Annotated in this window: 50 protein-coding genes and 1 pseudogene; 26 read left to right on the top strand and 25 right to left on the bottom strand. The window is 70.6% G+C overall.

The window, feature by feature from the left end:
- On the bottom strand, positions 1 to 813 hold an 813-nt coding region (locus tag ABZ484_RS21005), incomplete at its 3' end, for an MFS transporter (protein ID WP_358867405.1).
- 364 nt (positions 814 to 1,177) lie between these two features.
- Between ABZ484_RS21005 and ABZ484_RS21000 the strand changes: the two genes are divergently transcribed.
- Both ABZ484_RS21000 and ABZ484_RS20995 read left to right on the top strand, forming a co-directional pair.
- A complete protein-coding gene (locus tag ABZ484_RS21000; protein WP_358867404.1) occupies positions 1,178 to 2,053 on the top strand; it encodes a helix-turn-helix transcriptional regulator in 876 nt (291 codons plus the stop codon).
- A gap of 136 nt (positions 2,054 to 2,189) precedes the next feature.
- A pseudogene (locus tag ABZ484_RS20995) lies at positions 2,190 to 2,337 on the top strand (IS5/IS1182 family transposase); the annotation flags it as partial.
- A gap of 30 nt (positions 2,338 to 2,367) precedes the next feature.
- On the opposite strand, the gene rph reads toward ABZ484_RS20995, so the two are convergent.
- The 3 genes from rph to ABZ484_RS20980 form a co-directional block, all read right to left on the bottom strand.
- Positions 2,368 to 4,965 carry a rifamycin-inactivating phosphotransferase gene (gene rph / locus ABZ484_RS20990; protein WP_358867403.1) on the bottom strand — a complete coding sequence of 866 codons (2,598 nt, stop codon included), beginning with the start codon at positions 4,963 to 4,965 and terminating at the stop codon, positions 2,368 to 2,370.
- Between the two features lie 568 nt (positions 4,966 to 5,533).
- On the bottom strand, positions 5,534 to 6,682 hold the full coding sequence (gene solA / locus ABZ484_RS20985) for an N-methyl-L-tryptophan oxidase (RefSeq protein WP_358867402.1): 1,149 nt from the start codon (positions 6,680 to 6,682) through the stop codon (positions 5,534 to 5,536).
- A 155-nt stretch (positions 6,683 to 6,837) separates the two neighbouring features.
- On the bottom strand, positions 6,838 to 7,515 hold the full coding sequence (locus ABZ484_RS20980; RefSeq protein ID WP_358867401.1) for a DUF305 domain-containing protein: 678 nt from the start codon (positions 7,513 to 7,515) through the stop codon (positions 6,838 to 6,840).
- A gap of 216 nt (positions 7,516 to 7,731) precedes the next feature.
- Between ABZ484_RS20980 and ABZ484_RS20975 the strand changes: the two genes are divergently transcribed.
- The 3 genes from ABZ484_RS20975 to ABZ484_RS20965 all read left to right on the top strand — a co-directional run bounded on the left by ABZ484_RS20975 (position 7,732) and on the right by ABZ484_RS20965 (position 11,131).
- The gene (locus ABZ484_RS20975; RefSeq protein ID WP_358867400.1) at positions 7,732 to 9,210 is read left to right on the top strand and encodes a hypothetical protein; all 1,479 of its coding nucleotides are present in this window, start codon (positions 7,732 to 7,734) and stop codon (positions 9,208 to 9,210) included.
- Between the two features lie 480 nt (positions 9,211 to 9,690).
- Positions 9,691 to 10,557: a S41 family peptidase gene (locus ABZ484_RS20970; RefSeq protein ID WP_358867399.1), complete on the top strand. Its 867-nt coding sequence runs from the start codon at positions 9,691 to 9,693 to the stop codon at positions 10,555 to 10,557.
- A gap of 133 nt (positions 10,558 to 10,690) precedes the next feature.
- A complete protein-coding gene (locus ABZ484_RS20965; protein WP_358867398.1) occupies positions 10,691 to 11,131 on the top strand; it encodes a VOC family protein in 441 nt (146 codons plus the stop codon).
- An 89-nt stretch (positions 11,132 to 11,220) separates the two neighbouring features.
- Here the strand turns inward: ABZ484_RS20965 and ABZ484_RS20960 are convergent, their stop codons facing one another.
- The 9 genes from ABZ484_RS20960 to ABZ484_RS20920 form a co-directional block, all read right to left on the bottom strand.
- On the bottom strand, positions 11,221 to 11,601 hold the full coding sequence (locus tag ABZ484_RS20960; RefSeq protein WP_358867397.1) for a hypothetical protein: 381 nt from the start codon (positions 11,599 to 11,601) through the stop codon (positions 11,221 to 11,223).
- A gap of 193 nt (positions 11,602 to 11,794) precedes the next feature.
- Positions 11,795 to 11,965: a hypothetical protein gene (locus ABZ484_RS20955; RefSeq protein WP_358867396.1), complete on the bottom strand. Its 171-nt coding sequence runs from the start codon at positions 11,963 to 11,965 to the stop codon at positions 11,795 to 11,797.
- 149 nt (positions 11,966 to 12,114) lie between these two features.
- Positions 12,115 to 12,780 carry a nitroreductase gene (locus tag ABZ484_RS20950; protein ID WP_358867395.1) on the bottom strand — a complete coding sequence of 222 codons (666 nt, stop codon included), beginning with the start codon at positions 12,778 to 12,780 and terminating at the stop codon, positions 12,115 to 12,117.
- 227 nt (positions 12,781 to 13,007) lie between these two features.
- Complete coding sequence (locus tag ABZ484_RS20945; RefSeq protein WP_358867394.1) at positions 13,008 to 13,766, bottom strand: ABC transporter ATP-binding protein; 759 nt, start codon at positions 13,764 to 13,766, stop codon at positions 13,008 to 13,010.
- A 9-nt stretch (positions 13,767 to 13,775) separates the two neighbouring features.
- Positions 13,776 to 15,407 carry a benzoylformate decarboxylase gene (gene mdlC, locus ABZ484_RS20940; protein WP_358867393.1) on the bottom strand — a complete coding sequence of 544 codons (1,632 nt, stop codon included), beginning with the start codon at positions 15,405 to 15,407 and terminating at the stop codon, positions 13,776 to 13,778.
- Positions 15,404 to 16,210 carry an ABC transporter permease subunit gene (locus ABZ484_RS20935; RefSeq protein WP_358867392.1) on the bottom strand — a complete coding sequence of 269 codons (807 nt, stop codon included), beginning with the start codon at positions 16,208 to 16,210 and terminating at the stop codon, positions 15,404 to 15,406. Before ABZ484_RS20935 ends, mdlC begins: the two co-directional genes overlap by 4 nt.
- On the bottom strand, positions 16,207 to 17,016 hold the full coding sequence (locus ABZ484_RS20930) for an ABC transporter permease subunit (protein WP_358867391.1): 810 nt from the start codon (positions 17,014 to 17,016) through the stop codon (positions 16,207 to 16,209). The genes ABZ484_RS20935 and ABZ484_RS20930 overlap by 4 nt, the downstream gene beginning before the upstream one ends.
- Positions 17,013 to 17,942, bottom strand: a complete 930-nt coding sequence (locus ABZ484_RS20925; RefSeq protein WP_358867390.1) for an ABC transporter substrate-binding protein — start codon at positions 17,940 to 17,942, stop codon at positions 17,013 to 17,015. Before ABZ484_RS20925 ends, ABZ484_RS20930 begins: the two co-directional genes overlap by 4 nt.
- 274 nt (positions 17,943 to 18,216) lie before the next feature.
- The gene (locus tag ABZ484_RS20920; RefSeq protein ID WP_358867389.1) at positions 18,217 to 19,131 is read right to left on the bottom strand and encodes a LysR family transcriptional regulator; all 915 of its coding nucleotides are present in this window, start codon (positions 19,129 to 19,131) and stop codon (positions 18,217 to 18,219) included.
- Between the two features lie 201 nt (positions 19,132 to 19,332).
- Between ABZ484_RS20920 and ABZ484_RS20915 the strand changes: the two genes are divergently transcribed.
- Both ABZ484_RS20915 and ABZ484_RS20910 read left to right on the top strand, forming a co-directional pair.
- Positions 19,333 to 20,226: a 2-dehydropantoate 2-reductase gene (locus ABZ484_RS20915; protein WP_358867388.1), complete on the top strand. Its 894-nt coding sequence runs from the start codon at positions 19,333 to 19,335 to the stop codon at positions 20,224 to 20,226.
- Entirely contained in the window at positions 20,226 to 21,176 is a 951-nt protein-coding gene (locus tag ABZ484_RS20910) for a VOC family protein (RefSeq protein ID WP_358867387.1), read from the top strand. The genes ABZ484_RS20915 and ABZ484_RS20910 overlap by 1 nt, the downstream gene beginning before the upstream one ends.
- 69 nt (positions 21,177 to 21,245) lie before the next feature.
- Here ABZ484_RS20910 and ABZ484_RS20905 read toward each other — a convergent pair whose 3' ends face one another.
- The gene (locus tag ABZ484_RS20905; RefSeq protein ID WP_358867386.1) at positions 21,246 to 21,914 is read right to left on the bottom strand and encodes an alpha/beta hydrolase; all 669 of its coding nucleotides are present in this window, start codon (positions 21,912 to 21,914) and stop codon (positions 21,246 to 21,248) included.
- A gap of 293 nt (positions 21,915 to 22,207) precedes the next feature.
- On the opposite strand from ABZ484_RS20905, the gene ABZ484_RS20900 reads away from it, so the two are divergent.
- Positions 22,208 to 23,314 carry a DUF6215 domain-containing protein gene (locus tag ABZ484_RS20900; RefSeq protein WP_358867385.1) on the top strand — a complete coding sequence of 369 codons (1,107 nt, stop codon included), beginning with the start codon at positions 22,208 to 22,210 and terminating at the stop codon, positions 23,312 to 23,314.
- 166 nt (positions 23,315 to 23,480) lie between these two features.
- Here the strand turns inward: ABZ484_RS20900 and ABZ484_RS20895 are convergent, their stop codons facing one another.
- The 3 genes from ABZ484_RS20895 to ABZ484_RS20885 all read right to left on the bottom strand — a co-directional run bounded on the left by ABZ484_RS20895 (position 23,481) and on the right by ABZ484_RS20885 (position 27,172).
- Entirely contained in the window at positions 23,481 to 25,274 is a 1,794-nt protein-coding gene (locus tag ABZ484_RS20895) for an FAD-dependent oxidoreductase (RefSeq protein ID WP_358867384.1), read from the bottom strand.
- 147 nt (positions 25,275 to 25,421) lie between these two features.
- On the bottom strand, positions 25,422 to 26,273 hold the full coding sequence (locus ABZ484_RS20890; protein WP_358867383.1) for an alpha-L-glutamate ligase: 852 nt from the start codon (positions 26,271 to 26,273) through the stop codon (positions 25,422 to 25,424).
- A complete protein-coding gene (locus tag ABZ484_RS20885) occupies positions 26,270 to 27,172 on the bottom strand; it encodes a hypothetical protein (protein ID WP_358867382.1) in 903 nt (300 codons plus the stop codon). Before ABZ484_RS20885 ends, ABZ484_RS20890 begins: the two co-directional genes overlap by 4 nt.
- Before the next feature lie 326 nt (positions 27,173 to 27,498).
- Here ABZ484_RS20885 and ABZ484_RS20880 point away from each other — a divergent pair, with 326 nt between their 5' ends.
- Positions 27,499 to 27,792, top strand: a complete 294-nt coding sequence (locus tag ABZ484_RS20880; protein ID WP_030185504.1) for a metalloregulator ArsR/SmtB family transcription factor — start codon at positions 27,499 to 27,501, stop codon at positions 27,790 to 27,792.
- Positions 27,789 to 28,181 (top strand): VOC family protein, encoded by a 393-nt coding sequence (locus tag ABZ484_RS20875; protein WP_358867381.1) that lies wholly within the window; start codon positions 27,789 to 27,791, stop codon positions 28,179 to 28,181. Before ABZ484_RS20880 ends, ABZ484_RS20875 begins: the two co-directional genes overlap by 4 nt.
- 85 nt (positions 28,182 to 28,266) lie before the next feature.
- Here the strand turns inward: ABZ484_RS20875 and ABZ484_RS20870 are convergent, their stop codons facing one another.
- Complete coding sequence (locus ABZ484_RS20870; protein WP_358867380.1) at positions 28,267 to 29,091, bottom strand: DUF998 domain-containing protein; 825 nt, start codon at positions 29,089 to 29,091, stop codon at positions 28,267 to 28,269.
- Entirely contained in the window at positions 29,088 to 29,876 is a 789-nt protein-coding gene (locus tag ABZ484_RS20865; RefSeq protein WP_358867379.1) for a CPBP family intramembrane glutamic endopeptidase, read from the bottom strand. Before ABZ484_RS20865 ends, ABZ484_RS20870 begins: the two co-directional genes overlap by 4 nt.
- Before the next feature lie 313 nt (positions 29,877 to 30,189).
- Here ABZ484_RS20865 and ABZ484_RS20860 point away from each other — a divergent pair, with 313 nt between their 5' ends.
- Together ABZ484_RS20860 and ABZ484_RS20855 are read left to right on the top strand one after the other, a co-directional pair.
- On the top strand, positions 30,190 to 31,428 hold the full coding sequence (locus ABZ484_RS20860; protein WP_358867378.1) for a histidine kinase: 1,239 nt from the start codon (positions 30,190 to 30,192) through the stop codon (positions 31,426 to 31,428).
- A complete protein-coding gene (locus ABZ484_RS20855; RefSeq protein ID WP_358867377.1) occupies positions 31,425 to 32,135 on the top strand; it encodes a response regulator transcription factor in 711 nt (236 codons plus the stop codon). Before ABZ484_RS20860 ends, ABZ484_RS20855 begins: the two co-directional genes overlap by 4 nt.
- 67 nt (positions 32,136 to 32,202) lie before the next feature.
- Here ABZ484_RS20855 and ABZ484_RS20850 read toward each other — a convergent pair whose 3' ends face one another.
- The 4 genes from ABZ484_RS20850 to ABZ484_RS20835 form a co-directional block, all read right to left on the bottom strand.
- A complete protein-coding gene (locus ABZ484_RS20850) occupies positions 32,203 to 33,417 on the bottom strand; it encodes a PP2C family protein-serine/threonine phosphatase (RefSeq protein WP_358867376.1) in 1,215 nt (404 codons plus the stop codon).
- Between the two features lie 120 nt (positions 33,418 to 33,537).
- Positions 33,538 to 33,693 (bottom strand): hypothetical protein, encoded by a 156-nt coding sequence (locus tag ABZ484_RS20845; protein ID WP_358867375.1) that lies wholly within the window; start codon positions 33,691 to 33,693, stop codon positions 33,538 to 33,540.
- 134 nt (positions 33,694 to 33,827) lie between these two features.
- A complete protein-coding gene (locus ABZ484_RS20840) occupies positions 33,828 to 34,745 on the bottom strand; it encodes an NADP-dependent oxidoreductase (protein WP_358867374.1) in 918 nt (305 codons plus the stop codon).
- Between the two features lie 484 nt (positions 34,746 to 35,229).
- Positions 35,230 to 35,859 carry an ABATE domain-containing protein gene (locus ABZ484_RS20835; protein ID WP_358867373.1) on the bottom strand — a complete coding sequence of 210 codons (630 nt, stop codon included), beginning with the start codon at positions 35,857 to 35,859 and terminating at the stop codon, positions 35,230 to 35,232.
- Between the two features lie 138 nt (positions 35,860 to 35,997).
- Between ABZ484_RS20835 and ABZ484_RS20830 the strand changes: the two genes are divergently transcribed.
- From ABZ484_RS20830 to ABZ484_RS20800, 7 genes are all read left to right on the top strand, one after another.
- The gene (locus tag ABZ484_RS20830) at positions 35,998 to 36,546 is read left to right on the top strand and encodes a carboxymuconolactone decarboxylase family protein (RefSeq protein ID WP_358867372.1); all 549 of its coding nucleotides are present in this window, start codon (positions 35,998 to 36,000) and stop codon (positions 36,544 to 36,546) included.
- A gap of 133 nt (positions 36,547 to 36,679) precedes the next feature.
- The gene (locus ABZ484_RS20825; RefSeq protein ID WP_358867371.1) at positions 36,680 to 37,165 is read left to right on the top strand and encodes an ATP-binding protein; all 486 of its coding nucleotides are present in this window, start codon (positions 36,680 to 36,682) and stop codon (positions 37,163 to 37,165) included.
- Positions 37,166 to 37,323: 158 nt separating this feature from the next.
- Positions 37,324 to 38,232, top strand: coding sequence for a LysR family transcriptional regulator (locus ABZ484_RS20820; RefSeq protein WP_358867370.1), 909 nt, complete (start codon positions 37,324 to 37,326; stop codon positions 38,230 to 38,232).
- A gap of 124 nt (positions 38,233 to 38,356) precedes the next feature.
- Positions 38,357 to 39,163, top strand: coding sequence for an alpha/beta hydrolase (locus ABZ484_RS20815; protein ID WP_358867369.1), 807 nt, complete (start codon positions 38,357 to 38,359; stop codon positions 39,161 to 39,163).
- Positions 39,164 to 39,713: 550 nt separating this feature from the next.
- The gene (locus tag ABZ484_RS20810; RefSeq protein ID WP_358867368.1) at positions 39,714 to 39,968 is read left to right on the top strand and encodes a hypothetical protein; all 255 of its coding nucleotides are present in this window, start codon (positions 39,714 to 39,716) and stop codon (positions 39,966 to 39,968) included.
- A gap of 76 nt (positions 39,969 to 40,044) precedes the next feature.
- Complete coding sequence (locus ABZ484_RS20805; protein ID WP_358867367.1) at positions 40,045 to 40,305, top strand: hypothetical protein; 261 nt, start codon at positions 40,045 to 40,047, stop codon at positions 40,303 to 40,305.
- Between the two features lie 39 nt (positions 40,306 to 40,344).
- Complete coding sequence (locus ABZ484_RS20800; protein ID WP_358867366.1) at positions 40,345 to 41,736, top strand: FAD-dependent oxidoreductase; 1,392 nt, start codon at positions 40,345 to 40,347, stop codon at positions 41,734 to 41,736.
- Positions 41,737 to 41,956: 220 nt separating this feature from the next.
- Here the strand turns inward: ABZ484_RS20800 and ABZ484_RS20795 are convergent, their stop codons facing one another.
- Positions 41,957 to 42,709 (bottom strand): SDR family NAD(P)-dependent oxidoreductase, encoded by a 753-nt coding sequence (locus tag ABZ484_RS20795; RefSeq protein ID WP_358867365.1) that lies wholly within the window; start codon positions 42,707 to 42,709, stop codon positions 41,957 to 41,959.
- A gap of 457 nt (positions 42,710 to 43,166) precedes the next feature.
- Between ABZ484_RS20795 and ABZ484_RS20790 the strand changes: the two genes are divergently transcribed.
- Together ABZ484_RS20790 and ABZ484_RS20785 are read left to right on the top strand one after the other, a co-directional pair.
- Positions 43,167 to 44,639, top strand: a complete 1,473-nt coding sequence (locus tag ABZ484_RS20790; protein WP_358867364.1) for an NAD(P)/FAD-dependent oxidoreductase — start codon at positions 43,167 to 43,169, stop codon at positions 44,637 to 44,639.
- A 138-nt stretch (positions 44,640 to 44,777) separates the two neighbouring features.
- Complete coding sequence (locus tag ABZ484_RS20785) at positions 44,778 to 45,056, top strand: hypothetical protein (RefSeq protein ID WP_358867363.1); 279 nt, start codon at positions 44,778 to 44,780, stop codon at positions 45,054 to 45,056.
- A gap of 8 nt (positions 45,057 to 45,064) precedes the next feature.
- On the opposite strand, the gene ABZ484_RS20780 is transcribed toward ABZ484_RS20785, so the two are convergent.
- Positions 45,065 to 45,778 (bottom strand): alpha/beta fold hydrolase, encoded by a 714-nt coding sequence (locus ABZ484_RS20780; protein ID WP_358867362.1) that lies wholly within the window; start codon positions 45,776 to 45,778, stop codon positions 45,065 to 45,067.
- A gap of 284 nt (positions 45,779 to 46,062) precedes the next feature.
- Between ABZ484_RS20780 and ABZ484_RS20775 the strand changes: the two genes are divergently transcribed.
- The 5 genes from ABZ484_RS20775 (at position 46,063) to ABZ484_RS20755 (ending at position 52,608) form a co-directional block, all read left to right on the top strand.
- Positions 46,063 to 46,878, top strand: coding sequence for a class I SAM-dependent methyltransferase (locus ABZ484_RS20775; protein WP_358867407.1), 816 nt, complete (start codon positions 46,063 to 46,065; stop codon positions 46,876 to 46,878).
- 211 nt (positions 46,879 to 47,089) lie between these two features.
- Positions 47,090 to 48,196, top strand: a complete 1,107-nt coding sequence (locus tag ABZ484_RS20770) for a hypothetical protein (protein ID WP_358867361.1) — start codon at positions 47,090 to 47,092, stop codon at positions 48,194 to 48,196.
- 205 nt (positions 48,197 to 48,401) lie between these two features.
- The gene (locus ABZ484_RS20765; protein WP_358867406.1) at positions 48,402 to 49,925 is read left to right on the top strand and encodes an SMI1/KNR4 family protein; all 1,524 of its coding nucleotides are present in this window, start codon (positions 48,402 to 48,404) and stop codon (positions 49,923 to 49,925) included.
- Between the two features lie 307 nt (positions 49,926 to 50,232).
- On the top strand, positions 50,233 to 51,027 hold the full coding sequence (locus ABZ484_RS20760; RefSeq protein WP_358867360.1) for an SDR family oxidoreductase: 795 nt from the start codon (positions 50,233 to 50,235) through the stop codon (positions 51,025 to 51,027).
- A gap of 138 nt (positions 51,028 to 51,165) precedes the next feature.
- Positions 51,166 to 52,608: a PLP-dependent aminotransferase family protein gene (locus ABZ484_RS20755; protein ID WP_358867359.1), complete on the top strand. Its 1,443-nt coding sequence runs from the start codon at positions 51,166 to 51,168 to the stop codon at positions 52,606 to 52,608.
- Positions 52,609 to 52,736: the final 128 nt, after the last annotated feature.

The following is a 52,736-nucleotide window of genomic DNA, read 5'->3' as shown; positions in this document are numbered from 1 at the left end:
GGGCCGTGACCAACCCCGGTCGTGGAGGCGTCCCGCCCGCTGCGCTGCGAGTGCCCCGGCCAGCCCGGCCAGGCCGAACAGGCCGATCACGGAGACCGGGTAGGAGAACGGCGCGCCGCTGAGCAGAAACGTCAGCGCGGTCCAGAACATGGTGAACATGGCGAACCCGGTCGCGCCGAGCGCCAGCGTCCAGCGCACGGCCGGCTCACGGCGCGCCACCCTGCCGACGGAGGCGATGAGCGCCGGGTAGGGCATGCGGGTCTTCGGCTCCAGCGGCGGTATGGCCCGGTACAGCAGGACGGCGAACAGAACGGCGAGGACGGCGGCCGCGGCGAAGATGGTGCGCCAGCCGGCGTACTCGGCGACCAGGCCGCTGATGGTGCGCGAGACGAGGATGCCGGTGAGCAGTCCGGAGACCACCGTTCCGACGACGGCGCCGCGGCGCGCGGCGGAGGCGAGGTCTCCGGCGAGCGGGGTCAGCAGCTGACCGGAGACGGTCGTCATGCCCAGCAGGGTGATCACTGCCGTCAGCGCCCAGAAGGAAGGGGCCGCCGCGCATGCGGCGAGTGCGACGGCCGAGCAGAGCGTGATGACGGGGATGAGCCGGCGGCGGTTGAGGACGTCACCGAGTGGCACGATCAGCGCGATTCCGCCGGCGTAGCCGATCTGGGTGGCGGTGACCAGCCATCCGGCCCTAGCCGGGGAGGCGTGCAGATCGTGGGCGATGAAATCGAGCAGGGGCTGGGCCCAGTACAGGTTGCCGACCGCGAGGCCGCCGGCGGAGGCGAACAGCAGGGTCAGCGAGCGGGTCATTCCCGGGGACAGGGCGGTCGGCCGGAGCGCTGAACCGGCGGAAGAGGACACGAGAGGGTCTTTCGTGAGGGAGGGGAGGAGGTCGGGTGTCGTGGGGCGAGGTGCGCGGCGAGCGCGGGCGTACGGCTCCCGCGGTGTCGGCCACGGGGACGGACGTGAGACCACCGGTCGGAGGAACACGTGCATGGTGCGGTCTCCGATTCCTGTGGGTGCCCTGTCGCCGCCCTTCGCCGAAGCGCTGCAGGCCGGGGCCTGCCCAGGGCCATGAACAGGAAATCGGCTTCGGACCGTTTCTGGGAGTCCGTGCTGTGAGGGGTACTGACAGGGACCCCCACCGGGCGCGGCGGCTTCCTACGCTGGACGTATGGACAACCGGGCCGAAGTCAGCGCCTTCCTCAGATCCCGCCGCGGCAAGATCACCCCCGAGCAGGTGGGTCTGCCCTTGTACGGGCGGCGCCGGGTGCCCGGCCTGCGCCGGGGTGAGGTCGCGATGCTGGCCGGGGTGAGCGTCGAGTACTACACGCGTCTGGAACGTGGCAACCTCGGCGGGGTCTCCGAGAGCGTCCTCGACGCGCTCGCCCAGGCGCTACGGCTGGACGACACCGAACGGGCTCACCTCCAAGCCCTGGCCCGCACGGCCCACGCCCACCCCGCCCGCTCGCGACGCCCGGACAAGACCACCGTGCGGCCCGGTGTGCTGCGCATCATCGACGGACTGCACGACCAGCCGGCCTACGTACGCAACAAGCGCTTGGACATCGTGGCGGCCAACCCGCTCGCCCGCGCCCTGCACCACGAGGCGCTCGAGCAGGAGCCCGCCAACACCTGCCGATATGTCTTTCTCGACCCGCGCGCCACCCGGTTCTACCCCGACTGGGAGCGCGTGGCCCGCAACGCGGTGGGAGCGCTCCGGGTCGCGGTCGCGCAGGATCCCTACGACCGTGAGCTGTCGAACCTGATCGGTGAGCTGTCCACCCGAAGTGACGCCTTCCGCATCATGTGGGGCGCCCACGATGTGCACGCCTTCGCCGAGGGAACGAAGCGCTTCCACCATCCGGTGGTCGGCGAGATGGAACTGGTCCACGAGAGTCTGGACCTGCCCGGCGACGGAGCGCTGTCCATCACCGTCTACAGCGCGGATCCCGGCACGCCGGCCGCTGACGCGTTGCAGCTCCTGGCCAGCTGGGCAGCCACCCACAACCAGGACGCGGCCGCCACCCGAGCCGGCACCGAGCGCTGACGTCGGGCCCCGCCCCTCCTCTCCAGGCTCCGCTCCGCGCCGTCGCCGGGTGCCGCGCCCCGGCGGCCTCGATCAAGCGGGAGCGCTCGCGCGGCCTGGTCGTGCAGTACGCGCAGTCGATGCCGGCCGCTGCCCGGTCGTGGCCGTCGGCCTTCCGCTGCCCGGCAGTCGCCAGGACTGCCGGGCTTCATGGAACCGGCGTCGACCGGGCCCGGCGCGGCGCGCCGACCATCGCCGATGGCCGCCGGCAGGGCACGCGTCTGCTCGTCCCGCACCAGGCACGGGGGTGTTGACGGTGCTCTCAGGGTGTGAGGTCAAGAGAGGATCTCGACGTACCCGTCGGTTCCGTGCACGCGGATCCGCTGTCCGTCGCGGATCAGCCGAGTGGCCTGCTCCACACCCACCACGGCAGGCAGGCCGTACTCCCGGGCGATCACCGCGCCATGGGTCATCAGGCCGCCGACCTCCGTCACCAGGCCCGCGATGCCGACGAACAGGGGCGACCAGCTGGGGTCCGTGTAGGCCGTGACCAGGATGTCACCCGCCTGGAGATCGGCCTCCGCGATGTCCAGGATGACGCGGGCCCTCCCCTCCACGGCCCCGGCGGAGACCGGCAAGCCGATCAGGGCACCGGATGGCACGTCGTCACGCCGGTACGTCCCGGTGACGGACTCGCCCTCCGATGTCAGCACCCGGGGAGGCGTGAGCGCCTGATAGGTCCGGAAAGCGTCCTTGCGCTGCCGGATGAGCTGTTCGTCCACCTGGTTCGAGCGCACGACGTCGTGGAACTCCTGGAAGGCGAGGTAGAAGACGTCCTCCTTGTCGGAGAGCACATGGGCCTGCACCAGGCGCTCGGCCTCCTCCAGCAGGGCCTGTTTGTAGACGAAGTAGCGGCTGACGATGCCGTACTTCGGGTACTCCCGGTATCCGATGAAGGTCCGGACGCGGTCGATCATCCGCTTGGCTTCGTCGGCCTTCTGCTCTCCGTCCGGCAGGGCACGCAGGCGTGACAGCACGTCCTGTTCCTTCTTCCGCGCCTCCTGGCGCCCTTGCTCGAAGCGCCGCTCGGCGGCACCCGGCTCGAAGTTCCTGACGTTGTCGAGGATCACGGGTACGAGCGTGGTGGGCCGCTCGCGCCAACGCGGCCTCGTGATGTCGATCTCGCCGACGCAGCGCATGCCGTACCGGTCGAGGTAGCCCTCGATGGCGTCGCGTGCTGCGGTCCCGCCCGGGAGTTTCGCCAGCTCGTCCAGGAAGTCCTCGTCCTCGACGCCCCGCAGGAAGGCAACCACCTCCGGATGCGGGCGGATCACGTCAGCGACGTCGAGCAGCGCCAGGCCCATCTCCGACGTGACGTTGCCGGGGGCGGACAGGGTGAGCGTGTCGGCCGCGTTCTTCTCCCCCAGCCACTCCTGCAACGTGTCGTTGAGCCACCACGTGGCCTCCATCCCCGCCATGATCGCCTGCATGTTCAGCGGGTCACCGAGGACTCGCTTGTGCTCCTCGAAGGCCTCCAGCAGGAAGTCGAACAGTGCCGGTCCGCTCTTCGTCCGGATGTCCCGCTTCAGGGCGGCGATGGACGCCTGGCTGCGCTCGATCAGCTCGGTGACGATGGCCGGATCGGTCTCGATCGAGGCGGAGGCGCGGCCGGTCGGGGGCCCGCCGGGAGCCGCGTCCGGGAGCGACGGGACGAAGTCGCCGCGGGACAGGACGGTCTCCAGCGCGTCCCTGGTCAGCGGATCGGACCTGCCCACGACGTCCAGCAGGCCGGCACGGCTCGCGGGCGAGGCCAGGCGCCGTGTGGCGTCGACGAACAGCCTCCCGCCGGCGACGTGCATCGGTGCCATGGCCGTGAGCTGCCACATGGAGAGGCCCAGAGGCTTCATGGGGTCGGTCATCATCTGCTGATGGCCGACGGAGACGTAGACGTGATTCTCCTGGTCACCTGTCTCGGGGACGGGGAACAGCGTCGTGATCGGCCGGCTCTGAACGATGTGGAAGTCGTCATCGACCATGCACCATTCAATGTCCTGCGGGCGGCCGAAGTACGCCTCGATCTTCCGCCCGAGCTGCACGAGCCGAACGACCTGAGCATGTGTCAGCGCCGGCTGCCGCTGCCGCTGAGCGTCGATCGCCACTGCCCGCGTACCGCCGCCCGGCAGGGCGCGAACGGCGCGCTGCTTCGCAGCGATCGCCTCGACGACGACCTCGCCGTCTCGCACCGTGAAGACGTCCGGGTTCACCAAGCCGGAGACCAGGGCCTCACCGAGGCCGAAGCCGGCGTCCACGGTGGCGACCTTCCGGTTGCCCGTCACGGGGTCGGCCGTGAACAGGATGCCTGCGGCATCCGGGAAGACCATTCGCTGCACGACCACGGCCATGTGGACCGCACGGTGGTCGATGCCGTTCCGCCGGCGATAGGTGACGGCACGCTCGGTGAACAGCGAGGCCCAGCATCGGCTGACGCACTCGAGGACCGCCTTCGGCCCCACGACGTTCAGGTATGTGTCCTGCTGTCCCGCGAAGGAGGCCGTCGGCAGGTCCTCCGCCGTCGCGCTGGACCGGACGGCGTAGGAGGCCTGCTCACCGTTCCGGACGAGCGCGCGCGTGATCTCCGCCGCGAGATCGTGCGGTATGGCGATTTCCTCGATGGTCCGGCGGATCTCCGCGCCGAGTGTCCGGATCGCGTCCCGATCGTCCGGGTTCACGTGCGACAGCTGATCGAGCCGAGCGTCGAGCGACGGCGCTTCCGCCATGATCCGCCGGAAGGCGTCCGTCGTCACGCAAAAGCCCGCCGGCACGCGGAGGCCCGCGATACGCGACAGCCCGCCCAGGTTCGCGGCCTTGCCGCCAACAGCCCCGACCTGCTTGCCGTCAATCTCTTGAAGATCCAACACGTACTGCTCGATCACTGCGATACCTCCGGGGCAGCCGTGCTCCGTCGCACTGCGCCGGCCGATCGATTCACCGGCAGCTCCAGCTGTGTGGAACACCGTGGTGGGCACGTCCTCATCTCTGATCGCCTTCCGACTGACGAGTCGGCCGACCACTCCGCCCGGTCGGGCGCCGCGCACACGCGCGCCTTCGCCCGACCGCCTGCAACCGCAACCGCACTGCTTCTCCCACCGCTGGTTCGACGTCACCGCACCCCCCACGTCGACCACGACACACCTGTCGTGCCCCGTTTCCGCAGGCTGTGGGCTCGGCCGACGATTCTGCGGCAGAACCGGGGCCTTGCCGCAAGCCCCCCGGTGCGCTATAAGTTGAGAGAGGCAGGGAGAGATCTCCTTGCCCTTTTGCTTTTTGGCCTCCGCCTGAAGTGACCGGCTCCACGCGAGCACCCGAAGTGACCGGCTCCACGCCCGGGACACCGACTGGTGGCCGTATTGCCCGGATACGGAGGCGGGCCGGGGTTCCAGCGTCGCCAGAACCAGTGCCTTGGGGCCGGAACGGGCCCTGACCTACCGCCGCCTCCTCCGCCTACCGGGTGAAGCGATCGAACGCGAACGGTGTGAGGTCGAGGGTGGTGGCGCCCTCTGTGGCCAGTTCGGCGAGCGCCTCGCCGATCGCCGCGGAGTGCTTGAAGCCGTGTCCGGAGCAGGGAGAGGCCACGAGAACGCGCTCGCTTCCCGGCAGGCGATCGATGACGAACGCCTCGTCCGGCGTGACGGTGTACATGCACACCTGGGAGCGCGCGGCGCGAGCGGACACCCCGGGCAGCCGGCCGCCGATCATGGTGTGGTGGAAGCGGGCCGCCTCGTCCGCGGCGACGGTGCGATCGAGCCTGTCCGGATCGGGGGTGCGACGTTCGAGCTGTCCCGTGGCCACCTTGATCGTCGCGCCGTCGATGGAGGGGAAGCCGTAGAAGTACTCATCCGCCCGGCTCACCCCCTGCCAGATGAAGGTGGGGAAACGCCCCGGGGAGAAGTCCTGCCCGGAGCCCTCGACGCCGAACCAGTGCAGGACCTGGCGGTAGACGCCGAAGAGCCGGGCAAGACCGGGATCGTCGAGCAGGCCGGCCAGCCACGCTCCGGCACACAGCACGACCTGGTCCGCCGTGTACGTGCCGGCGTCGGTGCGTACGGTCACGCCCGTCGCCGCGGGCTCGACCGCCAGAACGCGTTCCCCACGGTGCAGCCGCGCGCCGTACCGCTCCGCCAGCTCCAGTTGGGCTCGGATCGCGTCCTCAGGGCGGACGAAACCACCGCCGGGCTCCAGCAGGCCCACGCGGGTGTCCTCCACACGGAACTGTGGGAAACGGTCCCGCAGCGCGGCAGCGTCCAGCAGCTCGTATGCGATACCGCAGGCGGCCGCGGCGCGGGCGTGAACGGCGAACGCCCGCGGATCGGCGGCATGGTCAGCCAGGTTCAGTACGCCGCACTCGGTGAGCACCGAGGTGCCGGTCTCCGCCTCGATGCGCCGCCACCACTCGTGCGAGCGCACCGCGAGCGGCGCGTACTCAGCGCCCTCCAGAGTCAACCGGCGGGTGATCCTTGTCTCGCCGTGGCTGGAGCCGAAGGCGTGCGGTGGGCTGTGGCGGTCGATACCCAGCACCTCGGCCCCACGCCGCGCGAGCTGGTGGATCGCGGCGCTGCCCATGGCGCCCAGGCCCACCACGATCACGTCCATATGCGCCCCTACCGCCCGCTTTCCCTACCTGTCGCTCACCATACACATCGGGTCGGGCGGGCCATCGGCGGTGGCCGCTCAGGTTGATCGCAGGGCCCGTGAGGAAGGATCACTGACGGGCCGCCGCATCTTCGGCGGCGCTTCGGATCGCTGTGTCACCGCATCCCGCGCATCCGCTGGATCTCGGCGGACTGCTGGGCGATGACGTCGTCGGCCATCTCCTCGATGCGGATGTTGTTGCCCTTGCCCTTGACGTCCGTGGCCATGGTCAGGGCGCCCTCGTGATGCGTGATCATCAGCCGGAGGAAGAGTGCGTCGAACTTCTCGCCGCGGGCGGCGCGCAGTTCCGTGAGCTGCTCCTCGGTGGCCATCCCCGGCATGGCCCCGTGGTCGTGCTCGTGGCCCGCCTGCTCCCCGGAGCCCGCGTCCTTCAGCCAGCTGCGCATGGCCTCGATCTCCGGCCCCTGTTCGGCGGTGATCCTTTCGGCGAGCCGCTTCACCTTCGCCGACTGCGCCTGGTCCGGGGCCAGTCGGGTCATCTCCAGAGCCTGCTGGTGATGGACGATCATCATCCGCGCGTAGGAGATGTCTGCCGCGTTGGGAGTGTCGTCCTGCTTGCGCCGCCGCTGGGCCTCCTCGGCGGAGAGCACCTCGTTCTTCTCGCCGGGCTTGCCTGGCGCGATCACCGACGGGCCGCCCGCCGGACGGGAGTCGGCATGCGCGGAGCCGTCGCCGGATCCGGAGTCGCAGCCGGTGGCGGCGACGGCGCACACGGAGAAGGCCAGCGGGGTGAGGATGCGGACGATCGCGCGGCGTGCACGGGAGAAGGGCACAACAACCTCCGGGTTCGGATGAGTTGAGGTCGATCAGTCGTGTGGCAGGGCAGGTGGGTTGCTCGCGTCGGACCGTTCCGGCACGCCGATGCACACGACCGGGCAAAGCAATTTCATGGCAGTCTCGTTACCTTCTATTGATATGTGCATGGTGAAGACGATACTTCAGGGGTCGGAGAACCGTTCCCGTTTCAACGGAACATCACGGAGGACGTAGTGACCCTGCGCCATACGACCCGAATACGCCCAAGACGCCTGGGAGTTGCCGCCACCGCGGCCGGACTCCTGGCCGCCCTGCTCACGGCGGTTCCGGCGGCTGCCACCCCCGGACCGGGAGACGGCAAGACCTCGTCCAAGTCGGTGTCCGAGAGCACCGAGGCCGAGGTCAGGGCGGCCATCGCGAGCGAGGAGATCCCCGCACCCGACGAGATCGTCCACTCGGGCAACATCAAGCACGTCGCCCACGTGCCGAAGGCGGGCCTGGCGGACTACAACACCGACCTCGCCTTCCAGGGCAAGTACGCGTTCGCCGGCAACTACGACGGCTTCCGCATCTACGACATCAGCAACCCGAAGAAGCCCAAAACCGTCTCCGAAGTGCTCTGCCCCGGTTCGCAGAACGACGTCTCGGTCGCCGGTGACCTGCTGTTCCTCTCCACCGACTCCTCGCGCAGCGACAGCTCCTGCAACAGCACCACGCAGCCCGCGACCGAGAAGTCCTCGTGGGAGGGCATGAAGGTCTTCGACATCAGCGACAAGGCCAACCCTCGGTACGTCGCCGCCGTCGAAACCGCCTGCGGTTCCCACACGCACTCGCTGGTGCCCACGGCCAAGAACGTCTACATCTACGTCTCCTCGTACTCGCCGCGCGCGACCTTCCCCGACTGCCAGCCGCCGCACGACGGCATCTCGGTCGTCAAGGTCCCGCGCGACGCGCCGGAGAAGGCGGCCGTCGTCGGCTTCCCCGTGCTCTTCCCGGACGGCGGCAACCCGGGTGGCGAGGGCAGCAGCGCCACCACCGGCTGCCACGACATCACCGCCCTGCCCTCCAAGGGCATCGCCGCCGGCGCCTGCATGGGCGACGGCATCCTGATGTCCATCAAGGACCCGGAGCACCCGAAGGTCATCGACCGTGTCGAGGACAACGTCAACTTCGCCTTCTGGCACTCGGCGACCTTCAACCAGACGGCTGACAAGGTCGTCTTCACCGACGAGCTCGGCGGCGGCGGCGCGGCCACCTGCAACGCCGAGATCGGCCCGAACCGGGGCGCCGACGGCATCTACGACATCGTCGGCAGGGGCGAGAACGCCAAGCTGGTCTTCCGCAGCTACTACAAGATCCCGCGTCACCAGGCGGACACCGAGAACTGCGTCGCCCACAACGGCTCGCTGATCCCGGTGAAGGGCAAGGACATCATGGTCCAGGCCTGGTACCAGGGCGGTGTCTCCGTCTGGGACTTCACCGACTCATCGCAGCCGAAGGAGATCGCCTACTTCGAGCGGGGGCCGATCAGCGCCGATCAACTGGTACTCGGCGGTTCGTGGTCGGCGTACTACTACAACGGCTACATCTACTCCAACGACATCGACAAGGGCTTCGACGTCCTGAAGATCTCCGACAAGCGGACCGACCCCGCGAAGAAGATCAAGATGAAGGAGCTCAACGTCCAGACCCAGCCGGACTACTTCGACTGACCATCCTCCCGGCCGGCCCCCGGGGCCGGCCACCGGTCGCGAAGAAGTGACAGACGACTGAAGAAGTGACAGACCAGTGTCGTGTGTGCCGCCGGACGCGTCGGTGTCCGGCGGCACGCCCGGCTCCCGGTCCAGCCCGTTGCCGGGGACTCCCCGCCGGTGCCGATGCTGCGACTCGTAGCGCAGACGCCGTAGACCGCTTTCGGCGGACCAGGTCGTCGCTCCCGGTCGTGGCGCAGGCTCTCGTCCACCTCGGCCACGAAGCCACCGCAGCTGTGAGCTCGTCAGCGGGTGATCGTTGACCCTAGGGTTGCTTACCGTGACGAGAGCATGGGGATGGATGAGGCGGCGACGTTCATGGCGCATGCCGGCCTGTGCGGCACTGGCCGGAGTCGTCCTTGCGGCGACGGGATGCACGAGCGGTGCGCAGGACTCGGCCGGCGACGACATGGCGCCCGAGGCGCGGACGTACTTGTCGCGTTGCGCCGTCACCAGATCGACTGGGCCGATCTGCGGAGCAAAGCGTTCTCCCAGGCTCGCGGAGCGCAAAAGCCCGCGGACACCTACGGGGCGATCGAGTCGGCATTGCAGGCGCTGGGCGACCGGCACAGTACCTTCTGGAAACCGGAGCAGGCCAAGGAGACCCTGAAGGCGTCGATCGCCTCTTTCGAACCTCCGCAGGGCCGCGCCCTGAAGAACGGCATCGGGTACCTCTCGCTGACCGCGGTGGACGGTTCCCAGAAGACGTACGACGCGTACGTACGGCAGGGCCGGGACGCCGCGACGAAGGCGGACGGGGCGGGAGCCTGCGGCTGGGTGGTGGACCTGAGGCGGGAGACCGGTGGCGGCATGTGGCCGGTGCTCGCCGTGGCCGGGCCGATTCTGGGCGACGGCACGGCGGGGATGTTCGTCGATGCGGACGGCAGGAAGTTCGTCTGGTCGATCAAGGACGGTGCCCCGTACCTGGACGGCAAGCCGCAGGCAGGGGGCGCCGGTCGACCCCTGGGCCGAGGCAGGCCGCCGGTCGCCGTGCTGACCGGCCGGCAGACGGCCAGTGCGGGTGAGGCGGTCGTGGTGGCCTTCCGCGGACGTCCGGACACCCGGTTCTTCGGCGAACGGACCCAAGGCGTCCCGACGGGAAACGTGCCGCACCGCCTGTCCGACGGCGCCATGATCATCCTCACGGAAGTCAAGGACGCCGACCGCACGGGCCGCACCTACGAGGCGGCGATTGCGCCGGACGAGGAAGTCGTCAAGGACCCCCGCCCGGCGGCCCGCCACCAAGACGCCGTCCTGGACGCGGCCCAGAACTGGCTGCTCGAGCAGGGCGCCTGCCGACGACGGTGAACTGCTGTCTGGTCACTCCGAAGGCTCGTTGACCGAGAGCCGGACCCTCCGGGGCCGGTCGGCCGTCGGCAGCGGCCGGTTTCCCCGGCTGGTGCGCTACTCCTCAAGCACTCGCTCCCGTAGTGTGCGCGTCATGCGGATGCTCCGTCAGGTGATCGTGTTCGATGCGGCCGACCTCCATACGGAAAGCACGTTCTGGGCCGGCATGCTCAGCGGGTACGTATTCGAGGATGACGATTGGCACAGCGTCATCGACGCTGAAGGAGAGTGGCGGATCGGCGTGCAACTGGCGCCGAACCATGTCCCGCCCGACTGGCCGCATGGGACGACCCTCCAGCAAGTGCATCTCGACCTGCATGTCAACGACCCGCGAGCTGCGCACGAGGAGGCCATCGCCCTGGGTGCCCGGCTCCTTCAGCCGGCGCCTGGTCTTGATGCCGTCGAGGGACACCAGGTGTATGCGGACCCGGCCGGGCACCCGTTCTGCATCGGCTGGGGACATCCCTCCCGAGAGACGCTCGCGGCGTATGTCGCCGACCGCTTGAGACAGACAGAGCCAAGTCAAGGAACCTAGGACCCATCGTTCGGCTCACGTTGTACAAGGCTGCCGGCTGGGACGCCGATCGTGGCGTCCACGGTGGCGCGGAGGACTTCCGCGAGGGCTCACTGGAGCAGTTCGATGTGCGGATGGTCCGGGGACGTCGGGCAGACGTGGAGTTGGAGGTTGCAGCCGCCGACGATGTCGATCAAGGTGAAGTTGCCGGCCCGGGCGCCCAGGGGAGGCGGGGCCGGGCTCGTCGGTTCCTCCTCGGCGATCCAGGTCCCGCTGCCGCCGTCCCATTCCCAGGAGGCGATGGTGAGGAGCGGGACCTGCTCGGTGGTGCACTCGGGGCAGGGGCGGGGCTTGGGGTCGGTGGGGCTCCAGCGGGTCCAGCCGCCGGTCTTCCAGCCGGGAGCGGTGGAGAGGTTGTTCAGGTAGAGCTCGCCCGGGTCGTCCGCGTACGTGTTGTACCGCGCCGGGTCGATCGTCTCCCAGCGGCTCATGTCGTCCAGCTGGTCCCGAAGTTCCCTGTCCAGCTCCGAGGGGTTGGGGTACTCGGTGACCTGCTCCGGTGAGAACAGGCACGAGGCGCCGCCGCTCGGCCGCCGCGGCGCGATCTTGGCGGAGGAGCCGGATGTCGTCCGGGGAGCGGACCACCGACGCCGCGTGCCGGTCGTGCGGCTCGCCGCGGTACGGCTACGGCTCGTCGGCGGGCCACAGGAGCGGCCCGCCGACAGAGCTGTCGTGCACGGTCGGCGAACCGGGCCGCGGGTGCAGCCGGGTCGCCGTGCGCGCCAGCGGAGCCAGCTCAGGAAAGAGGGCCGTCACGTCGACTGGCCGCGGAGGGGTGGTGAATATGGCGTTCACAACGGTGATGCTGCCAGCAGCGTCTGACAATGGGTGTACCGATCCACGTCAGACCCGTCTGGCCGGCCGGGCAGGACGAACACGATCCACTGATCCAAACGAATACTGCCTAGACCAGGGCCTGTCCTGTCGATCTCGGTCGTCAGCGGTCACACGCCGATGAAGCTCACCGTTTCCGTCATGTCCGCCCGTCCTGTCCGCAGCCTTGGTGTGCCCTTCTTCTCGAATCCCACTGAGATGCCGCAGAACAGTACGAGCTCGTCGTCGGCTCCGACTGTTCGGCTGACGGTCTTGCGGTACATGGTCCACATCACCTGGGGGCAGCTGTGCAGCCCTTCCGCCCTCAGCAGCAGCATGACCGTCTGCAAGTACATCCCGGCGTCACCCCACTGTCCGGGCCCCATCGTCCGGTCGAGGTAGCAGAACAGGACGACCGGCGCCCCGAACGCCTCCGAGTTCAGTGCGGCGATCTTCTTGGGCCGCTCAGGATCGTCGCGCTCGATCCCCAGAGCTTCGTACCGTTGGGTGGCCGCGGCGGCGAAGCGGTCCAGATACGGCGAGGTCAGTTCGTCCGGGTACATCGGATACTCCCGCTCGTCACCCGGATCGCCTGCCAGTGCCCGGGCGGTCGTGCGCCTCTTCAGTTCGGCCAAGGGGTCACCGGTCACGACGTACACATGCCACGGCTGGAGGTTGCCGCTGGACGGAGCCCGCGTCGCTGCGGTCAGCACTCGCTCGAGCACCTCCTTGCGTACCGGCTCATCGCTGAACGCCCGCACGGCCCGGCGACTGTCCACGGCCTCATACACGTCCACGTCTTCGCGTCCTCCCCTTCAACGGTCCCTCCACCGTATTCAGTGGTCAGTACCGGGCATCGCCGGGGGCTGGACGACGTCCCGGCGATCAATCCTCTCGTCGGCGGGCCCGTGGGAGACAGAGGTGACGTGACAGATGCTCAGCGCGAGCGGCTGGAGCCGCTTCTACCGGTGAGCAACGGGCGTTGCGGCAGGTGACGGAACTGCCGCCCGCCGGCGGGGGTGCCTCAGCGGCCGGCGCCCGAGCGCACCGCGCGTCCCACCTTCGCGCGCAGCGCGACGAACGTGTCGGAGCCCCGGGTGGTGATCTGGTCCCGTTCCTCGGGCAGGTCCACCGGCAGGTCGAGCACGATGTGAGCGGCCGGTCCGGGCGAGAGGACGACGACCCGGTCGCCCACGTACACGCTTTCGTCGATGTCGTGGGTGACGAGGACGGTGGTCGTGCCGTCGGCGCGGTGCACCTGCCGCAGCAGGTCCTCCAGGTCCTCGCGGGTCTGGGCGTCCAGGGAGCCGAACGGCTCGTCCAGGAGCAGCAGGGCGGGGCGGCAGACCAGCGCGCGGGCCAGCGCGACGCGCTGCTGCATGCCGCCGGACAGCTGCCAGGGGTGCTGCCGTACGGTGCTGGTCAGGCCGACGCGCTCCAGCATGCGGTCGGCCGCCGCGCGCCGCTCGGCGCGGCGCAGTCCCCGGCGGCGCAGCGGCAGGGCCACGTTGTCGCGGACCGTCAGCCAGGGCAGCAGCGAGCGGCCGTAGTCCTGGAAGACGACCGCCAGCCGGTCGGGCACGCCGGTGACCGGGGTGCCGTCGAGGCTGATCGTGCCCTCGCGCGCGGGAAGCAGACCGGCGATGGTGCGCAGCAGGGTGGACTTGCCGCAGCCGGAGGGGCCGGCGACGCACAGCAACTGGCCGTCGGGCACGGTGAGGGTGATGTCGTGCAGGACCCGGTGGTCGCCGTAGCCCTGGCCGAGGCCGTCGAGGCGGAGCATGCCGGGCCGTCACCCCGCCCACGGGTCGGTGTACATCGCGCCCTCGGTCGCGGCGACGCGCAGGTGCAGCAGGCGAGGGCCGTCCTCGTCGCCGGCGTCGAGGACGCGGTCCAGGGCGGCGGGCAGGTCGGCGGGGTCGGTGGCGTGGTCGGCCGGGCAGCCGAGGGCCGCGGCCAGGGCGGGGAAGTCGATGCCGGTGATGTCCGTGCCGGGGACGGGGCTGACGCCGATACGGCGGCCCAGGGAGCGCACGGCCGCGTAGCCGCCGTTGTCGAGGAGGACGTAGCTGACCGGGGCTTGGTGGCGGGCGGCGGTCCACAGTGCCTGGACCGAGTACAGCGCGGAGCCGTCGCCGAGCACGCACACCACGCGGCGCCGGTCGGCCAGGGCGCGCCCCACGGCGAGCGGCAGGCCCCATCCGAGGGCGCCGCTGCCGGTGGTGAGGAAGCCGCCGCTCGCGTCGACGGGTACGCGCGCGTGCAGGGCGTCCCGATGGCTGGGCGCTTCCTCGACGAGCACCCGGTCGCGGGGCAGCCGCGCGCGCAGCAGGTCGAAGACGAGTTCGGCGGTGATCCCGGGTCCGGGGGCGGCGGGCGGCGGGGTCTGGCGGGGCGGGGGCGGTTTCCGGTCGGTGGGGGCCAGCTGGGCGGTGAGCCGGGCGAGGGCCGGCTTGAGGCAGGTGACGATGCTGGTGCCGGTGGGGAGCCAGGCCGCCTGTGCGGGGTCGCAGTCCAGGTGGAAGAGCTCGGTGCCCGGGTGCAGGGGTGGTGCGTCCTCGGCCACGTGGTACGTGAACACCGGTGCGCCGAGGGCCACCACCACGTCGTACGGCGCCAGGCGCGCGGCGAGCGCGCCGGGGACCGGTGGCAGGAAGCCCTGGAACAGGGGGTGGGTCTCGGGGAAGCCGGAGCGGCCGGACAGGGGGCTGATCCATACCGCGGCGCGGGTTCGCTCGGCCAGCGCCCGTGCCTCGGGCAGCGCCTCCTCGTCGTCCACGCCCGGGCCGACCACGAGCGCGGGGCGCGCGCAGGCGTCCAGGCGGACGGCCAGCGCGGCGAGGGCGTCCTGGTCGGCGGTGTACGCGGCGTGCACGGTGCGCGGCCGTACGGGCTCGGCGGGCTCGTCCCAGTCGTCCTCGGGGACGGAGACGAACACCGGGCCGCGCGGGTGCGTCATCGCGATGCGGTGGGCCTCGGCCAGCACGGCGGGCACGTCGGCGGCGCGTTCGGGCTGCCGGGCGAACTTGACGTAAGGGCGCGGGAACCGGTCGGGTTCGTCGGCGCCGAGGAAGGGCCGCAGCTGGATCAGGGAGCGGGCCTGCTGGCCTGCGACGATGAGCAGCGGGACGCGGTCGCGGTGGGCGTTGAAGACGGCTCCGAGGGCGTGGCCGACGCCGCCGGCCGAGTGCAGGCTGACGAACGCGGCGCGCCGCGTGCCCAGGGCGTGCCCGGCGGCCAGGGCGACGGCGGTGGACTCCTGCAGACCGAGCACGTAGGTGAAGTCCTCGGGCCAGTCGCGGAACATGCGCAGCTCCGTCGAGCCCGGGTTGCCGAAGGCGGTCGTCATGCCCGTCTCGCGCAGGAAGCGGACGACGGCCTCCCGGACGGTGGTCCGGGCGCGGTGGCCGGCGTGCAGGCTCATAGGGTTCTCTCCCTTCGACTCTTACCGCCGACGAGCCGTCTCTCGGCCGCCAGCAGACCGGTGTTGAGCACATGGCCGAGTACGCCGAGCAGCAGCAGCACCGCCCAGACGGTGAGCAGGTCGGAGCGGGACTGGGCGTCGGTGAGGGCGAAGCCGATGCCGTTCGCGGAGCCCGGCAGCAGTTCCGAGAAGACCATGAGGATCAGGGACAGCGACAGGCTCAGCCGCAGGCCGGCGAAGATGTGCGGCAGCGCGGAGGGCAGCAGCAGGTACCGCAGCCGTTCGACGGGGGTCAGGCGCAGCACGGCGGCGACGTCCAGGCGCAGCGGGTCGGTGGCGCGGGCGCCCTGCGCGGTGTTGACCAGTACCGGCCAGACGGCGCTGAAGACGATCGACGCGAGCTGCATCGGCGTACCGAAGTCGAACAGGACCACGAACACCGGTACCAGCGCCGGGGGCGGGACGGCGCGCGCGAACTGCAGCACCGGATCGCACAGCGCGTACGCCCGGCGTGAACGGCCCACGGCCATGCCGAGGGCGATCCCGGCGACGGCGGCGAGCGCGAAGCCGGCGGCCAGGCGGCCCAGGCTGGGCAGGATGTCGGTGAGGGCGGCCGGGGTCAGGAACAGGTGCCGGGCGGGGCCGGAGAACCACAGCGCGTGGGCGTGCCGCACGATGCGCAGCGGCGGTGGGAAGGACACGCTGGGGTGGGTGGCCGCGGCGGCCTGCCAGGCGGCCCCGGCCACGACCAGGACGAGCAGGCGCAGCAGGGGGTCGCGCAGGGCGCTTCTCGCCCGGTTCACCGCGTGTCCTGCGTACGGTGGTCCGGCGTCCACGGGAAGAGCCGGCGCTCGCCGTACACCAGGACGGTGTTGACGGCCAGGCCCAGCGCGCCCGCCCAGACGACGCCGGCCAGGACGTCTCGGGCGCCGTCGGTGGCGAGTTGGGCCTGGGCGATGAAGATGCCGAGACCCCGGCCGAAGCCCGCGAGGAGTTCCGTGGCCACGGCCAGGATGAGGGCAACGGCGGCGGAGATGCGTATCCCGGCGGCGATGAACGGCGCGGTGGCGGGCAGTTCCACGCGCAGGAGTACCGCGATGCGCCCGAAGCCGAAGGCGCGCAGGGTGTCCTTGGCGAGCGGGTCGGTCGCCCCGATGCCGTAGACGGTGTTGAACAGCACCGGCCAGACGGACGCGTAGGCGATCAGCGTGACCTCGGTGCCGGTGCCGGTGCCCAGCAGCAGGGACACCAGCGGGATCAGCGCGACGGACGGCAGTGGCCGCAGGAACTCCACGATGGTCCGGGCGGCGGCGCCGAGCAGCGGCAGGCTGCCCAGCAGCAGCCCCAGCGGCACCGCGATGGCACAGGCGAGGCCGAGCCCGAGTGCAAAGGCCCGCAGGGTGGCGCCGACCTGGCCGAGGAAGGCGGGGTCGCCGGCCAGACGGACGGCCCTGGCCAGCACCTCGGAGGCCGGCGGGAGGTAGGCGCGGCCCACGATCCCGGCCCGGCCCAGCGCCTCGCAGACGCCGAAGGCCAGCGATGCGCCGAGCGCGCCGAGGCCGAGCCGCTGTCCCCGGCCCGTCCGGGGCGCCGCGCTCCCCTCCCTCATGTGATCAGCAGGGTCGCCGGATCGACGGGCTTCTTCAGCAGCCCCTGCCGGATCATGAGCTGGGTGAGGCGGCGCAGTTGCGCGGGGTCGGTGGCGGTGGCGTAGGCGGGCAGTCCGACGGAACGGGCCTGGTCCGCGGTCACCTTGGTGTATTTCGGCAGTTCGGCTCGTACGGCGGCCGGGTCGCGGGCCGCGATCCGTGAGGCGGCCTCGACGGCCCGCCTGAAGGCGGCCGCCGCCTTGGGGTGTTTCTCGGCGTACTGCCGGGTGGTGACGTAGCCGCTGATGGGCAGGGAGGCGACGGGGCCGGACCCGCCGTCGGCGAGGACGCGGGCGCCGGCCTGGGACTGGATCGCGCTGTCGAAGGGTTCGGCCGCGTGCACGGCGTCGACCTGGTGGCGTTGCAGCGCGGGCCCCATCTGGGGGAAGGCGATCTGTCGGTAGACGGGGTGGCCGAGGCCCCGCTGGTCCAGGATCGCGTCGAGGGTGAGCGACTGGATGTTGTTGAGGATGTTGACCGCGACCTTCTTGCCCGGCAGGTCGGCGAGGGTCTTGATGTCCGAGTCCTTGGGCACCAGGACGTCCATCATGTGCGGGGCCATGCGCACGCCCTCGCTGATGATGCGCAGGTCGAGGGTGCCCTTCTCATCGGCCTGGAGGAACGTGACGTAGTTGGCGCCGGCGATCACGTCGACCTGGCCGTTGGCGAGGGCGGGCAGCGCCTGGATGCTCTGCTGGACGGGCTGGATACGGACGTCCAGTCCCTCCTTGGCGAACAGCCCGCGGTCCCGGGCCAGATACAGCGCGGCACCGTCGGCCAGCGGCAGGGCGGCGACGGTCACCGTCTCCCGCCCGCTCGACGAGGCCCCGGAGCCACCGCCACCGCCGCCGCATCCGGTGAGCGACAACGCGAGAAGCGCTGTCACGGCTGCGGTCCTGCCTCTGATCCCCCGTAAGTGACATGACGTCATGAACCGCATGGGTATCAGATTATTGTCATGAACACTACCGGCGGCGCACGATTCTCCCGCAGACGCGCGAGAGCGCCTGTGGCGATGCATACCCGGATCAGCCGCGGCGACACGCTTCCCGGACGATGAGACCGCTGTGGCTGCGACGCGGCGAGCACCGGCACGAGGCACAGTCCGGTGCGGTCCCCGCATGGCGGGGAGCGCTTCCTGCGCCGCCGGGTGAGGCGGCCTATCGGCTGCGGCTCGCCCGACCGGACAGGCGGGCGCAGTGGTGGGCGACGGTGTCGGCGAAGGCGCGGGCCAGTGGGGAAAGGGCGTCCCAACGGCGAACAGCCCAGCCGGCGGTGAGCGCGGGGAGGGCGGGGATCGGGACCAGCCGCAGGTCGGGGTGGCCCGGGCCGGTCCACTCGGGCAGGGTCGGGACGACCGCGTGACCGAGCCCGAGCCCCACCAGCAGGATCGCGGTGTCCCAGTCGGTGACGCTGGTGTCGAAGACGGGCCGGACGCCCGATTCGGCAAGCCACGTGCCGAGTTGGGTGCGCGCCGTGGAGTTCTCCGGGAGGCCGATGAGCCGGGCGTCCTGCAGGTCCGCGGGCTCGATGGAGGGCTTGGCGGCGAGCGGGTCGCCGGCCGTGACGGCGAGTGACCAGGGCAGGTCGACGACGGGCCGCTGTTCGACGGCGCCGCCGGCCGGCCGCAGGGTGATCCAGGCGAGGTCCACCGCGCCGGCGGCGAGCGCTTCGAAGCAGCCTCGGCTGGACGTCTCGGTCTGGAACTCCAGGCTGGCCCGCGGGAAGCGCCGGCGGAACTCGACCACGGCGGCGGCCATGAAGTGCCGGACGGTCGTGGCGCCGGTGGTGACGCGCACCGATCCGCCCTCCGCGCGGGCGAGTTCCTCGATGCGGCGCACGGCTTGGTCGATGCGCCCCAGGCCCTCGGTCACCGCCGTGTGCAGCAGTTGCCCCGCCGGAGTCGGCGCCACCCCGCGCGGGAGCCGTTCGAGCAGGCTGAGTCCCAGCTCCCGTTCGAGTCGCTTCACGTGCTGGCTGACTGCCGACTGCGTGCAGTCCAGGTCGCGGGCGGCAGCACTCAGCGCGCCGGTTCGGCAGACCGCGGCGAAGACACGGAGATCGTCAAGAGTCATGAGATCCAAGCTTAAGCTTGGGTCTCGCAAGCAAAAACCGTGGATTGACTTGTACCGTGCCAGGCTTGATCATCGTTTCCGGGCCCCAGGGCGGCAACCCGCCCGCTGTCTCGACCGCGATCCGGACGCGATCCCGACACGGGCGGGTGCCGACCCGCCACGGGCCGACCGGCTTCCCGGCCTCTCAGGACAGGAGCACATGTGAGCACGACCAAGCTGACAGTGGCCGTTCTCGGCCCGGGCGGCGTCGGCGGCCTGATCGGCGCGCTGCTCGCCCGCGACGGGCACCGCGTCATCTGCCTGGCCGGCGAGCGGACCGTCGCCGCACTGCGTCAGGACGGGCTGCACGTCGACAGCGGCCAGTACGGGACGTTCACCACGGCGGTGGAGGCCGACACCGAGCTGCGCGAGCCGGTGGACGCGATCTTCGTGACGGTCAAGCAGACCGCGCTCGCCGAGGCGCTCGATCGCATTCCGCCCGAGGTGGTCGGCACGGCGGTCGTGGTCCCGCTGCTCAACGGCCTCGACCATCTGACCCTGCTGCGCGAGCGCCTTCCCTCGGCCCGCGTCGTCGCGGGAGCCATCCGGGTCGAAGCCACCCGTACCTCACCCGGTCGCATCACCCACACCAGCCCGTTCGCCGACCTCGAACTCGCGGCCCCGGCCGAGGAGTTCGCGGAGCCGCTGCGGCAGGCCGGACTGGGCGTGACCGTGCGCGAGGACGAGAGCGCGATGCTCTGGGACAAGCTGGCCTTCCTCGCCGCGTTCGCCCTGCTGACCACCCGTCACCACACCGATGCCGGCACCGTACGCAGCCGGCACCGCTCCGAACTGCTCACCGTCCTCGACGAGATCGCGGCCGTGGCCCGCGCCGCCGGAGCGCATCTGACCGCCGACGGCCTGCTCTCCTTCTTCGACCGCGTCCCCGAGACGATGAAGTCCTCGATGCAGCGCGACGCCGAGGCCGGCCGGCCGCTCGAACTCGACGCCATCGGCGGCGCCGTCCTACGCGCCGGAGCCTCCTACGGCGTCGCCACCCCGGCCACCGCCCGGCTGGTCGCCGAGGTGGCGCAGTCCGTACGGCGAGGGGCGTGATGTCACGGTCCGCCCCTGCGCACCGGCCCCGGATCGAGGCGTTCCTGTGCGCGCACGGGGCCGACCGGATGCCCCACCCCGGCGGGACTCTCCTGGACCACCTGCGCCGCGTCGCCCGACTCCTCTCGGCCTGGGGCGCCGAGCCGGCCGTCCAGCTCGCGGGGTTGTGCCACGCCGCCTACGGGACGGACGGATTCGATGGGGCGCTCCTGGACACCGCCGAGCGCGCGGTGCTCACCGAACTGATCGGTGACCGTGCGGAGGCTCTCGTGTACTTGTACGCGAGCTGCGACCGGGCGGTCGTCCACCCACGCCTGGGCGCCGGGCGCCCGGTGACCTTCCGCGACCGCTTCACGAGCCGCGACCACACACCGGCCGAGGCCGACGTACGCGCCGTCCTGGAGATCACGGCTGCCAACGAGCTGGACGTACTGGCCCACAACGCCGACTTGGCCGAAGCCCACGGCCCGGCCCTGTACCGCCTGTTCGCCCGTTCACGCGAACTGCTGTCCGCCTCCGCGTGGGAGGCCTGCGCCGAGCAGCTCGCCCGGTACGCCCCCGAGCCGGGGATCGTGATCAGCGACTTGGACCACCTGGTGCTGACCGTCGCCGACGTCGAACGGACCATCGCCTTCTACCAGGAGGTCCTCGGCATGCGGGCCGTCACCTTCGGGAACGGGCGCCGCGCGCTGTCCTTCGGCAACAGCAAGATCAACCTCCACGAGGCCGGCCGGGAACTCCTCCCTCACGCCGCTCGCCCGACCCCTGGCAGCGCGGACCTCTGCCTGGTCACCGAGGCTCCGCAGGAGCAGGTGCTGGCCCACCTGGCCGCCTGCGGCGCACCCGTGGAGGAAGGCCCGGTACCGCGCACCGGCGCCCTCGGCCCGGTCCTCAGCACCTATCTGCGCGATCCGGACGGCAACCTGGTCGAAATCTCCACCTACACCTGAGCGGCCATGGGACGAGTGACGTAGTGAACCGGCCCGGCTGCCTTCACCAGGGCGTCCATCGGAAGTGGATCAGCCGGCCCAGGTCGTCGTGGTGAGTTCGACGAGGTGCCGTGCCGTGCCGGCAGGATCGACGATCTGATGGAGGTGCGCGCCGGGCAGGTGCGCCACGCGCCAGCCGCGTTCGCGCGCTTCGACGGCGCAGTCGTCGTACGGCGGGCCGAACAGCAAGTACGAGCAGGGATGGTCGTCCCAGCCGTCGGGGACCGGGATGTGCTGCTCGTAGTACGACAGCGGCAGGGTGGGCTGCTCCTCGACGACTTTCTGCCGCATCACCGGTTCGGAGAACATGGGTGCGACGTCTGCCTCGTCCCACCAGTCGGTCCAGCGTGGCAGCCTGCCGTTCACGGCCATCGGGCGGACGAACTCCAGCAACTCGGGTGAGGCGACGGGCGTCGGGCCGATCCGGGCCGGCAGCGCGGCATCGACGAAGACCGAGCTGGTCACCGGATGGTCGAGGCCCGAGCGGATCACAGGGAGAAACAGGCCCGCGTTGCTGTGTGCCACCAACGTGACCGGGCTGCCGGCCGGGACCCGCCGCAGATCGTCGCGCACCGAGTCGACGACGCGGGGCCAGAAGGGCGGAGCACCGGCGCCCACGTTCAGCAGGGACGGCACCCGCACCTGGTATCCGGAGGCGGTCAGGTGTTCGGCCACAGGGTGCCACGTCAAGGGGCCCACGGACGGACTGTGCACGAGAACGAAGACCGGCTGCATGGAACGATCCTGTCGCCCACGCCATCACGGCCGCGACTGTCTTTGCCGACAGCAGAACGCTCGACTTCGAAGAGGCTGACGCGCTTTCCCGTCCGAGGCAAGCACAGCGCCTCGCCAAAGGCATCGAGGGGTACCACCGAGACACCGCCACGCCGGACGGATCGCCGGCACCGCCTGGTCCAGTGGAGGTCGAGCTTTTTTACGGAATCATGGCTTCCACCATGGCGAATGCAACCTTGTCATGATCAGATCTAGGAATGCTCGGCTTCCTCCTCCGGCTCCTGCCCTTCTGGGTCCGCGAGCCCTTGCTCATCGTGCTCGGGTCCGTACTCGGCGTGCGCATCATGTATCTCGGCGTCCACGACCACGACTGGGGCGCGTCCGGTCTCGGTGCGGTGTTACTCGTGTTCACGGCCATCCGCGTCGCCGGGGTGATCCGTGCGCTGCGCGCACGCCGGAACCGGGGTGCGGCGGCGACACACGTGAACGCCGCGGGCACGGCGGGGGGCGACGCCTCCGCCGGGACGCAGGCCCAGGTCCAGGCGGAAGCGGGGCCTCACCCGGACCCGGCCGCTCAGGAGAACGCCGCTGCGGAGAACGCCACTGCGGGGAGGGTCGTCCCGGGGAAGGCCGTTCCGGAGAGGGCCGTTCAGGAGAAGGAGCCCAACGCGTGGCTCCAGGCCGTCGCGGCCGTCGCCGTGTTCGCGGCGATCGGGGCCGCGCTGTGGCTGGTTCCGGACAAGCTGACATCCGCCGACAGCACGCCGAAGGCCGTCTCGTGCCCGAGCGGGGACCACGAGGAACTGCCCACGGCCTACCGCCAGAACTCCCGGGCCGTGACCGGCGACGAGCTGTGCAAGGCACTCAACCGGCCCGATCTGGCCCAGCTCCTCGGTACCCCAGGAGAGATCGCGGACACGGCCTCGGGCACCAACGGCACCGCTCCCCTCACCGACGGGAAGGTCGCCCTGCCGGAGGCCAAGATCACGTTCGACACGTACTCCGTGAACCTCTCGGCCACGTACAACGAGATGACGACCGCCCAGTACGTGAAGCTGATGAGGTTCGGGGGCGAGCAGGACGTCAGGACGCTCACCGTCCTCGGGCGGCCCGCCGTCCTGTCCTCGGACCACACCATGAAGATCGAGATCAGTCTCGGGGCCGGCGCAACCGGCGGAACCGGCGGACCGGTCGAACAGGGCCCCCTCGCCAGGACGTTGACCGTGGCCCTCGACCGGAAGGACCGGGGCGGCTACTACGACATCACCGTGTGGAGCGAGTCCGGAGCGCTCCCGGACGACAGCCGCCTCTCCGCCATCGCCGAGAAGATCATTCCGACGATCCCCGAACGACCCGCTCGATAGGACGCCCCGGGAACTCCCGGAGTCGGCTGGTGCCGGTCGAGGAAAGTCCGCACACCCTGGACCAGGGTGTCGTAGGCGGGCGCGTCCACCCGCCGTCGGACTCGGTCATCGGCAGCTCGGGGGCCCCGGCTGGGCCGCTGCCGTTCGGCGGCAGCGGCCTTCCTCCTCAGCCCAGATCGAAGGTGTTGGGCAGGCCGAGCCGGTAGCGCACCTCGTCGATGCGTTTGAGGGGCTCCAGTTCCTGGGGGCGGTACAGCTCCCAGATCCGGCATCGTTCGGCGTTTGAGCCGTCCTGGTCGAGCAGCGCGTTGACGGCCCGTCGCGCCGACTCGTTGGCGCCTTCCATCGTCGCCAGGTCCACGTCGGTGCGGACGTAGTCGCCGGCGAGGAAGAGGTTCGGTACGGCGGTTCTCGCCGACGGGCGGTTGTAGAGCGTCCCCGTGGGATGGATCAGCAGCGGTTCGCGGTTCTGCGGATCGGGACCGCCGAGCCCTGTCACGGCCGGATCCATGAACCAGCCGAGCCGGTCGGTGTCCGTGAGCGTCGTCTTGCCGGAGTCGTTCAGGGCGTCCTTCAGTTGCGCCCAGCACTCCTCGACGATCTCCTCACGCGTGCACTCACGGGCCGTCTTGCCGTACAGGATCCCCGGCCGGTCCCACTCCGAGACGATCGCGGACAGGCAGTCGTGGGCGCGTCCGTCGCCGTAGTCGCTCGAGAAGTTCCGTACGTCCCAGAACTGCGCCTGCCCGATCGCCGTCACCGACCAGGGTGAGTCCAGACAGTTGATGTGCCCGTGGACGACGGGGGTCGGCGTGCCGAGGTAGAACTGCACACCGGTCATCCAGTCCGTCTGCAACGCGTCGCACCGGGCGAGTTGCGGGTCGGCCGCGCGCAGGGCGGTGCCCCAGGTGCGCCGGGCGTGCTCGACGGGCATGGCGCTGACGTAGTGGTCGGCGGTGACGGTGCGTTCGTCGCTCCCGTCACGGGCGGAGACCCTCACGCCGGTGACGCGCCCGCCCGCGTACAGCACTTCGCGCACCTGCGTGCCGAGCACGAACCGGACGCCCAGGGAGCGCAGGTGTGCGGACCAGGGGTCGATCCACGCCTCGCTCGTGGGTGCGTTGAGCACCCGGTCGATGTCCGCGTCGCCGTCCATGCCGCGGCCGAGCAGGCCCCACAGCAGCAGCGCCTCGATGATGACGCGGCCGACGGTGCGGGTGGAGGCGATCTGGGCGCGGGTGGCGACAAGGTTGCGGGTCTGTCCGATCCCGAGGAGCGTGCGGTACTCCTCGCTCATCCGCTCGGCGCGGATGAACTCCCACCAGGAGGTCTTCTCCCACTGGTCCTCGCGGCGTGCGTCGCAGCTGGTGAGGTGGACGAGGACGCGGTCGGCGAAGTAGGCGGCCTCGTGCGCGGGCAGCCGGCTGCCCAGGTCGAGGACGGAGAGGATCTGGTCGCGGATCCAGGACGGGGTGATGTCGCCGGGCGCCGGCGGGGTGGTGACCCGCCTGAGGGGGAAGTGGAGGTCCGGGCGGCCCGCCTCGCGGGCGAAGAGCGCCTCGGTACCGCTGCGGAGGTTGTCGTGGACGCCGTTGGCGTTGCCGGGGAAGGGGATGCGGCGCATGGTGTCCGGCAGGTTCCGGTAGAAGCCCGGGAAGAAGCGGAAGCCGTGTTCGCCGGGCAGGGGTCTGCGGCCGCCCGTGCCGGTGTGCGGGACGTCCATCGAACGGGCCTTGCCGCCGAGGACGTCGTAGTACTCGTAGACGGTGACGGTGTATCCGCGTTCGGCGAGTTCCTGGGCGGCGCTGAGTCCGGAGACGCCGCCGCCGAGGACGGCGACGTGCTGTCCGGCGGGGGTTGCGGCAGCAGCGGCCCGCGGCCATAACGCGAGCGCGCCCACCGCGCCACCGGCACCCGTCAGGAAGCGTCTGCGGGTCGTTCCCTGGTGTCCTGTTGTCATGGATACGGAAGGGTAGGCAGAGCGGGGACGCGGCGACAGGCCGCCGTTCGGTCGCCCACGGCATCCTCACAAAGATGCGGGATTCGTCCGGGAGAAGTCGCTGACCTGGTTTTCATGGTCCGAGGAGACGGAGGGCGAGGGGACGGCTCACGTGAACGGCGGTCCGGCTGCCCGGAGCCCGACTCTCCCTCCCCCCTTCTCCTCCGCGGTGCGCAGTGCGAGTGCCGTCAGTGCCTCGGGGGCACCCATCTGGCCGCGGACCCCGGGAAAGGCGTTGACGTCCACGATCCGCGGTGAGTCGCCGCCGGCGTCGATCAGGTCGACCCCGTACACCTCGAGCCCGAAGAGCGGGCCGATCCCTCTCGCCATCTCCAGCCACCCCTTGGGGAGTTCACGGAGGGCCAGCGACACGGTCTCACGCCCGGCAGTGGGGTCGCCGGCCAGCTCGGAGCGTCGCAGCGCCGCGAACACCTGACGGCCTATCACCCAGAGCTTGCGGTCCCAGCCGTCGTTGGCGGTGTAGGGCTGTACGACCACCGGCTCGTCGGCCCACTGGCCGCACAGGTCATGGAGCCGCCCGGCGTCGTCGATCCGCGCGATGAGGTCACCGCGTCTGCTGTGGCGGCTCTTCACCACCAGCGGATACCTGAGTCCGGGCTCGGCGGTGAGCTGCCGGAGCTTCGCGACGGTTGTGCTGCGCGCGAACGGCAGCCCCGCGGACACCGCCAGTTCCGCCATGCGGGTTCTGTCCTGGCAGAACGCTGTGGCAGAGGACGAGTTCACCACGGGAGCGCCGCGCTCCTCCAGCGCTCTGGCCAGGGCGAGAGCGGGCGCCGTACGCGCCTTGAGGAGGTAGACGTCGGCCGGTGTGTCGGGGATGCGCTGTGCCGCCGCGTCAGCGGGGTCGATCCACTCGACCGTGTGGCGGGGCGTCAGAAGAGCGGTTGTGGCGGCCAGCAGTGGATGGTCGGGCCGCGGCGTGATGAGACCGACCCTCATATGGCCTCTCCGACGGCCGCAGGCATCTGCGCCGGAGTCCGGGCGGCGCGCAAAGACGTCATGACGGTGGCCGGCGGCGGCGCCGCACCTCCGTCGCGTGCCAGTTCCAGGATGGCCCTCGCCACCCGGGCCGGCGCGTCGGGGACCTTGCGGAAGCTCGGAAAGTCGTTGACGTCCACGACCACCGGACCGTCAGGACCCAGGAGCACGTCCACGCCGTACAGGTCGAGCCCGTAGACCTGGCCGACATCGGCCGCGATCCGCGCCACCTCCGTGCTGAGTTCGACGCGCCGTTCGGGGAGCGTGCGGCTCGGGTGGAGCGGCGAACAGCGCTCGGTCGCGTACAACTCGCCGCCGACGCAGTACACCTTGAGGTCGGCTCCGGAGTTGGGCACGTACGGCTGGGCGATCAGGAAGCCCTCGCCTGCCAGCTTCGCTCCCATCTCCTTCAGCCGGATCGGCGACGACACGAGGTGTACGCCGCGACCCGAGCTGCCGTCGGCCGGCTTGACGACCAGCGGATAGTCCGCATCCGGTATTTCGGCCAGCGTCTCCCAGCGAGCCACCGCGTACGTCAGCGGGACGGGCAGCCCGTGGCTGCGGCCGATCGCGGCGGCCAGCGCCTTGTCCCGGACGCCTCTGATGGCGCGGGCGTCGTTGACGGTGGTGAGCCCGACGGCTGCGGCAGCCTCCAGCAGTGTGAGCCCGGGGCCGCCCGACACCGTCTTGAGCACCCACGCGTCGTGGCTGCCCCTGCGCACCGCCTCGGAGACGGGCACCAGCGAGCTGCCGGGGCGCAGAACGTCCACGCTGTGTCCCCAGGAGGTGAGTTGGCGCATCACCTCGACGGGCATGCCGTCATGACGGTATTGCTCCTCCACCAAGAAGCAGAGTTTCATCGGCCTTACCCCATAACCCCTCAACCCGGCGTGCCCGGGCACGCGGCCAGACCACCTGACACATGACAGGTCATGATCTCCTGCGCCCGCCGCTCACTTCACCGGACCCCCTGGGAGGGCATCCGGTTCAGGTAGCCGGCGTTCCGGGATGTTCTCGCGACGGGTGGCGTCGGCGGTCGTTGCACGGCGGGCGAGTGCTCGTCCCGTACCGCCCCCACGCTGCTGCTCGGGGGGAACGGCACGCCTCCACCGCCCGAGAAGCCTGCGGCGGATGCGAGGGCGGCCTGCGGTTGATAGGCAAGCAAGGACTTGCCTATGGTGGGGGCGTGCCAGATGATGTCTTCAAGGCGCTGTCCGACCCGACCCGCAGAACGATCCTCGACGAGCTGACGGAGCGGAACGGCCAGACCCTCTTCGAAATCTGCGCGCGGCTCTCCATGAAGCACGGGCTGGGACTGTCACGTCAGGCGGTCAGTCAGCACCTCGCCGTACTGGAGGCCGCGGGGCTGGTAACGACACGGCGCGAAGGCCGCTACAAGTTCCACAACCTCACCACCGAACCGCTCGAACAGATCGTCTCGCGCTGGCTCAAGCCGCAAGAACCGGAGACCGGAAAATGAAGATCTACGTCGCCCACGTATTCGTCGACGACCAGAACAAGGCCGAGCGCTTCTACACCGACGTGCTGGGCTTCGTGAAGAAGAACGACATCCCGCTCGGCGGCGGCGCCCGGTGGCTGACCGTCGTCTCGCCCGAGAACCCCGAGGGCGCCGAACTGCTCCTGGAGCCGTCCGGCCACCCCGCCGTCCCGCCCTACAAGGAGGCACTGGTCAAGGACGGCATCCCGGCCACCTCCTTCGAGGTCACGGACGTGCACGAGGAGACCGCCCGCCTCCGCGAGAAGGGTGTCGTCTTCACGCAGGACCCGGCCGACATGGGCCCGGTCACCACGGCCGTCTTCGACGACACCTGCGGCAACCTCATCCAGATCGTCCACCACAACGCCTAGCCAAGGCTCGTCACCCGGGCCGCGAACGCCGCCCTGCCCGGTCAGGGCGCCGGCACAACGCTGCCGAACACCTTCCCCGCGTCCATCAGCCGCATGCCGAAGTCCGCCGGCGGCTGCCCACCCGATCGCCTTCGTGGCGGGTGCTCGGTGGCAACTCCTGCACCCCTTTTCCACCCCACGGTGGGCGGGCCTGGGCGGTGCTGCCGGCGATGGCGCGGGATTCCTCGGAATGCCGTGTCCCGCGGAGGATGTGAACGGCCACGATCGCCAGCCAGGCCTCCAGGGCGAAGACCGCGACGCGCTCGATGCCTCCCATGCCAAGGCCCAGATAGGCGCGGCTGAAATGCAGGATCGCTGCGGCAAGGGCGACTGTCCCGATGATCAGCGTGGGAGTCCGAAGGGCCTTGAGCGGTCCGCGGCGGAAGGCCGCTGCGGCGACGAGCAGGCCGACATTGCCCCCGCCCATGATGAACAGCGCGCCCAGAGTGTGCATGTTGAGGCTGACGTCGGCGGGCCACAATGCCGCCGACAGGTACCCGCACGCGCCGATGGCGATCAGGATTCGCGCGGTCTTCGACGCGGAACCCTTCCCCCAGGACGACGCGGTCAGGATCACTCCGAGGACGATGAGCACCGCCGCGGTGGCGGCCGACACGTTGAAGAAGGAGTGCAGCGGAGAGCAGATGTATCGAACCGGCGGATTGTCGGCGGCGTCGGTGTTTTTGCAGTATATGTTCCCCAGATCGCTGATGTTGTTGTTCCGCAGACTGTACGGGGTTTTCCAGCCGAGTTGTGTGATGACGTTTCCGAGCACGAAGACCACCACTCCGGCGAGCCAGAAGACGGCGCCGAGCCTGGTGACGGCGGACTGGTTGTTCCGGCGCTTGGAAAAGGTTGCCGTGGAAGTCATGACGTGAACCTGCCCGGAGTCGTCGGCCGAGTGAGCTCGCGCGGTGTCAGCCGTCGACTCACGATGATCCACAGAGCTATTGCCGCCATCGGGACGGCGGAAAGGAGCATCGGTCCCGTCGGCCCGAGCCCGGCGTCCTGGTCCAGGTACTTCCCCAGGACGACGGAAAGGACCATGTTGTTCCCCGCGTGCGCCAGACTGGCCACCCAGACGCTGCCGCTGCGTATGTAAAGCCACATCAGGAGCACTTCCTGAAGCTGGAACGAGACGGTCCACACCAGGAGGCCGAGCACGACGTGGGAGAAATTGATGTACCCGATGAACGCCAGCGGAAAGTGCCACACTGCCCAGATGAGTCCCGTGACAATGGTGGATGGCAGGAGGCGCCCGTTGAAGAGACGCGGCCGAAGAAAACTCGTCCAGCCGAACTCCTCCCCCCAGTACACCGGGGTGAGCACCACGGAGACCACCATCAGGCCCAGCAGTGACAGGGCTTCCTTCGGACCTGGGAGAACACCGCCGGGGCCGGAGAGGTTGGCGTGCCACAGGCCGAGCACGACCGCAATCCACAGCGTGCACGCCACGAGGCAGGCCGGACCCAGCCAGGCGGCCAGGTAGTACCGCCATTCCGACCTCAGCCGAAGTCGCAGCCCGGCGTCGGCGAACCCCTCGCGGGTGACCCAGCGGCGCACCGCCAGCCCGGCCAGGCCCGGCATGCAGAAGGCCGGAAGTTGCAGCACGGGATTGACCGGGGAAACCCCGAGTACCTTCGTCGCGAAGAACAACCACAGCCATGTTCCACCGAAGGAGACGGCAAGGAAGGCCGCAATTCCCCTCTTCCGTGTCGGCTCGCGGAGATGCGAGGGACTCATCACCTGACGTGTTCTTGGTGGCACGGTCTTTTCGCCTTGATGCGTTCTTTTTCTGCACCACCCGGCAGTTCCAAATTGTCGGCGGCGCAGGCGCAGACCACTGTGACATCAGGCGTAATGCGGCACATCGCTGCTTCGGGCGATCTTCGCATCCCTCTTTTTCGGGATGCCTTTCTGGCTCTTCCGAGGGAGGCCCGTGCGGCGGAATGTGCCTACACTTCACAGTGTGCGCAAGAAGATCCGCCCGCTTGTGAGTCGGGCCACATACCGAGGCTGGTCCTTTGCCTTCCTGGGCGCCGCGGCAAGTGTGCCGCCACTGCTCGTCGCGGCCTTTTCGACGCCGTCGGGAGAGCCGGGCGCCCTGCGCGGCACCATATTCGTCCTGGTCTTCGCCGTCGTGGTCGCTGCCATGGCCTGGCCCCGCGCGACGCGGCGCGCGAGCGTGCGGCTGGCCGACCAGTTGCTGGGCGTGCGGCTGCCCGCGCCCGTGGAGCCGCACGCCTCCCGCTGGGTCGACTGGCTGCGGACATCGGCCTGGCTGGTGGTGCACATGGTCATGGGCGGGGCGGTGACGGCGGTGACCGGACTCGGCCTGTTCGCGGCCGTCATGTTCCCCGCCGTCTGGCTGGGCGCGGGAGGCGGGCTGACCGTCTTCTGGTTCACCGTCCGGGCACCGCACGGATGGCAGGGCGCCTGGACCCTGCTGCCGGCGGCGGGATGCCTGCTGATCGCCGCATGCGTCAGCGCCGCATTGGCGGCCGGGTTGCGGCGGCTTGCCCCGCTCCTGCTCGGACACGGCCGCGCCGAGCGGCTCGCCGCGGCCGAGGAGCGGATGAACCTGCTGGCCCAGCGCAACCGGCTCGCCCAGGAACTGCACGACTCCATCGGGCACACCCTGACCGCGTCCACCATCCAGGCGGCCGTGGCCCGCGAACTGCTGGAACGCGACCCGCAGGCGGCCCTGCGCGCCCTGGGCAGCATCGAGGAGACCTCCCGGGCCGCCATGGACGATCTCGACCACGTCCTCGGCGTCCTGCGGCAGGAACAGCCGTCCACCCGGCCACAGCCCACTCTCGCCGGCCTCGGCCCGCTCACCGAGCGGATGCGCCGGACGGGCGCCGACCTGGCCGTGGACACCACGGGCGACCTGGCACGCGTACCGGCCACGGTGTCACGGGAGGCCTACCGGATCGTCCAGGAGGGCCTGACCAACGCGCTGCGGCACGGCGGGAAGACCGGTATCCGGCTGCGGGTGGCCGCATACGACGGATGGCTGGAGGTGCAGATCACCAACCCTGTCGACGTCGGTGCGGCGGTGCCGCGCAGCCCGCGCCGACAAGGGCACGGCCTGGCCGGGATCGGCGAGCGGGTGCGGCTGCTGCGCGGAGAGGTGTCGGCCGGGCTCATGGACGACGGCTTGCGGTGGCACATCACCGCCCGGATCCCGCTACCGTCGGGATCGTGAACGCATCGACGGAATCCGCCGCGGAGCCAGGCCGGAGGCTGAGCGTGCTCGTGGTGGACGACGAGGAGCTCACCCGCACCGGACTGCGGGCCCTGCTGTCGGCCCAGCCCGACCTCACGGTCGTCGGCGAGGCCGCCGACGGCAGCGAGGTCCTTCCCCTGGTGACCCGGCTGCGGCCCGACGTGGTGCTGATGGACGTGCGCATGCCCCGCATGGACGGCATCGAGGCGACCCGGCGGCTGCGCGGCGAACTGCCCGACCCGCCCAAGGTCGTCATCATCACGACGTTCGAGAACGACGAGTACGTGTGGGACGCGCTGCTGGCCGGTGCCAGCGGCTTCATCCTCAAGCGCGCACCGTCGGCACAACTCGCCCACGCCATCCGGCTCGTGGCGACCGGCGACTCGGTCCTGTTCCCGTCCGCCGTCCGGCGCCTCGCCGCGGACCGACCCTCACCGAGGCCGCGCTCCACCCGTTCGAAACGGCAGGCCGCCACGCTCACCGGCCGAGAGACGGAGATCCTGCGGCTGATGGCCGAAGGGCTCTCCAACCAGGAGATCTCCAGCCGGTTGACGATCACCTTGGAGACGGTCAAGACCCACGTGGGCAACGTGCTGACGAAACTGAACGCCAACAACCGCACTCACGCCGTGGTGCTGGCGTACGAGACGGGCACGCTGCCCGCCCGCCTCGCGGACCCCGAGTGACGGGCCCGTCGCGGTGCGTCTTCTCAGGCGGCCGGTCGCGCCGGGTCGGTGCGCGGCGGCTCCGCGTTCAGAACTCGGTGTGGCTGCGGGCTTGAGGGAAGGGGTGCCACTCTGTGAGCACGATGGTCGCGTCATCGTCGAGCTCGCCGCCGTGGTGTTCCAGGATCGTGTGAATCAGGCGGCGCAGGGCTTCGGGCGCGGGGTCGCCGGCGGCTATGGCGCGGATGATGAAGTCGGCGAAGCGTTCCTCGCCGAAGCGGATCCCACTCGGCGAGCGGGCTTCGGTGACCCCGTCGGTGTACAGCAGGACGCTGTCGCCAGGCTCCATCTGGAAACGGCACACGTGGCGACCCATGCCGGGCTGCATGTTTCCCAGGCCGAGCGGCGGTTGCGACTCCCGCCCGAGTGCTTCGCGCAGTACATCTTGGCCGCGGATGAGCATGGGTGTCGGGTGCCCGCAGTTGACCCACTCGAGGCTGCCGGTGCCGGTCTGCATGTTCGCCAGGACAGCGGTGACATAGCGGTCGGGAAAGACCTCGTGAACCGATGCGTCGATGGTGACCGCGATCTCCTCGAGTCCTGCCCCGTGGCGGCGGGACGAGCGGCAGGCCGCGAGGGCCACGGAGGTGACAAGCCCGGCGGCCAGGTCGTGACCCATGGAATCGAAGATGCCGAGGTGGACCGTGTGATCGAGGGTGGAGTGGTCGAAGGCATCGCCGCCGAGGTCGTAGGCAGGTTCCAGCACGGCGCTGGAGGTGAACCGATCGGTACCGATGGTCCGTGGCGCGAGAAAGGCCCAGACCAGCTCTGAGGGGGGTCGCATGTACCCGCCGACGCGCTGTCGCGCGATGTAGGCATCGCTGTATCCGCCCTTGTCGACCACGATCAGAGCGATCAGGGACACCAGGGCGCGGCAGGTCTCCATCGTGGTGGCATCGATCACCGGGGCCTGGATGGCGACGACGCCCAAGCGCTCTATTCCATCGAGCAAGGGCATCCACAAGAGCAGCCCGTGTCCCATGGCGTCCTCGGTGATGCGGGGAGAGGCCGTCCGGTACGACCAACCGGCGAGTGACCCGTCGATGGGCATGCTGCGCGGCGCCTCGACCCGTGAATCCGGCACCGACACCAGCAGATTCTGCTGCAGGTCAGCGAGGTAGATGGTCAGGTTGCTGATCTGCAGCGATTCGTACTCGCGCCGCAGTGCCTCGGGTAGATCGGTGGGCGCTATGGTCGAGTGCTCCCTCAACAGGCGAAGCACTGCCTGGGCCCGCTCAGGCATCGCTCTCACCAGCTCCCCGCCGCGGCTTGCCCTCTCTGCCAACGCTACGCCCGTCGAGGCATCGGCACCCGCAGGGGCCAACCGATCGCCGCTACGGCCGGCTGAGCTCGTATCCGGCGATCATGCGGTCTCGGCAGGAATCGAGCCGGCGCGGGCCTGGCGGCGGCGCGTCGACAGTCGGTATTCACCGGTCGGCCCTTGCTCCTCGATGGGCGCCACGGGCGGCAGCAGGCCGGGCGGCAGCGCCTTGCGGTGCCGGCGCAGGATCTGCCGCACCGCACGAGCGCGGACAGGAAGAGGGCACCGCCCCTCACCGGCGGCCACCTGATGGGGAGTCAACCGGCCGCCGGCGGTCACGCACAGTTGCTGATCCGAGACGCCCGCTCAATGGCCACCTCGGGCAGCCGTGACTAGGGTCGGAGCACGATCTTGCCGTGGGTGTGCTGCTGTTCCAGCTCGCGGAAGGCGTCTCGCACCTGTTCCAGCGGGTAGGTGCGGGCGATCGGCACCTCCAGCTGTCCGCGCGCGGCAAGCCGGGCCAGCTCGCCGAGTACGGCCGCGCACGCCGCCGCGCCTTCTCCGTAGGTCCGCGCGCCGACCTTGGCCGCGGCCTGCCAGTCGCGGATCGTGTTGATCCGCTCGGGTGGCACGCCCAGTTCCACTGCCAGTGCCACGTAGCCGTCGCCGAAGGTGTCGATGAACGCGTCGACCCTGCCGCCGGACGCCTGACGGATCCGCTCGGCCACACCGGGCCCGTACGCGACCGGGAGAACACCTCGGTCCTTCAACCACGCGTGGTTCCGCTCGCTCGCCAGCCCGATCACCGTGGCGCCGCGCCGCCGCGCGAGCTGCACCGCGAGCGATCCGACGCCGCCCGCCGCACCGGAGACGACGACCGTGTCGTCCGGGCCGGGGTCCACCGCGAACACGGTGGCGTAGGCGGTCGTGCCGGCCACGTACAGCGCCCCGGCCACGTCCCAGGCCAACCCCGCCGGACGGGATACCAGATTCACGTCGTCGACCACGACGAACTGCGCATGGCTCGCCCGCCTGTGGGTGAAGCCCAATACCTCATCGCCCACCGCGAAGCCCCGGACATGCGGGCCGGCCTCCACCACGACGCCGGCCAGATCGCTGCCCTGCCCGGAGGGAAACGCCGCCGGCCAGCGTTCGTGCAGCGCGCCCGTGCGGATGTGCGCCTCGCCGGGCTGGATCCCGGCCGCTCGGACCTCGACCAGCACCTGCCCGGGACCGGGCACCGGCCGTTCCACCTCCTCCACCCGCAGCACATCGATCCCGCCGTACTCGTGAAACCGCACCGCCCGCATCGCGTGATCACCGTACCTTCTCGTCCGGACAAGGCTTGGCCGGCCGCACGCCACAGAACCGACGCCGACCGTGCCACCGCATTCAAAGATCAAGCGCGGATCCGTATTCCCGAGACCGAAAACACCACCGACGGCGATGCCATCCGCGCCCAGGACCCACCCGCGGCCTGATGCGGCCCGTGCGATTCGGGCCCCAGGACATCGGCGGAGAGTGACGGCGGAGGTGGCCGTACACGGGGCATTCTCGCCGGCCGCCGAGACGTGCTCGCCGCCCGTGACGTCGGCGGCAGGGCTGTTGCGACTGTGGACGTGTGGACCTCCGCGACGCCGTCGTGACCCCCGCAACCCGCCGGGTGAGCGTTACTGCCACGTCGGGACGGACCCGCAGGGAGCGTCGTCACCGACAGGTCGTTCCCGTCGCGCGGTGAGCGCCGCACCTCGCATCCGGTGAACGCTCAGGCGCGCCCCTCAACCGGCGGGCCACTCAGCTCTGTCGGGCTGTGTGGTGGCGCCGGTAGTGGCGGGCCACGCGCACGCGATTGCCGCACGCAGGGGAGCACCATTCCCGGCGCGCGTGGTTCTTGACGAAGAACAGCGGACAGTTCGGCGCCAGGCAGGGGCGCAGACGATCGAGGTCGGGTCCGGCGAAGAGTTCGACAGCTTGGTGCGCGATGAGCTGCACGGCCACGTCCGCGACCGTCCCAGGGCCCCGATAGACGCGTGACGGTCGTCCGTCGGTGGGCCAGACGAGCTGGGCCCAGGTCTGCGCGAGAGCGTTCAGTGTGGCGATCGCTTCCGGCCGTGCCAGTTCCGCGGCGGTGGCCGGCGGGCGCGGATCCTGCGTCGCCTCCGCTGCCAGCTGTCGCAGCGCGTCACGCAGCGCCCGCAGAGCGCCGGCCACGGGACGCACCGCGTCCTCGCTCAGTTGGTCGTCCTCTGCCGAGGCCTCGGTTCCGAGGCGGTGGGCGACCGCGCGAAGCCAGGCCGCGGCGCCGGCGTCACTGTCGAGGGCGTCGCACGTGCGGCCGCGGTCCAAGGAGACCGTGTTCATCAGTTCGACCGGCAGCGGTTCCCCCAGCAGCGTCGCTCCCGTGGTCACACCCTCAGTCGTCATACGTCCAGCCTACCACCCAGGCTAATGGATGGATCCATCTCCAGCCATTTGACGACGGCGGAACACTGCGTCATGCTTCTAATGTCTAATCCGCACAGAAACCATTAGGTTCGATGCGGAGGAACGAAGGAGACCGCGATGTCCGCACTGCCCCAGATCAACCCCGCCGAGGCCACCGGTGAGGCAGCCGACCTGCTCGCCGAACTCAAGGAGAGCATCGGTTCCGTTCCCAACATGGCGAAGGCGATGGCGAACAGCCCCGCCCTGCTCAAGGGGTGGATGAGCCTGTCCGGCGCGCTCGCCGGCGGAGTGCTCCCCGCCGCCGTCCGGGAGCGCCTCGCCCTGGCCACGGCCGAGTACCACCGCTGCACCTACTGCCTGTCCGCCCACACTTTCCTGGGCAGGCGAGTCGCCAAGCTCGACGGTGACGAGATCGACCGCGCCCGACGCGCGGAGTCGGCCGACCCGCACGCCGCAGCACTGCTCGCCCTCTCCGACGCCATCGCCCGAGGCCGCGGCACAGTCGACGAGGGCACACTCAAGGCCGCCCGGGCCGTCGGCATCACCGACACCGAGATCGCCGAGGTCGTCGGCAACCTCGCACTCAACATCCTGACCAACTACTTCAACATCGTCGCCGACACCGACACCGAATTCCCCCTCGTCAGGCCGCACCAGCAGGCCTGACGCCCCCGGCGTGCGGGTCGCCACTCCCTGTCCTGCCGACGGCGACCCGCACATCCACATCCATCCACCCGCACCGGGTTCCGCCGTTCGCCGAGAACCAGGCGATTCGGGACCTGCCGAGAGGACGGGACCCATGCCGATGACAGGCGCTCTGCTGGGCCTGCCGACCCGGGACACAGAGGCGGAAGGACCCCGCGAGGAGGTGCCGACGTCCGCCGCGATGACACTTCACGCCGAGGCGGCTCTTGTGAGGAGTGTGCGTCGCTTCGCCGATGCTCTGCTGAGCCTGTGGCGGATCGGCGACGAGACACGGGACGCTGCCGTGCTCATCGTCGACGAGCTGGCCGTCAACGCGGTCGAGCACGGCCGCACCGACATGACACTCCTGCTCACCCTCGACGGCGCAATACTTCGCATGGCCGTCGCCGACACCGGAGCACATGCCCCGAGGCGCGGGGCCGGCGGTGATCCCGACGAGCACGGGCGCGGTGTGGGAATCATCCAGCACCTGTCGGAGCGGTTCGAATTCCATCAGAGCGAACGCCGCTGCCTGGCGTATGCCTGGCTGCGGGTGCAGATACGTCCCGGCACGTCGGTGGAAGCCGGTGCGGCGGCGTGAGCCCGGGGCCCGCCTGCCGTCCGGACAGCTCTCACCGCCCGCCGAGGGCACAGCGTGCGGAAACACTCCGGGAGCCAGCTGCATCACCAAGGGCGACCATAAGCAATCCCACTGACCGAAAGGTGAAGCCGCCGTCTCGGCTGTGATCCGATGTGCGAATGGAGCTACGGGAGTTGCGAACGTTCGTGGCCGTGGCCGAGGAGGGAAGCATGTCCGCGGCAGCGCGTCGCCTGCATGTCAGTCAGCCCGCGCTGTCCCAGACGGTCGGGGCGCTGGAGCGGCAGCTGGGCCTGAAGCTGCTGATCCGCACCAGCACCGGCGTGCGGACCACGGAAGCGGGGCTGACCTTGCTGGGGGAGGCTCGCGCCGTGCTGGCCCGGCACGGCCAGGCGCTGCGCACGATGGCGGTACGGACCACCGAAGCCGCCGGCACCCTGCGCCTGGGCGTACCCGGCTCACTGCCCTTCGACCTGCTCGGCCCCGTCGTCGAGCAAATCGCTTCACTCGGTCCCGAGACCCGGGTCCAGGTGCGCCGCCTTTCCAGCGCCGCGCAACTGGCGGCGCTGGAGGCCGGCGAGCTGGACGTGGGACTGCTCCGGGAACGCCCGGGCGGGTCCGGTTTCGACGCGATGCTGGTGGTCAGGGAGAGACTGGGCGTCCTCCTCGCCGTGGAACGGGCGGCCGAGCTGTCCGGTCCCGGCGGAATCCGGCTGGACGCCCTCAGCGGGTCGCGGTGGCTGGGGTTCCCCCGTTCGGACAGCCCTGCCTGGTACGACGAGGTGACGGCGATCCTGCGCAGCCACGGTCTGGATCCCGGCCCCGACGACCCCGAAGAAGGGCAGCTGCTTCCGGAGGTCCGGCTGGCGGCGGTCCGTACGGGCAAGGCCTTTGCGCTGGCGCCGCCGAACTGGCTGCAGCGCATACCTGACACGGTCGCCTGGTCACCGCTCGTCGGTCACCCCCTGGTGCGGCGCACCTGGGTGGTCTGGCAGGCCGATGTCCGCAGCCGTGCCCTGGCGGGCTTCGTCGCGGGTTTCACCGAGCTCGACCCGGAGGCCGAGGGATGAGCCCCGTAAGAAGTCACGATGGCGGCCATAGCCAAGAACGATTACCCGCAGCGCGGGGCCGACAGGCAGTGTGGGGGCGTGCGCATGCGGGGAGCATGCGCGGTGCGGGGCCCGGGAGGTCGGCGTGAGGAACATCGCGGATGCCGGTGAACTCGGACGGGTCGAGTTCACCGGCTCGCAGGGCCGGTCTCTTGCCGCACGCCTCGATCTGCCCGACGCCGCACCGCGCGCCTACGCGCTGTTCGCCCACTGCTTCACGTGCGGCAAGGACTCCGTCGCCGCCGCACGGGTCTCCCGCGCGATGGCCAGGCGCGAAGTGGCCGTGCTCCGGCTGGACTTCACAGGGCTGGGCGAGTCGGACGGGGATTTCGGCAACACCGACTTCTCGTCGAACGTCGAGGACCTCGTCAGGGCGGCCGACCATCTCCGGCAGCGCTTCACCGCTCCGGCGCTGCTCGTCGGCCACTCTCTGGGCGGCGCGGCGGTGCTGGCCGCCGCGCGGCGCGTGCCCGAGGTGCGGGCGGTGGCGACGATCGGCGCGCCGGCCGATCCCGCCCACGTCGCCCATCTGCTCGCCGGGAGCAGAGCGGAGATCGAACGGACGGGAGAGGCCCGGGTGCGGCTGGGTGGCCGCGTGTTCCGTATCCGCCGGGAGTTCCTCGACGACATCGCCGAGCAGCCCCAGGCCGCTCGGATCGCCCGGCTGGGTGCTCCGCTTCTGGTGATGCACGCGCCCGAGGACGAGTTGGTGGGTGTCGAGAACGCCCGGCTCATCTTCGACGCGGCTCGTCATCCGAAGAGCTTCGTCGCTCTGGACGGCGCGAACCACCTGCTGACCGCGCCGCGTGACGCGGAGTTCGTGGCGGAGGTGCTCGCCGCGTGGTGCGGGCGCTACATCGGCGCGTCCGCGCGTGCCGGTCTCCCCGAGTGACCTGCGGCGGTCGCCGCTCATGAGCAGAGCCCGCCGGTGCCGTACGAGCGGGTGGCGAGGCGGTGTCCCGCAGCCGCCGGAGGGGAGCGCGGGACGTGGACCCGTACGACGGATCCGTTGATCGGCTCGGATCAGTTGATCGGCCGTGATCACGAACGTCATCGTATGTCCGCGTTCGCGGCGTCGATCCGGGTCCCGCGCGGCTCGCGGAGGCCGGCTGTCACGCTGATCCAGGACGCTGATCCAGGACGCATCCGCACCCGACCTCCCCGGGACGCCGGTCCGTACCCGAGCCGCGCGCCGTGTCCGTGTCCGGGCAAGGAGGTGTGGTTCTCGACGCGTCAGCCGTTCCGGGACGACTGTCGCCGGGCTCCTCGGATCGGGGCCCCTCCGGCCGCCCTGCCAGCGGCTATTACAGCTGCCTATAGCGCCTCACAGGGACCCGTCTGGGGATCTTCTGGCATTCCGCGCCCGGGACCTCGCTTACTTGAACCATCCGGCTCGCACCCCGCTTCCTCGTTCCCCGTCGTCTCCCTCTGGAGGGTTCACCGTGACCGCCACCGACCCGGCGTACTTCACCGCCTTCGGCATCGTCCCGGGCGACGGCATCCACATCGTCCGGGAGGAGGCACTGGGCCTCAACCGGGCCCGCCATCTGGCGCTCACCCACGGCTCGTTCACCGCCGAGCAGGCCGAACGTGCGTCAGCCGCCGTATCGCCGAGGGAACGCAACTCGGCATGGCCGTCGAAGGACTCTCCGCCGCCGACCTCGCGCACCGGAGAAAGGGGTAAGGGCCGGGTCTGACCGAGTCCTCTCGGCGTCATGTCCGGTCCGTGGCGCCGCTTCCCCACCACCGCCCACCACCGAAAGGGACTACCCCATGTCCACACTGCCCCAGATCGAGCCCGGCGCGGCCACCGGAGAGGCCGCGACCCTGCTGGCGCAGATACAGAAGACGCTCGGGTCCGTGCCGAACATGGCCAAGGTCATGGCGAACAGTCCGGCCCTCCTCAAGGGCTGGTTCGAGCTGTCCCGCGCACTCGGCGGCGGTGTGCTGCCCGCGCCGGTACGCGAACGGCTCGCCATCGCCGCCGACACCGACAACGAGTGGCCCGTCGTCACTCCCCGCGGCCTCTCCTGAGCCGGTTTCCCTGACTGCTTCTCACACCGGACGGTAGCGATGAACAACAAGACGCTGCATGCCGACATCCTCGTGATCGGCTTCGGCAAGGGCGGAAAGACGGTGGCCGCGCGCATGGGCGGTCTCGGCCGGAAGGTCGTGCTCGTCGAGCAGTCGGACCGCATGTACGGCGGCACCTGCCCCAACGTCGGCTGCGTGCCGACCAAGGCACTGGTTCACCACTCCGGCAGGCGCCGCCCCGGCGACTCGGCACAGGACTGGTACGAGCGTTCCGTCGGCCAGGTCCAGTCCCTCACAAGCCTCTTCCGGTCCGGCAACTACGACGGCCTGAACGGCATGGACACCGTCACGGTGATCACCGGACGGGCCACGTTCACCGACCCGCACACCGTCACCGTGGGCGAGGGTCACACCCGCCTCACCATCACCGGCGACACGATCCTCATCAACACCGGCTCCGAGCCCGTGATCCCCGACGTGCCGGGGCTGCGGACCAGCGGCTTCCTCCTGACGAGCACCGAACTGATCGAGACCACCACCCTGCCGAAACGACTGGCGATCATCGGCGGTGGCTACCTGGGCCTCGAGTTCGCCTCCATCTACCGCCGCTTCGGATCCGAGGTGACGCTCTTCGAGGCCGCCCCCCGCATTCTCGGCGGACAGGACGACGACGTCGCCGCCGCTGTGGAGGCCATTCTCACGGACGACGGCATCCAGATCGTGACCGGGGCACGCCTGCTGGAGGTGAACGACGGCCTGAGCGAGGCCACCGTCGTCTACGAGCGCAACGGCTCCAAGCACGCCGTCGACGCCGAGGCCGTCCTGGTCGCCACCGGTCGCCGGCCGGCCACCTCCGGGCTGGGACTTGCGGCCGCGGGTGTGCGGACGACCGGTCGGGGAGCGGTGGAGGTCGACGAGTACCTGCGCACGAGCCGGCCTCACATCTACGCGCTCGGCGACGTCAACGGCGGACCGCAGTTCACCTACATCTCCCTCGACGACAGTCGCATCGTCCTGGACCAGCTCATCGGCGAGGGCCGGCGCACGACCACGGACCGGATCGCCGTACCGCACACATTGTTCATGACGCCACCGCTGGCCACCGTGGGACTCACCGAGAAGGAGGCCCGCGCGGCCGGACACCGGGTTAAGATCGCCAGTCAACCGGTCGCGGAGATCATCGCGATGCCTCGTGCCTACGTTGTCGAGGAAACCCGGGGGATGATGAAGTTCGTCATCGACGCCGAGACGGACGAGATCCTGGGGGCGGCCCTGCTGAGTGTGGACGCCCAGGAGATGGTCAACACCGTCGCCCTGGCCATGCGCCATCGGGTGCGAGCGGCGGAACTCCGGGACGCCATCTACACCCACCCGAGCTCCACCGAGGCGTTCAACGACGTCCTGGGCACGATCGTCCGGGCCGACCAGTAGGCCGATCGGATTCGGCGTCGCCGGTGGTCACGACACCGGTGCGGCCTCAGGTCGGCCGGCCTGCCGTGGCCCCGCGTGCTTCCGTGCCGTGCTTCCGGGATACCGTCGCCCCGTCGCAGTCCCGGGGGCGACGACCCCGGCCGGCGCCCGTATCTCGGGGTCGGCCGTGGCGGGGGTCCGGGACGGCGACGGTCGTGGCCGGGCCGGGCGGCGGGGTCGGTCAGACGGCGGTGCGGCCGCCGTCCACGGGCAGCACCGCGCCGTGGACGAAGCTGGCGGCGTCGCTGGCCAGGTAGGCGATCGCTTCGGCGATCTCCTGCGGTGCGGCCGGGCGCCCCGCGGGGGCCTGCGCGGCCAGGGCATCGAGGTCCTCACCCATGCCGGACGTGCCCTCCGTGCGGGTGGGGCCGGGCTCCACGGCGTTGACCCGCACACCGCGCGGCCCGAACTCCGCGGCCCACGCCTTGGTCAGCAGGTTCAGCGCCGCCTTGCTGGACCCGTACAGCGCCATCCCGGCGACGCCGTACTCGGCGACCATGGTGCTGACGTTCACCACCGCCCCGTACCCGCGTTCGGCCATCGCCGGGGCGAGGGCCGCCACCAGGCGGAACGGTGCCTTGACGTTCAGGTCGTAGACCGTGTCCACATCGTTCGGGGACACCTGCTCCGTGGGACCGAAGGGGAAGACGCCCGCGTTGTTGACCAGGATGTCCACACGGCCGCCCCCCAGGCCGACGGCTTCCCGGGCCAGCTGCCGCACCGACTGCTCGGTGCGCAGGTCGGCGGCGACGAAGTCGGCCTTGCCTCCCTGACCACGGATGCCGGCGACCACGGTCTCGCCGCGGGAGCGGTCACGGCCCGCGACCAGGACGTGAGCGCCCCGCTCAGCCATCAGAGCCGCGGTGGCGGCACCAATGCCGCTGGTCGCCCCGGTCACCAGTGCTACGCGACCGGACAGATCAAGAGAACCCATGAGTTCCGTTCCTTCGTTGTCGCAGAAAGGGTGGGCAGCAGTGGGATGCGGGAGTGCCGCGTCCGCCGCCCCGTCACCTCGTTCATGAGCTGACATGCGTGGACAAGCACGTGGCGCCGCACAGGATTCCCTTCGCGCCCTCGGCTGTGGTTAAGGCAGCCATAAGAAGCGTGTATCCCCGCGCGGCCCGGGCTGTTCACCGAACAGGCCGCGACTCGGACCGCTGCTCATGGCGTGCGTGCGGCCAAATGCGGCACTTATGGCGGCGCTTTGTGAGGCGTGTGGCGCCGCTCCGACGCATGGCAGTGGCCGCGCGGTTATATGACGCGGAGGGCGCACCGGCCTGCTGTCGACGCTGCGGGCGGCGGGAGATCCCCATGGCCGGTCCTCACCCGGAATTCCCATGACCGACCCGAACCGTGAGTGTCGACCGGCCCGGCTCACGAGCGAGGAAACGATGAGCGAAACACGTGACAACCAGGGAAGCGCCACATACGACGTGATCGTTCTGGGCGCCGGCCCGGTCGGCCAGAACGTCGCCGAGCGTGCCCGCGCCGCGGGCCTTGCCGTAGCCGTCGTGGAGCGGGAGCTCGTCGGCGGTGAATGCTCCTACTGGGCATGTGTCCCCAGCAAGGCGTTGCTGCGGCCGGTCATCGCGCTCGCCGACGTCCGCCGCGTGGACGGCGCCCGGCAGGCCGTCACCGGTCGGCTCGACACCGACCGGGTCTTCGCCCGCCGTGACCACTACGTCACAGAGTGGGACGACAGTGGGCAGGCCGAGTGGGTCAAGTCCATCGGCGCGGACCTCTTCCGCGGCCATGGCCGCCTGGACGGTCCTCGCCGTGTCAGCGTCACCCGCGAAGACGGCGCCCGCCAGACCCTCATCGCCCGGCACGCGGTCGCCATCGCCACCGGCAGCCGTCCGGCCCTGCCGGACATTCCCGGCATCGAAGAGGCCCGGCCCTGGACCAACCGGCACGGCACCGACGCGACCACCGTGCCGGCCCGGCTCGCCATCGTGGGCGGCGGCGGAGTGGGCGTGGAGATGGCCACCCTCTGGCAGGGGCTCGGTTCCCGCGTCACCCTGATCGCCCGCCGCCGCCTCGTCCCCCGCATGGAGCCCTTCGCGGGCGAACTGATCGAACGCGGCCTGACCGAGGCGGGCGCGGACGTGCGCACCGGCGTCCAGGTCACCGCCGTGCGCCGCCCCGACCCGAGCGGGCCGGTCACCCTCACCCTCGACGACGGCAGCGAGCTGGAGACCGACGAGGTCATGTTCGCCACCGGCCGCACCCCCAGCACCGACGACATCGGCCTGGACACCGTCGGCCTGACGCCCGGCTCCTGGCTCGACGTGGACACCACCTGCCTCGTGCGCGGCATCGACGGCTCCTGGCTCTACGCCCTGGGCGACGTCAACCACCGCGCCCTGCTCACCCACCAGGGCAAGTACCAGGGCCGCACCGCCGGCGACGCCATCGCCGCCCGCGCCGCCGGCCGCCGCCTGGACGACGCCGACTGGGGCGACCACGCCACTACCGCCGACCAGCACGCCGTCCCGCAGGTCTTCTTCACCGACCCCGAAGCGGCCGCTGTAGGCCTGTCCGCCGAAGAGGCGGCCGCCGCGGGTCACCGCGTCAAGACCATCGACCTGGACTTCAACGCCGCCCAGGGCGCCAACCTTTACGCCGACGGGTACCAGGGCCACGCCCGGATGGTCGTCGACCTCGACCGGGAGGTGCTCCTCGGAGTGACCTTCGTCGGCTCGGCGGTCAGCGAGCTGCTGCACTCGGCGACCGTCGCGGTGGCGGGCGAGGTCCCGCTCAAGCGGCTCAGGCACGCGGTCTCCTGCTTCCCGACCGTCAGCGAGATCTGGCTCTTCCTCCTCGCCGCGTACCAGCGCGAGAAAGAGACGTCACAGACTCCTTGAGCAACGCCGCCGCGCCGGCTGCGTGATGCCCGCCGGTCGCCCTGCCGAGAGCTGACCGAACCGATGTCGGCGCTTGACGTCGTAGAGCCGTTCGGGCGGCCGTTCGGGCTCGCAGATCTGGAGAGGACATGGCCGCGGATGAAGATCACCGTCTCCTCCGACATGGACGAACCCGTGGCCCTTCGGTGGTGGCGCAGGACGCACTGGGCGGCGTCTTCGCTCTCGGGCCAAGAAGTGTTCCACCTTGCGCTCATGGCGACGATGCAGGCAGCGGTCGACGAGTCAGGCGACCGTCCGCTCCACGTCCAGCGGTGGCGACCCAGCCGCCGGGAGGATTCGATGCGCGCGGCAGGTTCCGGCCGAACCGGCCTCTGCATGGAAGAACCCGTGCAGTTCCCTGCGCGTCATGGCCTGTGACCGCGCGGTCATGGCCAGCGGGCAGGACGGGAGTCCTCGTCCGGCAGCAGAAACACGGAAACCACCCTTGTGAACGCCTGCGGCGCTGCGCGGTGGATCAGGTGTCCGACGGGGATGGTTTCCACTTGCCCGCCAGGGATGCGGCGGGCGAGCTCAGCGATGCCGTCCTGGGGCACATGGCTGCCCGGGCCGCCGGCCACCACAAGGGTCGCGGCGGTGATCTGGCTGAGTCGCTCCAGCCACCTGGGGTCGGGCAGGTCGATCTGCCTCCTGATGGCCAGCACCATCTCCCAGTCGAAGGTCAGGTCGCCGTCCGGCCTGGTCGGGGTGGTCTGCTCCCGGGGACGCGGGACCGGAACATCCTCCAGGACGAGCCGGCTCACCCGCTGCGGATGGTCCTCCGCCAGAAGGTAGGCCACGATCCCGCCCATGGAGTGCCCGATCAGATCCACTCGGCCGAGCCCCAGGGCGTCAAGGAACCGGAGCACATCGGCCTGCATCAGTTCCAGCGAGTAGTCCCCTGGCCAATCGCTGCGGCCGTGACCACGAAGATCGAGGGCATACAACCGTCGGCTGCGGGCGAGGGCGGGCGTCACCGTCTCCCAGTCGTTGGCATCCTCGCCCAGCGCGTGCAACAGGACGAGCGGCGGAGCATCCGGCGGACCCGACACCTGATAGGCGAGCCGGACCCCACCCGCGTCGACCGAACGGTGATCAACCATGTCCGGAGGATAGACGCAAGGCCCTGCCGGAGGATCGTCGTTCACCAGCAGCCGAACCGCCCTCGAGCCCAGTCACCCACCCACCGGTACGCGGCCTGCCCATTCGCCACCCCCACCGTGAGGTGATCGACGCGATCGCCTTGGAGTCCCGGACGGGAACGCGGTGGGTCCATCTGCCGGAGGAGTCGAACGACGGGCCCCAGCGCCCCTCATCATGCCCCTTGGCATCAATCATCTAGTCTGGCGCGGTGACTGATGCGCAGGAGCGGGTGCAGCCGTCGGGAGTGTGGGCCACGGCGGTGGGAGTGGCCAGAGTGCGGGCGCTGGAGACCGAGCGGGACGACGCGCTGTTCCGCGACCCCCTGGCACAGGCCTTCGCCACCGCCGGCGGCCTGTGGCCCTCCTCGCCGCCCCTGCCCGATGACGAGGCCGCGCGACGTCGCCGGCTGGCCGTGTCGTTCTCCATCGTCATCAGGACGAAGTTCCTCGACGACCTGTTGCAGCAGGCCTGTGCGTCCGGGATCCGGCAGGTCGTGCTGCTCGGCGCCGGCATGGACAGCCGGGCCTTCCGGATGGACTGGCCCGAAGGCACCCGGCTGTTCGAGCTCGACACCGCCGCGCCACTGGACTTCAAGGCTTCGGTGCTGCGCCAGGAGGGGGCCGTCGCAGGCTGCGAGCGGATCACCGTCGCGGTTGATCTGCGTGATGACTGGCCAGGCGCGCTGGCCGCCGCAGGGCACGACCCGGCGGTGCCGACCGTGTGGATCGCGGAAGGGCTGCTGATCTATCTGCCTGAGGACGCGGTGGAGCTGCTGCTGGCCCGGATCAGCGCGCAGTCCGCGGCAGGCAGTCGGATGGGCCTGACGTTGGGCTCGCGCGGTGTGATCGAGCGCTTCGGCGCGGACGCCGTGCCGGGATCGGCGGCGTCCATGTGGGTCTCGGAGATGCCCGACGACCCGGTGAGCTGGCTGGCCGGGCACGGCTGGGAGGCCGGCTGCCACACCCTGCGCGAACGCGCTGCCGCCTACGGCCGCCCGATCAGCACCCCGCCGCAGCGCGAGGAGCGACCCGGCGGACTGATCTCGGCGGTCCGCCGGTAGAGCGTCTCCCCAGGGGTGTGGTCGCCAGTCATTCGCCGTGAACCAAGTCTCAGCGTGCACGCACCACACAAGTCGAGCCGGAGCCACACTTACCCGGGCTGCGTTGATGCTCCACGACGGTGCGGGTGCCGTTCCCGCAACGCATGAGAAAACATGTTGGCCGACTGCCGACGAGCTGCGACGATGCGTCCGTTTCCCTCGCGGAGGACCTTTGTTCGTTTTCGTGTGTGCGAGATGCGGCGCCGAGTTGACCGCCGCGCTGTCCCAGGTCTCACTGCCAGTCCACGCCCGTCAGCGCTACGGGAACGGGGCCCAGCTTCCGGTGCTCATGGAGTCCGGGACGTTTGCCGTGGACCCGGACCCCTGGGGAGGGCCGCGGCTGATGTGGGACGAGATCGATCCGGGCGAGGCGGAGGAACGCGGCATCTACGCGCCCGTCCACGCCCTGTCCGACAGCATGCCGGGGGCGAGTGTCATCGCGCCCGGTGATATTCGTGGAACCCGGCTGATTCCTGAGAAGCGCGGCGGTGCCTGTTGTGGCCTCGACGGAGCCGACGGGCCCAACATGGCCTGCGAGACGTGCGACCTCCCCGTGGCGACCAGGGTCGACGACTGCTCGCTCTGGCAGGCAGTGCGGCTCAACCCGGACGCCGTGCATCGCGTCCCCGTCTACGGTGCCCACGCTGCGCCCCTCTCCTGGGCGGAGCTGGCAGAGACGGCGGAGAAGACGCCCCCGTTCGAGCCGATTGCCACGTGGGGAGGACGGTCGGGGTCGAACCACTACTGGTCGTGGAGCCCGCGGTGGGAGGCGGCAGCCGGCCATGCGCTCGCCCACCTGCTGGTTGCCTCCCAAGGGCAGCCGGTGAAGGTGCCGGGCGGTCTGACCGCGGACGTGTTCCAACGTGCGCTCGACGCCCTGCTGCCGACGGGCCCCCCGAAGCGGCGCGCCGTCCTGGCTGGACCGGGACAGCCCTCCCCGGACGCCAGCGTCGACATCCTCCTCGTACCGGTCCATCCCCAGACAGGTCAGACCTGGACCCCCGCCGGCCCCACTGCGTCGCCATGCCTGGTGCCCCTGCCGCTGGGGGTGTGGCTGTGGCTGGTCTCTCCCCAGCCGTACCTGCCGGTTCCCGCGTCAGGCCGCATACCCCAGGACGTACTCCGCGACGACCCGCTTCCGCTGCTCCCCGACCACCTGTTCCGGGCCGACCGGGGAACGTTCCACCACACCTTGGTCCGGCTGCCCGCCGTCCGCAGCCCGTGGCTGCGCACGATCCTCGAGAACCTCACGCAAGGCACCTCGGCCGACCTCTTCTAGTGCGGTGACCGAGAGAGTTGGCCGGGTCTCGGCCGGGTTGGCGCTGACGAGCTCTGCGGGGGCCTCCAGGGCAGCGCCGTGGATGATCGGAGGCGGCAGCGGTGAATCGTCGGTGCCGGGTGCCGGTCGCTCTGTCGCAGCCTGCTGACATGATCGTCCGAACAGTGCGGACGAGAGGGCGGGTATGGACCTGGCGGTGGACGAGATGGCACAGCAGATCACGGCGGAGGTCGTCGCCCAGGCGCCGGAGGGCTGGACGGAGTGCGTGCTGCGGGGGCGCGGAAGCCGGACGGGCGTCGGCCTGTTCGGCGCCGGGTACGTGGTGCCGAGCCGTCCGGGCTCCTTCTTCGACATACCGTTTCCGCACCAGGGCCTCGCCTCACTGGCGTCCTGGTTTCGGGACACCCGCGGCTGGGAGGCCATCGTCCTGGAGCTGACCTGCCGCCCGTCGGGTGCCTTCGAGCTGGTGGTGTTCCGGGACGCGCTGCAGCCCGGGGGCGGCGCCGAGGACGGTTGGACACTGACCGTCGACCCCGGCTTCCAACCGTCCGAACCGGGCGCGGCCGACGGCGCAGAACCGTCCGAGCTGCGCCAGGCCGGGGACCCGGCGGAGGCGGTGGAGCGGTTGCGCGCTGTGCTCCGGCAGCACGCCGAACGCAGCGGCGCGGCACCGGAGATGCCAACGCCCGTCACCGAGGCTCAGCTCGCCGCCGCCGAGCGCCACCTCGGCCGGCCGCTGCCCGCGGACCTGCGGGCGCTCTACCTGGAGGCGGACGGGGATGGCGGCAGCGAGGCGCTGGCCGGATACTGCTGGCTGTCGCTCGACGAGGCCATGGCCGAGCGCGACGACCACATCGGTGTGCCGACCTGGTTCGGCTGGGAGCTGGGCTGGCGCCAGGTGATCTTCGACGCCGACCCGCCGAACACGGTGCGCCGTTGCTCGGGGCATCCGGGCTGGCTTCCGTTCGCCACCTGGTTCGACGGCAATTTCCTCGCCGTGGACCTCGCGCCTGCCGCGGACGGCCGCCCCGGCCAGGTGATCGAGGTCGGCCGCGACTTCGACGACGGCCCGTGCTATGTCGCTTCCTCCGTCACCGCCTGGCTCGGCCAGGCCCTGGGCCGGCCCGATCCGCACGCCCCGCAGCCGTCCGGGGACGCCGCGAGCCAGTTGGTGATCTCAGCCCTGGACGAGGGGCTCGCACCGGGCGTCCAGGCGATCCATCTCAATGACGCCCCGTCGCCCGTCGACCTCGTCCCGCTCTCCGCCACCCCGCACCTGCGGCGCCTGCACCTCAACCGATGCGCCACCGCCGACCTGTCCCCCGTGACAGCGCTCCCCGTCGAGGACCTGGCCATCGACCTCACCTCCGAGGCCGACCTCACCCCGCTCGCCGGCCACCCGCACCTCGCCTCACTCGCCGTCGGCTCCGAGACCCCGATCGACCTCGCTCCGCTGCGCACCCTCCCTGCGCTGCGCTCTCTCGACCTGTCCCGTTGCCCCACGCCGGACTTGGCGTTGCCGGCCGATCTCCCCGGCCTGCGCTACCTCGCCCTCTCCGCCACCCAGTGGACAGCCCTGATCGCCGCCGGCCGCCTGCCCGCCCACCTTGCCGCCGCTCGCCTGGCCGGAGGCGCGCCCCTCACCGCCGCCCTCGACCTGCTCGCTGCCCTCGGCATCGACACCTCCACCGCCTACCGCCTCTCCGGCACCGTCGAGGACGCCTCCTGACGCTGTGACCACATCGGCCCACCAGGCTGGCGACGGCGCGACCTCGGGCGGTCGTATGTCGTGAGGGCCCGGACCCGGGCCTGGGGGCCTACCCGTGCCGGCGCAACCGGCACGCCCGGCACATGCGGCAACGGGGCGATCGTGGGACATCACTGAGGCGCATGGCGTAACCCTGGCGCAGGTCGTGCTGCGCCGGCACCTGCACGCTGGGAACATCGTGATCTCCGAGTCACTCACCTCGACCGCATCCGGCAGAAGGCCTCCAGCTGCCGCAGCAGCGCCACCGCATCGACGAGAAGAACCCCTCATGCAGATCGATCTCTCCGGCCGCACCGCTCTGGTCACCGGCTCCACCCAGGGCATTGGCCTCGCCATCGCCACCGGCCTGGCCCGCGCGGGAGCCCGCGTCGTCGTCAACGGGCGCGGCCAGGAGCGCGTCGCGAGCGGCGTTGGCACCGTGCGTGCCGACTCCGGCAGCGACGACGTGACCGGCGCCGTAGGCGACCTGGCGACCGACCAGGGCACCGCCGCCGTGCTGAAGGCCGTGCCCACGGTGGACATCCTGGTCAACAACCTCGGCATCTTCGGCACCGCCGCCGCGCTGGAGATCGACGACGCCGAATGGCGGCGCTACTTCGAGGTCAACGTCCTGTCCGCCGTCCGGCTCATCCGCGCATACCTGCCCGGCATGAAGGAACGCGGCTGGGGACGGATCCTCAACCTGGCCAGCGACTCGGCGGTGGCCATCCCCGCCGAAATGATCCACTACGGCATGACGAAGACCTCGCTGCTCGCCGTCAGCCGCGGGTTCGCCAAGGACGCCGCCGGCACAGGCGTCACCGTCAACGCCGTCATCGCCGGCCCGACCCACACCGGCGGAGTCGAGGAGTTCGTCCGCGAACTCGTCGGCGACAAGCTGCCCTGGGAGGAGGCGCAGCACGAGTTCATGGTCAAGTACCGCCCCCAGTCCCTGCTGCAGCGCCTCATCGAGCCCGAGGAGATCGCCAACATGGTCGTCTACCTCGCCTCGCCCCACGCCTCCGCCACCACCGGCGGCGCTCTGCGCGTCGACGGCGGCTACGTCGACTCGATCCTCCCCTGAGCCGTCGCCGACCGACGACAGTCCGATGCTCGTTCGGGTGGCCGGACACACATCGGCCTTGCCGGGAACCGCGCCGGTGGCGTGCTCGAAAGCGCGCAACGCTACGTTCTCAGTGGTATGCGCGTATCGTCCCTTCGTATGGCAGACCCCCGGACCAATTCCGCGGCCGGTCGGCCTCCCGCGTTCGGCGCGGACCTTCATGTCGAGCTGCACGGGCCCGGGCTGCGCGCAGGGCTCACGGACGCCCTGAGGGAGGCCGTGCGCACGGGGCGCCTGGCGCCCGGCAGTCGACTGCCGGCCTCCCGCTCGCTCGCCGCGGATCTCGGCGTCTCGCGCAACACCGTGGTCGAGTCCTACGTCGAGCTGGTCGCCGAGGGCTGGCTCACCGCCCGGCAGGGCTCGGGGACCCGGGTGGCCACCCGGGTCCCCGAGCCGCACAGGGCCGCGCCCGGCGCTCCTCCCGCCAGGGCGGACGAGTGCCGGCCGAGGTATGGCCTGTGGACGGGTGCACCGGACCTCGCGAATTTTCCGCGCACACAGTGGCTCGCCGCGGCCCGCCGGGCTCTGACCGCCGCGCCACACGACGCCCTCGGCTACGGCGACGCCCGCGGCCGGACGGAGCCGCGCACCGCACTCGCGGACTACCTGACGCGGGCTCGCGGGGTATACGCCGGGCCGGAGCGGATCGTCGTCTGTTCCGGTTTCCACCATGGCCTGGCGCTGATGGCGCAGGCGCTCAGGGTGCGGCGGGTGCGGGCGGTGGCCGTCGAGGCCTATGGCCTCGACCTGTATCGCGACCTGCTGAGGCGTGCCGGTCTGCACACTGCGCCCCTCTACGTCGACGAACACGGCGCGCGCATCGACGACCTCGCGCGACTGCCCGGAGTGGGCGCGGTACTGCTGACCCCGGCGCACCAGTACCCGACGGGGGTCGCGCTCTGCCCGGAGCGGCGCACGGCGGTGGTCGACTGGGCCCGCGCCACGGGCGGCCTGATCCTGGAGGACGACTATGACGGGGAGTTCCGGTACGACCGTCAGCCGGTGGGGGCCCTGCAGGGGCTCGATCCGGAGCGGGTGGTGTACTTCGGTTCCGTGAGCAAGTCCCTGGCGCCGGGGATACGGCTCGGATGGATGGTGCTGCCGGAGGAACTCGTCCCGGAGATCGTGACGGCCAAAGGGCACGGCGATTACATGACGAGCACCCTGGAGCAGCTGACGCTGGCGGAATTCATCGTCTCGGGTGCGTACGACCGTCATGTGCGCTCGATGCGGCTGCGCTACCGGCGTCGCCGCGATCAGCTGGTCGAGGTCCTGCGCCAGAGGGCTCCCGGCATTCGTGTGACCGGGATGGCCGCGGGACTGCAGACGGTTCTGGAACTCCCGCGTGGAACCGAAGGCTCGGTGGTCCAGGCCGCGGCCCGGCAAGGTCTGGCGATCAGGGGGTTGACGCAGTTCCGCTACGAGGCGCCGGACTGCGGATGGCAGTTCCTTGAACGGGACGCCCTTGTGTTCAACTACGCGGCGCCCTCGGACAGCGCGTGGGCAGGCGCACTGGACGCACTGTGCGGGGTGCTGCCCTAGAAGAGCCCTCGCAATCTTGCTTTGTCCGAAGAATTGGTCCGGGAAACTGTCATGGAAATGGACCATACTCCGGTGCCACCGGGTGCGTAGCGTTACCGGCATGAGCACGGACAAAGCATATGAAAATC

The organism is Streptomyces sp. NPDC006393 (assembly GCF_040628575.1).
Lineage (GTDB): Bacteria > Actinomycetota > Actinomycetes > Streptomycetales > Streptomycetaceae > Streptomyces.
This window is presented reverse-complemented; position numbering and strand designations above follow the sequence as displayed.

Bases quoted from the DNA above. Each gene is read 5' to 3' on its own strand.
- ABZ484_RS20895 (WP_358867384.1), bottom strand. From the start codon at position 25,274: ATGACAACAGGACACCAGGGAACGACCCGCAGACGCTTCCTGACGGGT.
- ABZ484_RS20785 (WP_358867363.1), top strand. From the start codon at position 44,778: ATGAAGATCACCGTCTCCTCCGACATGGACGAACCCGTGGCCCTTCGG.
- ABZ484_RS20755 (WP_358867359.1), top strand. From the start codon at position 51,166: ATGGCAGACCCCCGGACCAATTCCGCGGCCGGTCGGCCTCCCGCGTTC.
- ABZ484_RS20830 (WP_358867372.1), top strand. From the start codon at position 35,998: ATGTCCGCACTGCCCCAGATCAACCCCGCCGAGGCCACCGGTGAGGCA.
- ABZ484_RS21000 (WP_358867404.1), top strand. From the start codon at position 1,178: ATGGACAACCGGGCCGAAGTCAGCGCCTTCCTCAGATCCCGCCGCGGC.
- ABZ484_RS20805 (WP_358867367.1), top strand. From the start codon at position 40,045: ATGTCCACACTGCCCCAGATCGAGCCCGGCGCGGCCACCGGAGAGGCC.
- ABZ484_RS20840 (WP_358867374.1), bottom strand. From the start codon at position 34,745: ATGCGGGCGGTGCGGTTTCACGAGTACGGCGGGATCGATGTGCTGCGG.
- solA (WP_358867402.1), bottom strand. From the start codon at position 6,682: ATGGACGTGATCGTGGTGGGCCTGGGCGCCATGGGCAGCGCCGCGATC.
- ABZ484_RS20765 (WP_358867406.1), top strand. From the start codon at position 48,402: ATGGCACAGCAGATCACGGCGGAGGTCGTCGCCCAGGCGCCGGAGGGC.
- ABZ484_RS20795 (WP_358867365.1), bottom strand. From the start codon at position 42,709: ATGGGTTCTCTTGATCTGTCCGGTCGCGTAGCACTGGTGACCGGGGCG.
- ABZ484_RS20835 (WP_358867373.1), bottom strand. From the start codon at position 35,859: ATGACGACTGAGGGTGTGACCACGGGAGCGACGCTGCTGGGGGAACCG.
- ABZ484_RS20960 (WP_358867397.1), bottom strand. From the start codon at position 11,601: ATGAGCCGCTGGGAGACGATCGACCCGGCGCGGTACAACACGTACGCG.
- ABZ484_RS20820 (WP_358867370.1), top strand. From the start codon at position 37,324: ATGGAGCTACGGGAGTTGCGAACGTTCGTGGCCGTGGCCGAGGAGGGA.
- ABZ484_RS20800 (WP_358867366.1), top strand. From the start codon at position 40,345: ATGAACAACAAGACGCTGCATGCCGACATCCTCGTGATCGGCTTCGGC.
- ABZ484_RS20885 (WP_358867382.1), bottom strand. From the start codon at position 27,172: ATGAAACTCTGCTTCTTGGTGGAGGAGCAATACCGTCATGACGGCATG.
- ABZ484_RS20900 (WP_358867385.1), top strand. From the start codon at position 22,208: ATGCTCGGCTTCCTCCTCCGGCTCCTGCCCTTCTGGGTCCGCGAGCCC.
- ABZ484_RS20780 (WP_358867362.1), bottom strand. From the start codon at position 45,778: ATGGTTGATCACCGTTCGGTCGACGCGGGTGGGGTCCGGCTCGCCTAT.
- ABZ484_RS20930 (WP_358867391.1), bottom strand. From the start codon at position 17,016: ATGAGGGAGGGGAGCGCGGCGCCCCGGACGGGCCGGGGACAGCGGCTC.
- ABZ484_RS20910 (WP_358867387.1), top strand. From the start codon at position 20,226: ATGTCACGGTCCGCCCCTGCGCACCGGCCCCGGATCGAGGCGTTCCTG.
- ABZ484_RS20760 (WP_358867360.1), top strand. From the start codon at position 50,233: ATGCAGATCGATCTCTCCGGCCGCACCGCTCTGGTCACCGGCTCCACC.
- ABZ484_RS20870 (WP_358867380.1), bottom strand. From the start codon at position 29,091: ATGACTTCCACGGCAACCTTTTCCAAGCGCCGGAACAACCAGTCCGCC.
- ABZ484_RS20920 (WP_358867389.1), bottom strand. From the start codon at position 19,131: ATGACTCTTGACGATCTCCGTGTCTTCGCCGCGGTCTGCCGAACCGGC.
- ABZ484_RS20890 (WP_358867383.1), bottom strand. From the start codon at position 26,273: ATGAGGGTCGGTCTCATCACGCCGCGGCCCGACCATCCACTGCTGGCC.
- ABZ484_RS20790 (WP_358867364.1), top strand. From the start codon at position 43,167: ATGAGCGAAACACGTGACAACCAGGGAAGCGCCACATACGACGTGATC.
- ABZ484_RS20965 (WP_358867398.1), top strand. From the start codon at position 10,691: ATGCGGATGCTCCGTCAGGTGATCGTGTTCGATGCGGCCGACCTCCAT.
- ABZ484_RS20850 (WP_358867376.1), bottom strand. From the start codon at position 33,417: ATGCCTGAGCGGGCCCAGGCAGTGCTTCGCCTGTTGAGGGAGCACTCG.
- ABZ484_RS20825 (WP_358867371.1), top strand. From the start codon at position 36,680: ATGCCGATGACAGGCGCTCTGCTGGGCCTGCCGACCCGGGACACAGAG.
- mdlC (WP_358867393.1), bottom strand. From the start codon at position 15,407: ATGAGCCTGCACGCCGGCCACCGCGCCCGGACCACCGTCCGGGAGGCC.
- ABZ484_RS20875 (WP_358867381.1), top strand. From the start codon at position 27,789: ATGAAGATCTACGTCGCCCACGTATTCGTCGACGACCAGAACAAGGCC.
- ABZ484_RS20945 (WP_358867394.1), bottom strand. From the start codon at position 13,766: ATGCTCCGCCTCGACGGCCTCGGCCAGGGCTACGGCGACCACCGGGTC.